The sequence below is a fragment of the Janthinobacterium sp. DSP2-3-3 genome (genome assembly GCF_049897325.1).
GTDB lineage: Bacteria > Pseudomonadota > Gammaproteobacteria > Burkholderiales > Burkholderiaceae_D > Janthinobacterium.
In genome coordinates this window covers 1-57,671 of record NZ_JAFCWA010000014.1, presented here as the reverse complement: position 1 = coordinate 57,671, position 57,671 = coordinate 1, and the positions used below count along the sequence as shown (strand labels likewise).

General features: G+C 63.9%; 45 protein-coding genes and 2 pseudogenes (1 of these 47 running past the window's edge). 18 read left to right on the top strand and 29 right to left on the bottom strand.

The window, feature by feature from the left end:
- The 4 genes from ACP7DE_RS23655 to ACP7DE_RS23640 form a co-directional block, all read right to left on the bottom strand.
- Positions 1-5,817: the 5' portion of a filamentous haemagglutinin family protein gene (locus ACP7DE_RS23655; protein ID WP_426074375.1), read on the bottom strand. The gene continues 6,849 nt to the left of window position 1, outside the view; only the first 5,817 of its 12,666 coding nucleotides appear in the window; the start codon lies at positions 5,815-5,817; its stop codon lies off the left edge, out of view.
- A 143-nt stretch (positions 5,818-5,960) separates the two neighbouring features.
- Positions 5,961-6,935 carry a FecR family protein gene (locus tag ACP7DE_RS23650; RefSeq protein ID WP_426074374.1) on the bottom strand — a complete coding sequence of 325 codons (975 nt, stop codon included), beginning with the start codon at positions 6,933-6,935 and terminating at the stop codon, positions 5,961-5,963.
- A gap of 8 nt (positions 6,936-6,943) precedes the next feature.
- On the bottom strand, positions 6,944-7,519 hold the full coding sequence (locus tag ACP7DE_RS23645; RefSeq protein WP_426074373.1) for an RNA polymerase sigma factor: 576 nt from the start codon (positions 7,517-7,519) through the stop codon (positions 6,944-6,946).
- Positions 7,516-8,259, bottom strand: coding sequence for a hypothetical protein (locus tag ACP7DE_RS23640; RefSeq protein WP_426074372.1), 744 nt, complete (start codon positions 8,257-8,259; stop codon positions 7,516-7,518). Before ACP7DE_RS23640 ends, ACP7DE_RS23645 begins: the two co-directional genes overlap by 4 nt.
- A 209-nt stretch (positions 8,260-8,468) precedes the next feature.
- On the opposite strand from ACP7DE_RS23640, the gene ACP7DE_RS23635 reads away from it, so the two are divergent.
- From ACP7DE_RS23635 to ACP7DE_RS23625, 3 genes are read left to right on the top strand one after another with little or no spacing between them, the layout of a single operon-like run.
- Complete coding sequence (locus tag ACP7DE_RS23635) at positions 8,469-9,485, top strand: M14 family zinc carboxypeptidase (RefSeq protein ID WP_426074371.1); 1,017 nt, start codon at positions 8,469-8,471, stop codon at positions 9,483-9,485.
- Positions 9,482-10,273 (top strand): alpha/beta fold hydrolase, encoded by a 792-nt coding sequence (locus ACP7DE_RS23630; protein ID WP_426074370.1) that lies wholly within the window; start codon positions 9,482-9,484, stop codon positions 10,271-10,273. Before ACP7DE_RS23635 ends, ACP7DE_RS23630 begins: the two co-directional genes overlap by 4 nt.
- Before the next feature lie 2 nt (positions 10,274-10,275).
- Positions 10,276-11,337 (top strand): serine hydrolase domain-containing protein, encoded by a 1,062-nt coding sequence (locus ACP7DE_RS23625; RefSeq protein ID WP_426074369.1) that lies wholly within the window; start codon positions 10,276-10,278, stop codon positions 11,335-11,337.
- A gap of 3 nt (positions 11,338-11,340) precedes the next feature.
- On the opposite strand, the gene ACP7DE_RS23620 is transcribed toward ACP7DE_RS23625, so the two are convergent.
- Together ACP7DE_RS23620 and ACP7DE_RS23615 are read right to left on the bottom strand one after the other, a co-directional pair.
- Positions 11,341-11,631 (bottom strand): YbfB/YjiJ family MFS transporter, encoded by a 291-nt coding sequence (locus ACP7DE_RS23620; protein WP_426074368.1) that lies wholly within the window; start codon positions 11,629-11,631, stop codon positions 11,341-11,343.
- Between the two features lie 220 nt (positions 11,632-11,851).
- Positions 11,852-12,727 carry a LysR substrate-binding domain-containing protein gene (locus ACP7DE_RS23615; RefSeq protein WP_426074436.1) on the bottom strand — a complete coding sequence of 292 codons (876 nt, stop codon included), beginning with the start codon at positions 12,725-12,727 and terminating at the stop codon, positions 11,852-11,854.
- Positions 12,728-12,826: 99 nt separating this feature from the next.
- On the opposite strand from ACP7DE_RS23615, the gene ACP7DE_RS23610 reads away from it, so the two are divergent.
- A complete protein-coding gene (locus ACP7DE_RS23610) occupies positions 12,827-13,888 on the top strand; it encodes an NAD(P)H-dependent flavin oxidoreductase (RefSeq protein ID WP_426074367.1) in 1,062 nt (353 codons plus the stop codon).
- Between the two features lie 722 nt (positions 13,889-14,610).
- Here the strand turns inward: ACP7DE_RS23610 and ACP7DE_RS23605 are convergent.
- The 6 genes from ACP7DE_RS23605 to ACP7DE_RS23580 all read right to left on the bottom strand — a co-directional run bounded on the left by ACP7DE_RS23605 (position 14,611) and on the right by ACP7DE_RS23580 (position 18,552).
- Positions 14,611-15,111, bottom strand: a complete 501-nt coding sequence (locus tag ACP7DE_RS23605; RefSeq protein ID WP_426074435.1) for a GNAT family N-acetyltransferase — start codon at positions 15,109-15,111, stop codon at positions 14,611-14,613.
- 114 nt (positions 15,112-15,225) lie between these two features.
- Positions 15,226-15,741: a GNAT family N-acetyltransferase gene (locus ACP7DE_RS23600; protein WP_426074366.1), complete on the bottom strand. Its 516-nt coding sequence runs from the start codon at positions 15,739-15,741 to the stop codon at positions 15,226-15,228.
- 633 nt (positions 15,742-16,374) lie between these two features.
- A complete protein-coding gene (locus ACP7DE_RS23595) occupies positions 16,375-17,172 on the bottom strand; it encodes a TOTE conflict system archaeo-eukaryotic primase domain-containing protein (protein ID WP_426074365.1) in 798 nt (265 codons plus the stop codon).
- A gap of 117 nt (positions 17,173-17,289) precedes the next feature.
- Positions 17,290-18,003 carry an MFS transporter gene (locus ACP7DE_RS23590; protein WP_426074434.1) on the bottom strand — a complete coding sequence of 238 codons (714 nt, stop codon included), beginning with the start codon at positions 18,001-18,003 and terminating at the stop codon, positions 17,290-17,292.
- A complete protein-coding gene (locus tag ACP7DE_RS23585; protein ID WP_426074364.1) occupies positions 17,888-18,250 on the bottom strand; it encodes a hypothetical protein in 363 nt (120 codons plus the stop codon). The genes ACP7DE_RS23590 and ACP7DE_RS23585 overlap by 116 nt, the downstream gene beginning before the upstream one ends.
- 92 nt (positions 18,251-18,342) lie before the next feature.
- The gene (locus tag ACP7DE_RS23580) at positions 18,343-18,552 is read right to left on the bottom strand and encodes a hypothetical protein (protein WP_426074363.1); all 210 of its coding nucleotides are present in this window, start codon (positions 18,550-18,552) and stop codon (positions 18,343-18,345) included.
- A gap of 85 nt (positions 18,553-18,637) precedes the next feature.
- Between ACP7DE_RS23580 and ACP7DE_RS23575 the strand changes: the two are divergent.
- A pseudogene (locus ACP7DE_RS23575) lies at positions 18,638-19,030 on the top strand (LysR family transcriptional regulator); the annotation flags it as partial.
- Between the two features lie 147 nt (positions 19,031-19,177).
- Positions 19,178-19,792, top strand: a complete 615-nt coding sequence (gene gstA / locus ACP7DE_RS23570; protein WP_426074362.1) for a glutathione transferase GstA — start codon at positions 19,178-19,180, stop codon at positions 19,790-19,792.
- Between the two features lie 22 nt (positions 19,793-19,814).
- Here gstA and ACP7DE_RS23565 read toward each other — a convergent pair whose 3' ends face one another.
- A complete protein-coding gene (locus ACP7DE_RS23565) occupies positions 19,815-20,261 on the bottom strand; it encodes a PaaI family thioesterase (RefSeq protein ID WP_426074361.1) in 447 nt (148 codons plus the stop codon).
- Positions 20,262-20,440: 179 nt separating this feature from the next.
- On the opposite strand from ACP7DE_RS23565, the gene ACP7DE_RS23560 reads away from it, so the two are divergent.
- From ACP7DE_RS23560 to ACP7DE_RS23545, 4 genes are all read left to right on the top strand, one after another.
- Positions 20,441-21,538, top strand: a complete 1,098-nt coding sequence (locus tag ACP7DE_RS23560) for an acyl-CoA dehydrogenase (protein WP_426074360.1) — start codon at positions 20,441-20,443, stop codon at positions 21,536-21,538.
- A 158-nt stretch (positions 21,539-21,696) separates the two neighbouring features.
- Complete coding sequence (locus ACP7DE_RS23555) at positions 21,697-22,530, top strand: HDOD domain-containing protein (protein ID WP_426074359.1); 834 nt, start codon at positions 21,697-21,699, stop codon at positions 22,528-22,530.
- A 112-nt stretch (positions 22,531-22,642) separates the two neighbouring features.
- Positions 22,643-23,074, top strand: coding sequence for a hypothetical protein (locus tag ACP7DE_RS23550; RefSeq protein ID WP_426074433.1), 432 nt, complete (start codon positions 22,643-22,645; stop codon positions 23,072-23,074).
- Between the two features lie 8 nt (positions 23,075-23,082).
- A complete protein-coding gene (locus ACP7DE_RS23545; protein WP_426074358.1) occupies positions 23,083-24,003 on the top strand; it encodes a DUF2145 domain-containing protein in 921 nt (306 codons plus the stop codon).
- Here ACP7DE_RS23545 and ACP7DE_RS23540 read toward each other — a convergent pair whose 3' ends face one another.
- From ACP7DE_RS23540 to ACP7DE_RS23520, 5 genes and pseudogenes are all read right to left on the bottom strand, one after another.
- Entirely contained in the window at positions 24,004-24,609 is a 606-nt protein-coding gene (locus ACP7DE_RS23540; RefSeq protein ID WP_426074432.1) for a flavin reductase family protein, read from the bottom strand. It abuts the gene before it with no gap.
- A gap of 3 nt (positions 24,610-24,612) precedes the next feature.
- Positions 24,613-25,035: pseudogene (locus ACP7DE_RS23535) on the bottom strand (GNAT family N-acetyltransferase); the annotation flags it as partial.
- Positions 25,036-25,081: 46 nt separating this feature from the next.
- Positions 25,082-25,711 carry an NAD-dependent dehydratase gene (locus ACP7DE_RS23530; RefSeq protein WP_426074357.1) on the bottom strand — a complete coding sequence of 210 codons (630 nt, stop codon included), beginning with the start codon at positions 25,709-25,711 and terminating at the stop codon, positions 25,082-25,084.
- Between the two features lie 46 nt (positions 25,712-25,757).
- A complete protein-coding gene (locus ACP7DE_RS23525; protein WP_426074356.1) occupies positions 25,758-27,038 on the bottom strand; it encodes an arsenic transporter in 1,281 nt (426 codons plus the stop codon).
- 122 nt (positions 27,039-27,160) lie between these two features.
- A complete protein-coding gene (locus tag ACP7DE_RS23520; protein ID WP_426074355.1) occupies positions 27,161-28,807 on the bottom strand; it encodes a DUF4394 domain-containing protein in 1,647 nt (548 codons plus the stop codon).
- 158 nt (positions 28,808-28,965) lie between these two features.
- Here ACP7DE_RS23520 and ACP7DE_RS23515 point away from each other — a divergent pair, with 158 nt between their 5' ends.
- Positions 28,966-29,088, top strand: a complete 123-nt coding sequence (locus tag ACP7DE_RS23515; RefSeq protein ID WP_426074354.1) for a hypothetical protein — start codon at positions 28,966-28,968, stop codon at positions 29,086-29,088.
- A 13-nt stretch (positions 29,089-29,101) separates the two neighbouring features.
- On the opposite strand, the gene ACP7DE_RS23510 is transcribed toward ACP7DE_RS23515, so the two are convergent.
- The 3 genes from ACP7DE_RS23510 to ACP7DE_RS23500 are packed head-to-tail and all read right to left on the bottom strand — an operon-like array spanning position 29,102 to position 34,841.
- Complete coding sequence (locus ACP7DE_RS23510; protein WP_426074353.1) at positions 29,102-30,472, bottom strand: efflux transporter outer membrane subunit; 1,371 nt, start codon at positions 30,470-30,472, stop codon at positions 29,102-29,104.
- The gene (locus tag ACP7DE_RS23505; protein ID WP_426074352.1) at positions 30,472-33,618 is read right to left on the bottom strand and encodes a multidrug efflux RND transporter permease subunit; all 3,147 of its coding nucleotides are present in this window, start codon (positions 33,616-33,618) and stop codon (positions 30,472-30,474) included. The genes ACP7DE_RS23510 and ACP7DE_RS23505 overlap by 1 nt, the downstream gene beginning before the upstream one ends.
- A 59-nt stretch (positions 33,619-33,677) precedes the next feature.
- On the bottom strand, positions 33,678-34,841 hold the full coding sequence (locus ACP7DE_RS23500) for an efflux RND transporter periplasmic adaptor subunit (protein WP_426074351.1): 1,164 nt from the start codon (positions 34,839-34,841) through the stop codon (positions 33,678-33,680).
- A 132-nt stretch (positions 34,842-34,973) separates the two neighbouring features.
- Here ACP7DE_RS23500 and ACP7DE_RS23495 point away from each other — a divergent pair, with 132 nt between their 5' ends.
- Both ACP7DE_RS23495 and ACP7DE_RS23490 read left to right on the top strand, forming a co-directional pair.
- Complete coding sequence (locus ACP7DE_RS23495) at positions 34,974-35,723, top strand: response regulator (protein WP_426074350.1); 750 nt, start codon at positions 34,974-34,976, stop codon at positions 35,721-35,723.
- On the top strand, positions 35,723-36,820 hold the full coding sequence (locus tag ACP7DE_RS23490) for an ATP-binding protein (RefSeq protein WP_426074349.1): 1,098 nt from the start codon (positions 35,723-35,725) through the stop codon (positions 36,818-36,820). Before ACP7DE_RS23495 ends, ACP7DE_RS23490 begins: the two co-directional genes overlap by 1 nt.
- On the opposite strand, the gene ACP7DE_RS23485 is transcribed toward ACP7DE_RS23490, so the two are convergent.
- The gene (locus ACP7DE_RS23485; RefSeq protein ID WP_426074348.1) at positions 36,821-37,627 is read right to left on the bottom strand and encodes a LysR substrate-binding domain-containing protein; all 807 of its coding nucleotides are present in this window, start codon (positions 37,625-37,627) and stop codon (positions 36,821-36,823) included. It abuts the gene before it with no gap.
- A 3-nt stretch (positions 37,628-37,630) separates the two neighbouring features.
- Here ACP7DE_RS23485 and ACP7DE_RS23480 point away from each other — a divergent pair, with 3 nt between their 5' ends.
- From ACP7DE_RS23480 to ACP7DE_RS23470, 3 genes are all read left to right on the top strand, one after another.
- A complete protein-coding gene (locus tag ACP7DE_RS23480; protein ID WP_426074347.1) occupies positions 37,631-37,756 on the top strand; it encodes a hypothetical protein in 126 nt (41 codons plus the stop codon).
- 100 nt (positions 37,757-37,856) lie between these two features.
- A complete protein-coding gene (locus ACP7DE_RS23475) occupies positions 37,857-38,135 on the top strand; it encodes an aldo/keto reductase (protein ID WP_426074346.1) in 279 nt (92 codons plus the stop codon).
- A gap of 135 nt (positions 38,136-38,270) precedes the next feature.
- Positions 38,271-38,909: an NAD(P)H-dependent oxidoreductase gene (locus ACP7DE_RS23470; protein WP_426074345.1), complete on the top strand. Its 639-nt coding sequence runs from the start codon at positions 38,271-38,273 to the stop codon at positions 38,907-38,909.
- Positions 38,910-38,969: 60 nt separating this feature from the next.
- Here the strand turns inward: ACP7DE_RS23470 and ACP7DE_RS23465 are convergent, their stop codons facing one another.
- The 5 genes from ACP7DE_RS23465 to ACP7DE_RS23445 form a co-directional block, all read right to left on the bottom strand.
- Positions 38,970-40,271, bottom strand: coding sequence for an ATP-binding protein (locus tag ACP7DE_RS23465; protein ID WP_426074344.1), 1,302 nt, complete (start codon positions 40,269-40,271; stop codon positions 38,970-38,972).
- Positions 40,271-40,933, bottom strand: a complete 663-nt coding sequence (locus ACP7DE_RS23460; protein WP_426074343.1) for a response regulator transcription factor — start codon at positions 40,931-40,933, stop codon at positions 40,271-40,273. The genes ACP7DE_RS23465 and ACP7DE_RS23460 overlap by 1 nt, the downstream gene beginning before the upstream one ends.
- Positions 40,934-41,185: 252 nt before the next feature.
- Positions 41,186-41,848 (bottom strand): DUF799 domain-containing protein, encoded by a 663-nt coding sequence (locus ACP7DE_RS23455; protein WP_034788080.1) that lies wholly within the window; start codon positions 41,846-41,848, stop codon positions 41,186-41,188.
- Positions 41,845-42,213, bottom strand: coding sequence for a DUF4810 domain-containing protein (locus tag ACP7DE_RS23450; protein ID WP_426074342.1), 369 nt, complete (start codon positions 42,211-42,213; stop codon positions 41,845-41,847). The genes ACP7DE_RS23455 and ACP7DE_RS23450 overlap by 4 nt, the downstream gene beginning before the upstream one ends.
- Before the next feature lie 8 nt (positions 42,214-42,221).
- On the bottom strand, positions 42,222-42,896 hold the full coding sequence (locus tag ACP7DE_RS23445) for a CsgG/HfaB family protein (protein ID WP_071077629.1): 675 nt from the start codon (positions 42,894-42,896) through the stop codon (positions 42,222-42,224).
- Positions 42,897-43,210: 314 nt separating this feature from the next.
- Here ACP7DE_RS23445 and ACP7DE_RS23440 point away from each other — a divergent pair, with 314 nt between their 5' ends.
- Together ACP7DE_RS23440 and ACP7DE_RS23435 are read left to right on the top strand one after the other, a co-directional pair.
- A complete protein-coding gene (locus tag ACP7DE_RS23440) occupies positions 43,211-44,410 on the top strand; it encodes a YbfB/YjiJ family MFS transporter (protein ID WP_426074341.1) in 1,200 nt (399 codons plus the stop codon).
- Positions 44,411-44,449: 39 nt separating this feature from the next.
- A complete protein-coding gene (locus ACP7DE_RS23435; protein ID WP_426074340.1) occupies positions 44,450-44,974 on the top strand; it encodes an ankyrin repeat domain-containing protein in 525 nt (174 codons plus the stop codon).
- 131 nt (positions 44,975-45,105) lie between these two features.
- Here ACP7DE_RS23435 and ACP7DE_RS23430 read toward each other — a convergent pair whose 3' ends face one another.
- Positions 45,106-45,453 carry a hypothetical protein gene (locus ACP7DE_RS23430; RefSeq protein WP_426074339.1) on the bottom strand — a complete coding sequence of 116 codons (348 nt, stop codon included), beginning with the start codon at positions 45,451-45,453 and terminating at the stop codon, positions 45,106-45,108.
- Positions 45,454-45,740: 287 nt separating this feature from the next.
- Positions 45,741-57,611, bottom strand: coding sequence for a hemagglutinin repeat-containing protein (locus ACP7DE_RS23425; RefSeq protein ID WP_426074338.1), 11,871 nt, complete (start codon positions 57,609-57,611; stop codon positions 45,741-45,743).
- Positions 57,612-57,671: the final 60 nt, after the last annotated feature.

Below are 57,671 nucleotides of genomic sequence, written 5' to 3'. Positions count from 1 at the left end.
TCCCGCGCGCAGGTAGATGGCGCGCGCCGAGTTGACGCCGAAGTTCACGTAATTGCCGCCCTGGCCGTATGCCACCGTCGGTATGTTGCCCACCACAATGCGGGCCGCACCGATATTGTTCAGGCTCGAGGCGCGCACGCTGACCAACCCGGCGCCGCTGGTGGCCGGCGCGCCATCGGCGAGAATTTCAATCTCGCCATTGGAGACATTGCTCGATCCCAGCATCACGGTGCCGCCATAGCCGCCTTCGGCTGCGGCGAACTTGCCGGTGCCCCGGAACTGGAATGTGTCCAGACCGCCATCTTGCGCCAGGGTCAGCTTGAGCGTCTTGGCATCGGACGGCAGCATTGCCCGGGGAATGCCGCGCGTCTGCGCATCGGCCAGGGCAAACGCGGCATAGCCCGTTTCATTGTATTGGGAATACGTGCGCAAGACCTTGGCTGGCGTGAGTATCAGCTGGCTGGCCAGCGGCGCGCGGATATCGGTGCCGGCAATCGACAAGGTGCCGGGCGCGGCCCAGGAACCATTGCGCAGCTGCTGCGCCAGGGCGGCGCTTCCCCCCTGGCCCGCCAGGCCGTTCAATTCGACGCGGAAGGCGCCCGGCAGCAAGGCATAGGTCGAGGGCATCAGGGTGTAGGTGCCGGCGGGCAAGCCCGGCACGCCATTGCCGATGGTCACCTGCCGGCCCACGGCCGCATCGGATGCCGCCTTGTCTCCGCCCGAAGGCGCCTGCGGCGTTTGCACGCCCGGCACGATGGCGTACACAGGGTTGGTCGCCAGGCCCGGCAAGACAAAACCACCATTCGCGCCCACCTGCACCAGCGGATGATAGCGCGCGTCGGTGGAGCCGCCGCGGCCGGCGATGAAACCGGCACCCGTCAGTTCGCCGCCGCCGGACAGGTCGAGCAGTGCGCCCGGCCGCACGTCGACGGCCACGCCGGCCATTTCCACGCCGACGCGTAGCAGGCCGCCCTGCCCACTGAAGCCGCCCACGCCCAGGAGGGCGGCCGGCTTGCCATCCACATTCCAGGCCTGTCCATCGACGGTGCCGCCATACGGCATGACCAGGCCGGCGCCGCTGACGGAGGTGACGCTACCAGGCAATAGATTCACCGTCAGGCTCTTGTCATTGTTATAGCGGGCCGCGCCGATCGCCAGACGGCCCAGCGGCGCGCGCACCACGCCACCCTGCTCGATATGCGCAGCCTCCAGTTCCAGCGAACCGAAGGCGGAATACGGCATGGCTGGCACGCTGTCGGTCGTGCGGGCGATGTTCAGGCTGCGCGCAGGATCGTAGCCGAACTTTCCCTCCACCAAGCCAGAGCCAACGCGCACGGCGGCACCGGCGCCCGTTTCCGGATACAGCTGGGCTGCACTGAGGGTCATGTCGCCCGGCGAGGACAGCACCGTCGTCGCTTGATTGCCATCCCAGCCCAGCGGGGACAGCAGGAAACGCAGGTCGCCGCGGCTGGTCAGGCGCACGTCGTCGGCCAGGATGGAGACCATGCCGCGCACGTCGATCAAGTCACCCGCGATGTTGATCTGCCGGGCGACCGGCGATTCTCCCGCGCTGCCTGGCGTCGTATAGAAATCGCGGCCGACAGGCTTGACGCTGGCCAGGCGCACATACGGCGCCGCGATGCTGACCTTCGCGCCAGGCTTGCTGCCAGGCGACAGCATGGGCGCACCGTACAGCTGGAAGCTTTGCTGCAGCCTCAGCGACACGTCACCATCGAAGCTTGCCGCGCCAAGCAGGGCCAGGTTGCCGAAACCGCCCGCGTCCACCTGCTCCACCGAAAAACGGCCATGGCCGTACTGCAGCGTTTGCGCCCCGTCCTGCGCCGCCTCCTGTGCACTGACGCCATCGGCCAGGTCGCTGGCGACCTGCTGCTGCGTCAACTTCAACTGGCGTCCCTGCAGCACCCTGGCCTGCGCCAGCTCCTTGCGGTATTCGGGCGAACCCGTAGCCACGGACAGGGTGCCGCCCGCCGCGCCCGCGCCACCCGCCCTGGCCAGCAGCTGGCCATCGAGGTACAAGCCATTGTTCGAGGCCAGCGCGATGCTGCCGCCCGCGCTGGCCACATCGACCGCCACACCATTCACACCATTCACACCGTTCACATCGAGCACGGCGTGCGCGCCGGAAGCGTCGAGCACGGCACCGTCGCGCACGACGACAAACAGGCTGGCCGCCGAGGTACTGCCCTGCGCATGGTTGATTTCGCCGCCGACAACGATGCTGCCGCCATCGACCACCTTGCCGTAGCGCCGGCCCTGCACGTCGGTGGCCGTCACGGCGCGCGACGCCACGTCCAGCACGGCGTTCTCGCCGATCCACAGGGAACGGCCATGGCCGGCCGCTTCCACCGCTTCGGACACATTCACGTCGACGCCCACGCCGCCCAAGCTGATCTTGCCGCCCCAGGCGTTCAAGCGTCCTTCCACCGTCAACTGGCCCACGCTGGACAGCTTGATGGCCTGGCCCGCATCGACATTCACCACAGCGCCCTTGCCGACCAGCAGTTCGGCGCTGGCCATGTCGGCCGCGCCGGACTGGATATCGCCCACTTGCAAGGCCAGGCTGGCGCCCTTGCGCTGGGTCAAGGTGCCCTTGAATGCATTTTCCGTGTATTGCTCCGGCGTCCACAGGGCCAATTTTTCATTGTCCACCACGCGCAGCACGGGCATGCGCACGTCCACCAGCGTGCCGTCCGCTACCGTCAAGCCCTGCTTGCCGAGCAGGCTATAGCTGGAAAAACCCTTGTCGAAGAAGTCGCCGCCCAGCTGCAGGCTGCCTTTCTGTGCGGTATCGGCTGGGCCGACCAGTATCTTGTTCGCCTGCAATTCCAGCTTGCCGCCACCCGCCACGCCATGGCCGCGCACTTGCGCGCCCTCGCCCAGCAGCAGGTCGGCCTTAGGCCCATAACTGGCCAGGGTCAGGTTGCCGCCCTTGCCGCCCTGCTGCTTCGCCTGTGAAAGAATGGCCGCGCCCGAGCTCACGTCGATCAGGCTGCCATTGCCGATGCGCACGTCGCCAACCGCGCGCAGGGAAACGCTGCCACCGTTCAGGTACGGCAAGCCGGCGGCGGCCAGCGGGTCGCGCAGCACATTGGCCAGCAAGCCGCTGGTGTCCAGGCTCACGCCATCGGTCAGCACCAGCTTGCCGGCGGGTCCGCCCGGAATGACGAAGGTGTCAGCCATGCCCGCCGCACCGATCTGGTTCAGCACATTGCCGGCCGCAATGCTGCCGCCATGGCTGCGCAGGCTGGCGTTCAGCGCCACGTCCGTGCCGTACAGGGTGATATTGCCGCCGTCGGCCACCTGCAGCGCGCTGTCGACCGTGATCGCGCCTTTCGCGGCGATGCGGATGGCGCCCAGCTGTTGTTCGTTCAGCAAGTTGGTATCGAGCAGCAGCTTGCCCTGGCGTTCCACTGCAAGCACGTCCGCCACCTCGAGGCCGGCGGCGATGCCGTCCTGCACGCGCGTCAAGCGCACCTCGTCCATGACGGCCGACAGCGCATGCTGCAGCACGCCCGTGCGCTTGTCGAACATCGGCTGATACTGGCCAACGATCAACTGCCCCCGCTGCGCGGCCGCCAGTGGCGACTGCTGGTAGCCGTCGAGCAGCGCCTGCGGCGCCTGTATCTGGCGCTCGCCCTGGAAAACGTCGCCCGCGATGCCCCCTTCCAGCACGGCCGACCCGGTGGCGATCACCAGCTTGCCGGCGTCGCGGCCCACCGTGTAGCCGTTTTCCAGCCGCTGCTGCGCGGCGATCAATGGACTGGCGTAGAACGCGCTGGCCTCCTTGCCCCAGCGCGCATGCTCTTCCTCGTAACCCTTGTACACGCCCGCATACGGCAAGTCGGCGGGCGCGCTGCCCGCTTCAACCAGCTTGCCATCGGCGCTTTTCAGCCAAGTCTGGCGCAGTGCGCCCGTTTGCACATCCAGGGTGCCACCCGACAGGTTGATGCTGGAGCCGGCTTGCGTGACGACATCCTTGCCGCCGAAGGTGACGGTGCCGCCCTGCGCCATCCACTCGCTGACGGAATGGCCCTGCGTGCCCAGGTAACCGGCCACTTCCAGCAAGCCGCCGGCCGTGTACCAGCGGTCGCTGTCATAGCCGTTCGTGCCCTTCGGTACAAACACCAGCTTGCGGCGGTCGACCCAGATATTGTTGTTGATCAAGGCTTTGCCGTCGCGGTTCACGGGCGCATCGCGCTGCTCGTTGCCCTGCACGTTGATTTCGACATTGTTGGCCGCCATGGCAACCTTGACGCCCACGGCGCCGGAGACGTCGAGCTGGGCGCCGTCGCGCACAAGGCTGCGGCTGGCGGCGTTGACGGCGATCTGGCCGCCCGTGGCCAGGGTCAGGGAATCGCCGAGGAATTCCACCGTGCCGGCGCTGCCGATCTCGATGCGCGACTGGTCGCGGCGGTCGTTCACGGCGAGAATATTTTCCGTCGACGTCACGGCCGGGCCGCGCATGGCGTCGCGCTGGCTGTCGAGCGCCGTGGTCTTGCCGTCGTCTTCGACCAGGATGGCCGTTGTGGCGCCGCGTCCCACGGTGACGGCCGCGTCACTGCCCAGCGCATTCAGGTGAATGGTGCCGCGCGTGGCCGTGGTGGTGGACGCGATCACGACGCCATCCTGGCGCACTTCGCGCCCGGCCAGGGTGATGTCGCCTTCGCGCGCCTGGATCAAGCCCGTGTTGACGACCTTGCCCGCCGTGCTGCCAGCCGCGAACTGCGGCGTGACTTCGCTGCCGCGCGTGCTCGACAGCGGGTTGCCATCGGTGCCCACGCCTTTTTTAATATTAAAGCTGTCGCCGGCGGCCAGCAGGGCCTGGCCTTTGGGCGTGCTGATCTCGCCCGCATTGTGGACTTCCTTACCCAGCAGCATCACATAGCCGCCGCCTTCCGTGCTGCCCTTGGGCGCATTGCTGGCGATACGCGCGCCCGCCTGCACCTGCACCTTGCCGGCCGCATCGGTGAACGTCGTGGCGCCGGCCGTGCCGGAGCTGTGGATGCCGTTCTTCTGGAATTGGGTATCGCTGACGCGAGCCGCGGCCGCCACCAGGCTGCGCGTGTCGACCTGGCTCGTGCCGGTAAACACAATGCCGTTGCGGTTGACGAGCAGCACCGTGCCGTCGGCCCTGATCTGGCCCTGGATCTGGCTGGGACGTGATTGCGGGTCGTTGACGCGGTTCAGTACGGCCCAGTCTTTTTGTTGCTGGAACGTCAGGGTCGTATCCTTGCCGACGTTAAACGTTTCCCAGTTCAGAATGGCCTTGTCCGCCGTCTGCCGCACCACCACGGCCATCTTGCCCGCCGCCACCGTCTGCACGGGCGCCTGGGCGTTGAGCCAGCCGGCCGTCAGGCTGTTGGTGTCGACCTGCAAGCCGCCCTGCGCCAGCCCATTTGGCACGCTGGGGTCGCCAGCGGCCTGCTGGCGCGCCTGCGCCATTGCCGCTTGCTGCGCGGCAATGGCGCGCGCGGCCAGGTTCAAGTTGTTGAGCGAGCGCTGCAGTTGCTGATTCGCTTGCTGGCCCTCGGGGCGGCTGCCCAGCGGCAGCGGCTGACCATTCGGCAAGCGGCCCGAGCTGGCCGCCGTATTTTGCGCCGCGCCCTTGGCCGCGAACCAGCCGCCGCTGAACGCCTGCTGCGCGCGCGCCGGCGTGGTAAAGGCGCCCGCCATCAGCATCGTGGTCAGTGCGTAAGCGAGCGGCGTGAGCCGCAAGCGGCTGCCCAGCGTGGAGGACCGCTGCGCGCCCGTGTCAACGTTCGGGACTGGGCGCTGGGCAGTGTGAAGCTTGGTCATGGCAATGGTTTCCTGGCTAGAGAGTAGGGAACGGAGCCTGGCGGTGGCGCAGGCGTCCATGCCTCCATGACGTAGCTCGATGGCGGAAGGGATAATGTTTTTTGAAAAATATTTTTGACCAGCCCCGGCAGAGAAACCCGGAATCAGCTGAGCAGCACGATGCCGCCTGGCAAGCTGGTCATTTGCGCTCCATACAGGTCGCGTATCATCGCCAGCGCGCCATCGGTTTGCCCGATGGAAAAGCGCATGCGCACCAGGCGGCGGCCCAGTTCGGGATTGCGCAGCAGCACCCGGCCGGGCCGGTAGCGGTTGATTTCATCGACTACCTGGGATAGCGGTTTGCCGACAAACGACAGCGCACCCGTGCGCCAGGCGCTCGCCTCCTGCGTCGGCGCGGCCGTGGCCGCCTGCGCGCTCCGGTCGTCGTACACCAGTTGCTGCCCTGCATCGAGGGTCTGGCGCCGCTGTTGCCACAGCACGTCCACGGCGCCCGCCAGGCAAGTCACGCAAACGACGTCGTCCGTGTGACGCACATTGAAGCGAGCCGACTGCGCCAGCAAGCGCCCCGCTCCCGCCAGCACCGTCACGGGCTGGCGCGCGCCGCTGGCCAGGATTTCCGCCTCGCCGCCCAGCAGTTCGATAGCTTCCGGCGCCCGCACATTGATGCGCGTCTGCGTATTCATCTGCACCGTCATCTGTTGCGACAGCGCCACTTGCCGCTGCTCGCCCGTACCCGTGCGGTAGTCAGCGCTCAACTCTTGCAGCGAAGGCCAGGCCCCCAGCGGTGGACGCAGCGCCAGCACGGCCACGCCGGCCGCCAGCGCGCCGCCCAGAAAAGCACGCCGCCCCGGCCGGACGGGAAACGCCAGCACGTTCGCCCGCTGTGGCGCAGCGGCGGCGGCATGGGTCAACGCTGGATCGAGCGCCTGCCACACTTGTTTGAGTTCGCGCCAGGCGCGCGCATGGTCGGGGCTGCGCGCGCACCAGGCGCGCAAGGCGTCGGCGTCGGCTTGCGTAAAATCGTCGGAACGCAGCCGCGCCCACCAGGCAGCGGCTTGCTGGCCGATGGCGGTGTCGGTATGGTCAGAAAAGCGTGGATCGCGGTCAGGAGCAGTCATGGGATTCATCAATATTTACGGCGGCCCGACACATCGCTGCGCTGGGCGGCCTCGGCGTCGGCCATGCACGTTTTACAGTGTTGCATGGCGGCCTGCAATTCTTTCTTCACCATCGCCACGGAAATGCCGAAGCGCTCGGCAATCTCCGCGTTGAGCATGCCATCGATGCGCGCCGCCGTCAGGATGGCGCGGCGGCGTGGCGACAGGCCCGCCAGCGCCACGTCGAGCGCCTGCACGTCGAGACGCGCCGAGACGATGCGCGCGGGATCGCTGATGTCGTCGCCAATCTCGTCGGCCATGTGCATCAGCTCTTCGCGTTCGCGCTCGGTGACGATGATGTGGTCGCGGCGGTAGGCATCGGTGGCGATATTGGCCGCCATGCGCAGCAGATAGGCGTCGGGATTGTGGATGGGCGCGGCGGCGGGGCCAGGTGCCACCATCGCTTCGAGCCGCAACCAGGTTTCCTGCAGCGCATCGGCCGCATTGTGCTTGCAGCCGACCACGCGTTCGAGGCGCCAGCGCAGCACGGCGTAGCGCGAACTGAGGTGGCGTTTGAGCTTGGTGCGCAGGTCGGGCATGCTCATGGGGCGGTCCTACCCGGCGCGCTGGCGGCGCAATCGACTTCGCTGCCCGGCCCTTGCGGCAGCAGCAGGATGGAGACGGGCTGCGGCATCGAAGGCAGCGGCGGCGCGCCCACGCGCATGCCCAGCACCACGCGCGCGATGGCCGTGTCGCGCGCGCGCAGTCCCGTGCTGTCAAGCAAGTGCACGCGGTCCACCACCCCGGCGCGGTTCAGATACAGCTGCAGGGCCAGGCGGTAGCCGCCGGGACGCGTCTGCGCCGCGCGGCACAGCAGCCCCAGCAGCATATGCTGCAGCCGGCTCACATAGGCCGCATGGTCGCTGCCGCCCTGCAGGGCGCCGGGGATGTCGGCGGCGGCCACGACGGCGGCCGGCGGCAAGTCCGCCGCCGCTGCAGCCGGAGTGCCGGCAGGGGCATACACGATGACGGCTTGCGCGTCGGACAGGCGCGATAGCAGCCCCGTGCCCTCCAGCAAGACTTGCAGGGCCGCGCCTGCCGCATACGCGCCGCGTACGGCGGCCGACTGACGCTGCGCGTAGCGCTGATCCATCAGCACGGCGATGCCCGTGCGGCGGCTGTACAGGTCGAGCGCATCGCCGAGGTTTTGCGCGGCAATGTCGAACTGCAGCACGGAACCCTCGGCCGACTGCGCCCGCACTGGCCCCACCGCGGTCAGGAAGCCCAGCAGAACCAGGTATCCCGCCAGCGCGAGCACATGGACGGATGCCGGGCTGCCTGTCATATCGCTATCGTGTCGCTATCGTGTGAGGGTGGAACTGCGTGGAAATGAGGCATTGCCAAGTAACAATTCTTGCGTCAACTGCAATAGCCTACACAGAAAAAATGACGGCTTCGTGACATGCTTGCCATCCATATATTTCGCCATGCGGGACGTCTGGTGCGGCAGTTATTTCGGCTACACTGACTGTCACTTTCCCTTTCAGACGCCTGATGATCGAAAAGAATCTGCCCGAGCTGGTCATGTTGAAACGCCTCATCGACGAGGGTGGCAGCCACCTGGAAGTGGCCGCGCCCTGCAGCATCGCCATGGATGGGCGCGAATTTCCCGTGTACACAATCGCGCTGGGCAACCCCAGCCCTGACGTGCCCGTGCTGGGCTTTTTTGGCGGCATCCACGGCCTCGAACGCATCGGCACGCAAGTGCTCCTGTCCTTCCTGGAAAGCCTGATCGCGCGCCTGCGCTGGGACGCCACCCTGCATCAGCAGCTGGAAAGCATGCGCCTCGTGTTCATGCCCTTGGTCAATCCGGGCGGCATGTGGCAAGCCACGCGCTGCAATCCGCGCGGCGTGGACCTGATGCGCAACGCACCGCTCAGCGCGCGCGAAAAAGTGCCGTTCATGCTGGGCGGACAGCGCTACAGCGCCCGCCTGCCCTGGTACCGTGGCGCGGCCGGGGGACCGATGGAACTGGAAAGCCAAGCCGTGTGCAACCTCGTCGAGCGCGAATTGCTGTCGCGCCAGTTCAGCATCGCCCTCGATTGTCATTCCGGTTTCGGCTTGCGCGACCGCATCTGGTTTCCCCATGCACATACCAAGGTGCCGATCAAACACCTGGCCGAGATCGGCGCGCTGGAAGAGCTGTTCAGCCAAAGCTACCCCAACCACAACTATGTGTTCGAGCCGCAAAGCCGCCAGTACCGCACGCATGGCGACCTGTGGGACTATCTGTACCTGAACGGCACCAGTTACAGCGGGCGCGTGTTCCTGCCGCTGACCCTGGAAATGGGCTCGTGGCTGTGGGTCAAGAAAAACCCGCGCCAGTTGTTCAACCGGGTCAGCATCTTCAACCCCACGGCTGCGCACCGCTTGCAGCGCGTGCTGCGGCGGCACCTGGTGTGGTTCGATTTCCTCATGCGCGCCGCCAGCAGCCACGGCCGCTGGATGCCGGAAGGCTTGCTGCGCAAGGCGCAGCGCCGGCGCGCGCTCATGCAATGGTACGAATCATGACGACGCCCACCTGGATTTTATTGCGCGGCCTGATGCGCGAACAGCGCCACTGGGGCGAGTTTCCCGCCAGCCTCGCGCGCGCCTTGCCCGGCGCCAGCATCATCACGCCCGACTTGCCCGGCAATGGCAGGCGCCATGCGCAGGACAGCGCCACCCGCGTGGCAGACATGGTGGAAGCCTGCCGTCAGGAAATGCTGGCGCGCGGCATCGCTGCCCCGTACCACTTGCTGGCCCTGTCGCTGGGCGGCATGGTGGCCGTGGAATGGGCCAGTCGCTACCCGCAGGAAATTGCCCGCTGCGTGCTGCTCAACACCAGCATGCGGCCGTACAGTCCGTTTTACCGGCGCCTGCGCTGGCAAAACTACGCTGCCCTGCTGCGCCAGCTGCTGCTGGGCGATGCACACAGCCAGGAAGCGCTGATCCTGCGCCTGACCAGCCGCCGATATGCACAAGGCAACCCCGCGCTGCTGGCCGACTGGCGTGCATATCAGCAGGAATACCCCGTCAGCCGGCGCAACGCGCTGCGCCAGCTGCTGTCGGCCGCCCGCTACCGCGCCCCCTCCAGCCGCCCCGCCATGCCCGTGCTGGTGATTGCCGGCGCGCAAGATCAATTGGTCGACCACCGCTGCTCGCAGCAACTGGCGCGCGCCTGGCAGGCGGACTGCCTGATTCACCGCGACGCGGGCCACGACCTGCCCTTGGACGAGGGACTGTGGGTGGCGCTATCGGTGGCGCGCTGGCTGGGGGTGGCAGCGCCAGAACATGAGCTGAAAACAACATCACGATGAGCATGCAGATAACAGACGATCCGGCCGCGCCGGGCGGCCAACTGGCAGAGCTGGTGCAGGCCGGCGTGCAGGAACACATTTTCCCAGGCGCGGCCTGGGCCATGGGCACCATCCATCACAGCGTGGCAGGCGCGGCCGGACGGCTCACGCCCGAGCCCGCCAGTGCCGCGATGCAAGTCGACACCTTGTTCGACATCGCTTCGCTGACCAAGATCATCAGCGTATGGTCGCTGACGGGCTGGCTGGTGCGCCGCAATCGCCTGCGCCTGGACAGCTGCCTGGCCGACGTGCTGCCCGGCACGGCTGGCCATGCGCTGGCGCCCATCACCATGTTCCAGCTGCTCACCCATACGGCCGGCTTGCCGCTGCGCGCCCGCCTGCGCGCCAGCTATGGCGAGGTGTACGACGATATCGTGCGCGGCGTGCTGCGCGAACCGCTGGAAGGCACGCCGGGCCAGGCCGTCGAATACACGGACCGCGCGGCACTGATCCTCGGCCTGGTCATTGAGCGGCTGCTGGGCCTGCCCCTGGACCAGGCCCTGGCCGAGCATGTCCTGCGGCCGCTGGGCATGGCCGCCACGGGCTTTGGCCCGCTGGCAGCTGCGCATGGCATGCAGGTCGCGCCCACCGAGTATTGCGAGCAGGCGGGCGCGCACCTTTCCGGCGTGACGCATGATTTTTCGACCCGGCTGCTGGGCGGCGTGTGCGGCATCTCCGGGCTGTTTTCGAACGTACCCGACCTGCAGCGCTTCCTGCTGGCAATGCTGGCGCCGCAAGCGGGACGCCACGGCGAGGTGTTGGACGCCGACTGGGTGCGCGCCTCGCTGACGGTGCAGACCGGTGCCCTGACTCCCTCGCGCGGCCTGTTCTGGCACCCGGCGGCGGGCACCAGGCCCGAAGACGACGTCTGGTGCCATCTGGGCTTCACCGGCACCGCCCTGTGGCTCAGCCCCCGGCGCGGCCGCTATGCGCTGCTGCTGACGAACAAGCTGTACTACACACGCGATTTCGCCAGGATCAACGCGCTGCGGGGCGACTTCATGCGCTGCGCATTCGATCTCTGATTTTTACAAGCGCAGGCTCACGGCAATAGCCAGCAGCAACGCGCCGGCCGCCGCCAATAGTGCGCTGTTGAAACTGTGCGATTGCGCATACAGGCTGCCCGCCAGCACGGGGCCGATGATCTGGCCCACGCCATACACCACCGTCATGATGGCCATCATGCGGGCGCCCGCTTTGCCGGCGGCCCGCTGCGCGGCCGGCATGGCGATGGTCACCTTGCCGACAAACGTGCCGCCGCCGAGGATGTCGCTGAGCAGATCGCCGGCGGCCAAGGGCGCCAGCACGGGCAGCGCCACGCCTGGCGCGTGCCGAGGCGCTCGTGTAGCCGGTGCCTCCGGTGCCAGCGTCGACGCAGCGGGTGCGGGCGGTGCGCGCTGTGGGCCTGCGCACGCATGGCCGGGATGGCGCCCAGCAAGTAACCGGCATAGTTGGCCGTGAAGGCGAAGCGGCCGAAGCCCATGCCGATGGCGAGGATGGCCGCCCCTGCGATGGCCGCGCGCAGCCTTGCCGGCGCGTTCACGGCGCCATCTCGCCCACTTGCGCCAGCAAGTGTTGAAAGGCGGGCACGTCGAATCCCGCGCGCCACACCAGCAGAGTGTCGGCTTGCCCTACGGAAAGCGTCTTCAGGGTAGCCGGCGCATCGGACAGCGCCAGCACGCTGGCCGGCAACAAGGTCACGCAGGCGCCGGCCGCCACGCAGGCGATCATGGTGTGATACGAACTCATTTCTTGCACCCGCCATTGCGTGCTGCCGGCCACGCCCAGCACCTCTTCGGCGATGCCGCGGTAGGTGCAGCCCTGCGGGAAGGCCGCCAGCGAGCGCGTGCGCACATCCACGGCGCGGCGCGCCTGCGTTTCGCTGGCCGGCAGCAGCAAACACAGTTCCTCGCGCCACACGGCTGCCGATGCCAAGCCCAGCTCCACCAAGGCGGCAACGCCGCCGAACGATGGCAGCAAGGCAACAAAAGCGCAGTCGAGCAAGCCCGTGCGCACCTGCTCGATCAGGGGCCGCGATGGCCCCGTGCTCAGCGCCAGGCGCGTCGCCGGATAGCGGGCGTGATACGCGGCCAGCAGCGCCGGCAGGCGGCTGGCCGCCGTACTTTCCATGCTGCCGACGCGCAAGGTGCCACCCTCGCGCCCGCCAGTGACAACATGCCTGGCCTCTTCCGCCAGCGCCAGCAGGCGCTGTGCATACTCGAGAAAGCGCTCGCCCGCCGCCGTCAGGGCCATTCGCTTGTTGGTGCGCACGAACAATTCGGCGCCGATATCGGCTTCCAGCTGCTGAATGCGCGTGGTGACGCTGGACGGCGCGCGGCCCAGCCGCGCTGCGGCCTGGGTGACGCTCAGTTCACTGGCCACGGCACAAAAAATCGTCAATGACTCCATATCCATCATGTTCTTTCTTTTGAAATGATTGTGATATTATATTCTCAAAATAAGAATACGAATATGCGTACGACACGGCATCCTCAACTTCATGAAGGAAACAGCATGACCTCGTCCCAGCGCTTCCTCGACCGCCTCGGCTTGCGGTACCCCATCATCCAGGCGCCGATGGCGGGCGTCTCCACGCCGCGCCTGGCCGCCGTTGTCTCGAATGCGGGCGGCCTCGGTTCGCTGGCTATCGGAGCGGGCACCGTGGCGCAGGCGCGCCAAGTGATAGCCGACACGCGCGCGCTGACCGACGGCCCCTTTAATGTGAATGTGTTTTGCCATGCGCCGGCGGTGAGGGATGCGCGGCGCGAAGCCGCTTGGCTGGCCCATCTGGCACCCCTGTTTGCGGAGCTGGGTGCGGCCTTGCCGGTGGAACTCGACGAGATCTATACAACCTTTATCGGCGATGAACCGGCATTCGCCCTGTTGCTGGAACAGCGCCCCGCCGTCGTCAGCTTTCATTTCGGCTTGCCGACGACACAGCAAATCGCCACCCTGCGCCAGGCCGGCATCTACACAATGGCGACGGCCACCAATCTGCGCGAAGCGGCCCTGATCGAACAGGCGGGTGTCGACGCCATCGTGGCGCAAGGCGTGGAAGCGGGCGGCCATCGCGGCGTCTTCGATCCGCAAGCGCCGGACGAGCGTCACAGCACGTCAGTGCTGCTGCGTCTGTTGGCGGGCCGCACCGCCCTGCCCCTCATCGCCGCCGGCGGCATCATGGATGGCCTAGGCATCCGCGCCGCGCTGGACCTGGGCGCCGTGGCCGCCCAACTGGGCACGGCGTTCGTGCTGTGCCCGGAATCGTCGGCCAATGCGGACTACCGCGCCAAGCTGAAAAGCGGGCGGGCGGCGGCCACCCGCCTGACCAGCGTGCTCTCGGGCCGCCTGGCGCGCGGCATGCTGAACCGTTTGATCGAACACGGCGAAGCGCCAGGCAGCCCGCCGCCGGCCGCCTACCCCGTCGCCTACGATGCCGCCAAACAATTGAACGCGCTGGCAAGCCAGCACGGCGACAGCGAATTTGCCGCGCAATGGGCCGGCCAGGGCGCGCCGCTGGCGCGGGAAATGGGGGCGGAGCAGCTGGTTTTGACCTTGGCAAACGAAATGGCGCCTTAATTTCAGGATGCCGCTGACATGGGACGCCGCCATGGACACGTATGCCACAGGCCGCACGCCAGCGAAAGAGAGAAAGGTGGCTGAACGCTGCGACTGCAGTGTAGTGTCCGCTTCCGCCCAGAAGCGGAAGTTCCCGCGCCTATCAGCACTACGTTTCCGTAGGACTGGGTGTGGAAAATTGCCCATCAAAATTAGGATGGCAGCTCACTTATCTTCGTGGTTCTTGTTAGGCAAGAATCGTAGGTATCCAGCAATGCTGAGACCGCTCCCTGCAACTTTATCATTGGGATGAATGCACCCTTCATTCATCGGTATTTCTTCAAAGTCAAATGGACTGATTCCGTCCAGGCAAGCCGCATTTATCCCGTATTGATACGGATTAGACCGGCGCTGATGGTGCGTGTAGATCCCACACTTTGAGCAGAAATAGTGCTTTGCTTGCATCGTGTTGAACTGGTAAACGGTCAGCGACTACTCTCCGGCAATGATTTCGACGTCCCTTAGCGCCGCTGAGACTGCGATCGCTCCACGCATTCGGCAATATGAGCAATTGCAACGCCGCGCGGTATTCAGCTCGTCGGTGAGCCGGACATGAAATTGTACTGTTCCGCAATGGCATGCCCCCCGCATTTGACGAACGTTCTTTTCCACACTTTTCTTTTTTCAAATGACGGCCATCGGCTGCCGGAAGCGGCCACTCAGCGAATGTACGGGCAGAGCCTTCAGCTGCCCACCTCACCCCGCAATAGTGCATACACATTCATATCGACATATTGACCACGCACGAAATTGGCACCGCGTGATATCCCCTCTTTCTGAAAGCCGCTTTTAATCGCCACCTTTTCCGATGCCTCATTGCGCGTGTCCAGACGAATCTCTAGTCGGTTGACCAGGGTGGAATCGAACAAGTAACGCACCAGCAGCCGCACAGCCTCCGTGACAAAACCCCGGCCACGGTACTCATTCGACAGGGTATAGCCAATCTCGCGCGCATTAAAGTAGGGCACTGCCTTGAAGTGCCAAATCGTTCCGATGACAGTGCCGCCGGGCGGTTCAACAATCACAAACCATACCAGGGCATCGCTTACCATGCCGTCGGCATTGAGGTTGCGCTCTAGTTCAATTGGCGAATGTATCGCATTCGTCAAGTATTCTCCACGCACATCAGGGGCGTTTAACAAAGTCGTCAGTGCAGGGAGGTCGCTGTAGACAACATGACGGATAAGGAAATTTCTTGCTTTGAATGATAAGGTGTATTTCCCGATTTATACTGCAAGTCTGTTTCTGGCCGCTTGCTGTCGTCTGAAGGTATCTTTGGCTCGACTATATCAGTGCCGTTACTCGACTGAATCCGATGGCGTTGTTACGTGCGTGTCGACCGAAAATATCGGCCCCTGCCATTGCTCATTGTCGAAGACGGCTAACTGATGCCTGCCCGGCCAGGCTGTATTGATGAGTGTTTCCCAAAAGTGCCGCGCAGCAGGGTTTTCTTCAATGACACTAACCTCCCATTTGGCCGGGAACATCGTCATGATGGTTTCCGCAGCCATCCTGCCTAGTCCTTGACGTCGGTACTTGCGAACGACGAAGAACTCTACGATTGCATGCGTATTTCCCTGGATCTGGACCTCATCGTTTGTCAAAACAAAGCCTGCCCACCTATTGTCGACCTTCATGACATACGCTGACCACGTAGGGTTTATCCAAAAGCAGTCTAAGTCGTAATAACCGTATTGACCATGTTCGTCCAAATCTGTGCCGTCAAGCTCGGAAAAATCGTGCTGATACAGTTCCATCAAGTTTCTGACTATCTGGCGTTCTGTGAACTCGGCGCGTCGAATTTCAATCTTCATTTATTAAGGTTCGCATTTTGACTCTATCGCATTGCAATATTGCCGTTCCAAGTTGAGAAAACATCTACACCGTTGTGTTGCAGGTCAAACGTCAACGGCCGCGCCTGGCTGAACGTGGACTTCCCCCGGAAAGTCAGCACCCCTGGCCCAGAACATGCCGACATGCGTGCCACTTTTACGCCGCGTGGGATTGTAGCCAGTCATGGGCAGGTTGGGCTGGGCTGTACCTTCTTCCACTTCCGTACGGCTAACCTTGTAGTACCAGCGAATGGGGATGCCACACGCGGTTTCGTCTTGCCGAGGGGGACAGGGTGATAAATCCGCCCGTATTTCCCCCATCACCTTGCCTGATATCCGGTCGAATGCCAGCAAAGGCTCATATGCCGCCCGCAACGCTCCTTCCGAGGGAAACAAGCGAGGTGGGGAAATGAAATTCTCGATTGGCCGGCCAGCAGTTCCTTGCGCATGCAGCGAAGAATGCGTCGACACGCAGGTCAATCCAAGGCACAGCACACGGAAAAAACGCCTAACGCAAACCGACTGTTCAAATATTGCGTTCACGCTTGCTTCCCCGATTCGTACAATGCAGTATTCTCGACTGGCCGCTCTTGGCTGCGCAATCAATCGGCCAGTTCAATCGGTAAGCCGGTGCCGCAAGGTCGGCTCGATATTGCGCGCATGCAGCCAGTTCACGATGTCTTCCAGTGTGGCGTCCTGCAGCAGCAAGCCCGGCGCAGTGGCGGACGTTGCCACTGGCAATGCGGCAACGACGGGAGCGGGCACGGCGACAGCCAGCCCCGCATGTCCCTGCAACTTCGCCAGCGCCTGCGCGAACTGGGCCGGGTTGATGCTGCGCAAGCTTTCCAGGAAACCCAGCTGGGCCGCTGGCGGCGGCGGCATGTCCAGGCCCGGTTCATCGACGAAGGCGGCGCCCATGCTGGGGTGGATGAAGGCGGCCCACTTGCCCGATGGCTGCAAGCATGGCGGCAGCGCCACCTGCTCCACGTCAGCGGGGGGTGCTGCGGCAAGGATGTCGGTCGAGGCAGGTAAAAAGGTTGAACGCAGCAGTTGCACGAACTGGCGCGCCTGGGCGACGGGCACGGGCGTGGCCAGCGACAGCCATAACTGGAATGCCGTGCCCGAGATGCTGACGGCGGGCGCCGGCAAGTCCAGCTCGTGCTGCACGGCATTGGCAATCGTGCATAGCGCGCTCCAGTGCGCTTCGCCGCCGCCCTTGCCGCCAAACTCCAGCACCAGCGCACGCGTCAGGCCGCCCTCGGTCACGAGTTGCACCGCCACCGTCTGCTCGCCCGACAGATGGCGCGCCAGCACGGCCGGCGTCAGCGGCTGCGCGCCGCCATCCGCCTCCAGATAGTGCTGCTGTTCATCGAACAGATACAAGCGGGTGAGTTCAGAAATCAGTTTATGCATGGGCGGCCTCGTAATGACGTTAGGCAACACTTGCCAACGTGCCCAGATTATAGCCTCCCCTGCTCCCGGATTTCAGCGCACCGGCAGCCCGGCAGGCGGCCACGCCGCCATACAGCATCACGGCGCCAAAACCTTGTACCAGCGCAAGCTTTGCCACGCCAGCCGGCAGGGTTTGCGCGCCGCCGTACTGGCCGGGCTGGCGATCACGGCCCTGCCGCAAGGCGACCTGGAGGCGGGCATGGTGGTCATCGATGGCCAGCATGGCTTGCCCGTCCTGCCCGCAGCCCAGTTCCAGCTGCTCTGGCGCACCGCCAGCACGACGGCGGAGGCCGATGCGTTCGGACAATTGCTGCGCGAGTGGTCAGCTGCTGCGGCGGCATGACAGCACCAGCAGCAAGGCCGGCGCCAGCATGACGGCCGCGCTGCCCACGGCCACCAGTGCCGCCAGCGCCGAAGTTGACCAGGGTCATGGGCAGGAAAGCCAGACCCGTCCGCCTCCAGGGTTCCTTGCGTCAGGGCATCGCCCCAGCCGGCGCCAGCCGAGCGGATCAAGCCGTACACGAGGGCCGTCATGCCAAGAGTGGAACTGACGGCGCAGGCCACGTCGAAGCGGCCACGGGCGGTTTTATTCTCGGCGATGTAGCGGCGCGCCGCCACCAGCATGGCGGCGCCGATAGGCAGGTTGATGAAGAAACCCACGCGCCACGACAGCCATTCAGCCAGCACGCCGCCCAGCACCATGCCCACGCTGGCGGCAATGCCGGCCACGGCGCTGTACAGGGCGATGGCCCGCGTGCGCTCGCGCCCCTCCGCAAACGTGGTTTGCAGCAAAGCCAGGGTGGATGGTGCCAGGATGGGCGGCACGCGCGGCCAGCAACAGCAAGCCGCCAAACGTCAAGGTGTAGGCGCTTTGCACCCAGGCCAGGCCCGTATCTGTAAAGCCCAGGTCATGGTGTATTTTTGACAAGCCCGTCAGCACGATGGACGTATCGAGCACGATCATCACATAGCTGACAAGGATGATGGCGAGAATGGCCGCCTTGTGCGGCGCGGCGGAGTTAGCGGGAAGATTTTTCATACCGCCACTGTAAGGCTAACGCATTACCATGAACAGATGCTAAAGCCTGCGTGAACTTAGTAGCTAGGCTAATGAATTGCACAGAGCAGGGATCAACGGACCAGCCGAGCCGCCAGCATTGCCGCTCCGATGGCAAGGCATGGCCAGCAAGCCAGGAAAATGTCGGCCGCATACGGTGTGCGGTCCCAATAACTGTCGCCGGGCGGCAGTTGCAAGACCAGGCCGCCCCACAGCAACAGGGCGCCCCATGCGATGACGCTGGCAAGGACAAAACCCAGTAGTGAGCAAAGAAAAGTTTTCATCAGGCGATAGTCCGGCCACATGGCAGGGAGATGCTTGCAGAATAACAGCATAACGCAGCGTGATGAATGACTGAAAGGTGACAACATGGCACAAACCAACTTCAACGACATTCTCGCCTTCGTAGCCGTGGCCCGCGAAGGCAGTTTTACCAGGGCGGCAGCCAAGCTGGGCGTGTCGCAATCGGCGCTGAGCCAGACGGTGCGCACCACGCGCAGCGCCCGGCGCGACAAGCCGGCCGGCAACATCCGCATCAGCGCGGGAGAACACTCGGCGCTGACGGTATTGCAGCCGGCCATCGCCCGCTTGCTGCCGAACTTTCCGGATATTAACATCGAAGTCGTCGACAACGGCATGACCGATATCGTGGCCGCGCGCTGCGACGCGGGCGTGCGCCTGGGCGAGCAAGTGGCCAAGGACATGATCGCCATGCCCATCGGCCCCGATTTCCGCATGGCCGTCGTCGTTGCGCCCGCGTTTACCTTGCTGCTCGACACCTTGCGCTATCCCGTGGTTTGAGCCAGCGCAATCCTTCACCGGGCAGAAAGTGTGACCACACGAACACACGTTTACCGTGCGGCGGCGCAGGACTATAGTGGCTTCTTTCCCACCTGTTCAAGGATCGCCATGAAACTCTTTTACTCGCCGGGCGCCTGCTCGCAGGCACCGCACATCATCCTGCGCGAAACGGGCACGCCGTTCACCCTGGTCAAGGTCGACCTGGGCCGGCACCGGACGCAGGAAGACGGCAATTACTACGAGCTCAACCCGAAAGGCCAGGTGCCGCTGCTGGCGCTCGACGATGGAACTACCTTGAGCGAAGGCCCCGTCATCGCCCAGTACCTCGCCGAACAGGCGGGCAGGCAGGATCTGCTGCCGCCCGTGGGCAACTTTGCCCGCTACAGGGTGCTGGAATGGCAGAACTACATCACGTCCGAGCTGCACAAATCGTTCAGTCCCCTGTTCGATCCCCGCTACGACGCCGCCACCAAGGCCTTGTTCAATGAGCAACTGGGCAAGAAATACAAGTGGGTGGACAGCCGCCTGGAAGGCCAGCCCTACCTGACCGGCGACACCTTTACCGTGGCCGACGCCTATCTGTTCGTCATCACGGGCTGGGCGCCAGGCCTGGGCGTGGATTTGTCCGCGCTGGCCAATGTACAGGCATTCCTGGGCAGAATGGCCCAGCGCGACAGCGTCAAAGCTGCTTGGGAAGCGGAAGGCCTGGCAAAAGCCGGCTGAATCGCGTGCCGTGGTGCACGGATCAAGTCTTTTCCGACTTGCCGTGCATCACTATGATGGTTTGCTGCATCAGCGCGCACAAGGCTTCCCGGCCATCCTTGACGGCGAACACTTCGGCCTGCGTGACGATCAAGGTGCGGCCCGGACGCACCACCTTGCCGCGCGCAATCAGTTTCTCGCCATCGGCGGGCGCCAGCAAATTCATCTTGTATTCCACCGTCAGCACGGAAGCGCCGTCCGGCACCATGGTCATGGCCGCGTAGCCGGCGGCCGAGTCCGCGATCATGCCGACCACGCCGCCATGCACGAAGCCATGCTGCTGCTCGATGCCGCTCCAGTGCGGCACGTGGATTTCCGTGCTGCCATGTGCCACCACGGGCAGGCTGGCCTGGATCAAGGTCATGGCGTTTTGCAAATCAAAACTGGCACGGACTTTCTCGGCGAATTGCGGGTCAGGAAGACGGGACATGGTTTTGTGCTTTCAGGATAAGTTCTGCATGGAAGAGATCATGCGACTGTACCCGCTTATGGCCCGCCCCGGCCATCCGCTGTCGTCATTTTCACCGATTGCGACGTACAGGCCGCGAACTGCCCGGTACACCCCGCGCTGTGCGAAAATGCCCGCCTTTGCCATTGTCGAACTCTGCCATGAAACCAGCCGCCATCGATACCCTGAGCGAGTGCGACGCGCGCCGCATCGCGCGCCATGCGCAGGCGGCCGACGCCGCCCGCTTTTTGCATCCGGTCCAGCAGGCCCTGCTGCACCAGCGCGGCTGGCTGACGATGCTGGCACCGCGCAGCGCCGGCGGCGCCGAACTGCCCTTGCCGCAAGCGGTGCGCCTGGAGGAAGCGGTGGCCGCCATCGACGGCAGCATGGGCTGGGTGCTCACCTTGTGCGCCGGCGCCGGCTGGTTTGCCGGCTTCCTGGCACCGGAACTGGCGCGCGCCATCATCGGCACTCCCCGCGTCTGCCTGGGCGGCAGCGGCGCGCCAACCGGCTACGCCGAGCAGGAAGGCGCCGGCTACCGCATCAGCGGCTGCTGGGACTACGCCAGCGGCGCGCCGATGGCGACTCATTTCACCTTGAACGCCCAGCTGCGCGCCAACGGCCAACCGCTGCTTGACGAAGCGGGCGCGCCGCGCATACGCGCCTTCCTGGTACCTGCCGCGCTGGTGGACATCGTGCCGACGTGGAACTGCATCGGCATGCGCGCCAGCGCCTCGCACAGCTACCGCATCGACGGGCAATGGGTGGCCAGGGAACACGGCTTCGCCATCGACGCCGCCTTTGCCACGGCCGCTGGTCCCTTGTACCGCTATCCGTTTTACGCGCTGGCATATGTGACCCTGGCGGCCAACATGGCCGGCATGGCCAGCCATTTTCTGCAATTGGCGCGGCAGTGCATACGCCATCGCCGGCATGCCGGGCTAGGCTTGCCGCTGCTGGAGGTGCCGGAAGTGGCTGCCTTGCTGCGCGACAAGCAACACGCTTTCGCCGCCGCCCGCACGCATTTCTATGCCGTGCTCGACGCTAGCTGGGCACAGGTGGCCGCCGCTTCGCCGCTGGACGCGAACGCCATGCGCTCGGTGCAAGCGAGCTCGCTGGCACTGGTGGCCATCGCGCGCGCCGCGGTCGATGAGCTCTACCCCTACTGCGGCCTGTACGCGGCCCGCGAAGACAGCCCCATCAACCGCGTCTGGCGCGATTTCCATACGGCCAGCCAGCACGCTTTGCTGCTGCCGTAAAGCTGCCGCGCCTGTTCGACGCAAGCACTGACATGCTGGACGGCACAGCCAAGTCATGCCGTCTTGCGCCACGGTGCGCCATCGAACGGCACAGGCGGCGAATTTGACAGATAATGTTAGGCTATTCCATACAGCAAACTCTTTTCTATACACTACCCATGCACGTCAATACGCTCAACAGCTTGGCGCAACTCCTGGCCAGCGCCGAAACGGAAACCCTGGCCTTTCCCACCAGTATCAACACGGCCCTGCTCCTGCAAAAGGAACTGGCCAATCCGGATTGCCATTCGGCCGACATCAGCCGGCTGCTGCTGTGCGAACCCACCTTGTCGGCGCGCGCCGTGGCGCTGGCCAACTCGGCCCTGTTCGCGCCGGGACTGGCGCCTGCCATCACCAGCGTGCGCGCCGCCGTCGAACGGCTGGGCCATCGCAACCTGTATGCGCTGGCGACGGCGGCCGTCATCCGCCAGCTGAACGCGGGCATCCGCGACGAAGCGTTGCGCGACCGCGCCACCCAGCTGTGGGCGCACACCGTGCATGTGGCGGCGCTGGCGCATGCGCTGGCCGGCGCCGTCACGCATACGGATGCCGATACGGCGCTGTTCGCCGGCATCGTCCATGAAGTGGCCGGCTTTTATATGCTGGCCCAGGCCGACAAGACCCCGGGCCTGTACGCCCAGCTGGAAACGCAGATGGCGTCCACCCTGGAAGTGATCGGCCGCGCGCTGATGCGCCAGCTGGGTGTGCCGCTGCCGGTGGCCGATGCCGTCAATGCCTTGCCCGGCTCGACCATCATGCTGCCGCCCGAAGGCTTGCGCGACACCCTGCTGCTGGCCAAGGCGCTGGCGCCCGTTGCCTCGCCGCTGCCGCAGGCCAGCGTCACTGTCAGCGCGCCGCTGCAAACCTATCTGGAGCACGATCCCGTGCTGCAGGCGCTGCGCACGCAGCCGTCGGCCGAAGCAAAAGCCCTGATCGAGGTACTGCTCAGCTGATGGCCGATCTGCTATGATGGCGCTGGCCGGGATGGACCCGGCCCGCTTTCATTGATGTAATGGCTACGGCTACTCAGTCCACTGGAAAACTGCCTTGACTACCTCCTTACGCATGCTCGGCCTGGCCGCAGCTCTGACCGTGGCCTGCAACGCCAACGCCGACAGCTTCGTTTCATCGGCCTCCAGTGCCGGCTCCCAGTCGAGCGGCAGTATTTCCGATTCGCTCAACGGTTCGAGCAACAGCTCCTCGCGCGACAACAAGGTGGCCAATGGTCCCTACCGCATCATCGACGTGGCCGCCGTGCCGGGCCGCAACGGCATGACGCGCCTGACGATGCAAGCGGACGCCACGGCAACGCCGCTGGTGCTGGACTTGCCGCAAGCGGCGCTCGACAAGCAACAACTGGCGCAAGGCGACGTGGTGCATGCACAAAACCGCAGCTACGGCATCGAATTTTCGCGCAACGACACGCGCGCCGCCTTCTTCCTGGTGCTGGCCGACGACTGGTACGGCGAAATGGCCACGCGTCCCGTCAGCCTTTGATCCAAAGTGTGACCCTGCACAAGCTGGCGCGGCTGCTGGCCGGCTGCGCCGCACTCGCCCTGGCTGGCGCGGCCCATGCGGGCACTTCACTGGCCTCGGCGCGCTTTTGCGACCGCGCGCAGGAACTCACGGCCACGGAACAGGATCGCCTGTTGCGCTTTGCCGCCGTGGTGCGCGAAGAACTGGCCGCCAGCGAGGGCAGCGTGGCCCTGATCAGCCGTTCCGGCCTGGACCTGGCACGCTTCGGCATCCGCTATTCGCATGCTGCCCTGGCCTGGCGCCACGACAATGACAATGGCTGGTCCGCACGCCAGCTGTACTACGCCTGCGATGAAGGCCGTCCGCGCATCTTCGACCAGGGCACGGCCGGTTTCGTCATGGGCACGGACAATCCGGCTCTTGGGTACATCTCGCTGGTCAAACTGCCGGCCGAAACCGTGCCGCCCCTGCGCCGCGCCCTGCTCGACCCCGTGCGCGTGCAGCAGTTGCTGGCGGGCCGCTACAGCGCCAACGCGTATGCCTTCAATCTGAAATACCAGAATTGCAATCAGTGGGTGGTGGAATTGCTGGCCACGGCCTGGGGCGAGCTGGCCGCGGGCAGCGACTTGCGCGCCCGCGCCCAGAACTGGCTGCGCGCGGCACCGTATGCGCCCGCCCCCGTCGACGTGGGTGCGCGCTGGCTGATGCTCGGTTCGATCTTCGTACCCCTCGTGCACATGGACGACCACCCGCCGGAAGCCATCGGCACGATGCGGCTGGAAGTGAGCCTGCCGGCCAGCCTGGAAGCGTTCGCGCGCCAGCGCCTGCCCGCCAGCGAGCGCGTGGAAATCTGCCACGACGGCAAGCAGGTGGTGGTGCACCGGGGCTGGGAACCAATCGCCGACGGCTGCGTGCCCGGCGCAAACGACCGGGTTATCGCCCTCGATTGATCAAGCCTGCGCATCAAGCGCCTCGCCGATCGCATAAAAGCGCCCGCCCGCAATGTAGTGCAGGCTGCGCCAGGATGGATCGGCCTCCTCGAAATGCCAGTGCCCGTCGCGGAACACGCGCGTGTCGGCCCAGGCGCCCACCACTTCACCGATGAACAGGTCGTAGGCCGCCTGATTGTGCGGCTCGGGGATCAGACGGCAGGCCAGCCAGGCGGAGCATCCCGCCACGAATGGCACATCAAAGCCTTCCATGTGAAACAGCTGCACGCCGGCGCGCGCCAGTTTATCGGGCTGCGCGTCGAGGCTGTGCGTGCCTACGGCGTGCGTCAGCTGCAGCTGCGCCGCCGTCGGCACCTGGATGACAAACGTGCCGCTGCCTTCGACCAGCGCGCGCGTGCGCGTGGCTTTGTCCAGCACCACGGTCAGTTTCGGTGGCGCGAAGTCGAGCGCGCAGGCCCAGGCGGCGGCCATGACGTTGTCAACGCCCGCATGGCGCGCCGAGACGAGGATGGAAGGGCCGTGATTGAGCAGGCGATACGCTTTTTCCAGCGGCACGGCGGCGATATGGCTACGATCAGCTTCCTTGTTTTTCAGGGACAGGACCATATCCCACTGGTCGATGCCTGGCCCGAAGCCATCCGGCGTCACGTTAACTGGTTGAAAGCCGAAGCGCGCATAAAAACGCTGCGTGTGCTGGCTGGTTTTCATGCTTACGCTGGCGACCCCAGGCATTGCACGGATGGCGTCCAGGCGCGCCTGCGTCAGCGCGCGGCCCAGTCCCTGTCCATGCAGATCCTGCGCCACCATGCCCCAGCACAGGCTGGCGACGGTGCCGCCCGCCTCGAGCGCATGGCCGCCGCAGGCGACGATGTCCCCGTCACGTTCGATGACCAGATACGGGTGCGTCGATGTGTCGAGCCAGGCGGCAAAGCCGGCGCGCTCCGACGGGTCGAAAAAGCGCGGCGTGTTGCCGTCGAAGAGGGCCAGGCAGCTATCGCGGTCGCTGGCACGGTAAGGACGTACTGTCTGCATTGTTATCCTTTCAAAAACAGGAAGAGAAATTATACGGCGCCGCCCTTCACAGCAAGTGTTCCGACGTCACCACATGCAGGCCTGGCGCAGCGGCGATGGCCGCCTCCAGCAAGGCTTGGGCGATGCGCGGCGCCGGATTGATGCGCCAGCGCGCCGGCAGCACGGGACCCAGCACGCGCAGGAGGCGCAAGGCGGCGCCCTCGCCTGCCCGGGCCACGTCGCGCTCGCCGCCGATCAGGCCCGGGCGCACGTGCGTGAGAGAGTCAAAACCCAGCGCTTCCAGGTCGCGTTCCAACTCGCCCTTGACGCGGTTGTAGAAGAAGCGCGAGGCGGCGTTGGCGCCGGCGGCGGAATTGAGCGCATACGTGCGCGTGCCGGCCGCCAGCGCCAGGCGCGCCACGGCCAGCGGATAGTCGTGGTCGACTTTCCGGAACGCCTGCCGCGTGCCGGCCACCTTCATGGTCGTGCCCAAGGTGCAGATGAGGGCGTCTGCCTGCCACCAGGGCGCGTCGGGCGGCAAGTGATCGAAGTCGACGAGGGGCGCATTAAGCTTGGGATGCGCCGGCAAGGGCCGTCGCACGGGCGCCACGACGTAAGTGACGCGCGCGTCCGTCAGCGCCAGGCGCAGCACTTCGCGGCCCACCAGACCCGTGGCGCCCACAAGCAGTAGTTTCATCGTTTCCCAGTAAAAAGTTGCTGTCAGCCACCACCATACAGGGAATTCAGGAAAGGCGCAGCGCCAGCGCGGTCAGGGTCAGCAGCAGCACGGGCACGGTCAGCACGATGCCAACGCGGAAATAGTAGCCCCAGGAAATGTGAATATTCTTGCTGTCGAGCACATGCAGCCATAGCAAGGTGGCCAGGCTGCCGATGGGCGTGATCTTCGGCCCCAGGTCGCTGCCGATGACGTTTGCGTAGATCATCGCTTCGCGCACGGCCCCTTGCGCCGTCGTGGGATCGATGGCCAGCGCGCCCACCAACACCGTCGGCAGATTGTTCATCACGGACGACAGCAAGGCCGTCAGCACGCCCGTGCCCATGGCCGCGCCCCATACGCCATATTGCGCAAAGTAATTCAGCATGCCCGTCAGGTAAGCCGTCAAACCCGCATTGCGCAAGCCATATACGACCAGGTACATGCCCAGCGAAAAGACGACGATATGCCACGGCGCATGGCGCAGCACGTGGCGCGTGGAAATCACATGCCCTTTGCCTGCCACGCCCAGCAACAGCGCGGCGCCCACGGCGGCGATCAGGCTGATGGGAACACCGAGGGCTTCTTGCGAGAAAAAACCCACCAGCAGCAGCGCCAGCACCAGCCAGCCGGCGCGGAAGGTGGGCAAGTCGCGGATGGCGGCGTCCGGGCGCTTCAGTTGCGACGCATCGTAGTCGCGCGGGATATCCTGGCGGAAAAAGAGCAGCAAGACGCCCAGGGTGGCGGCCACGGCGACGACGTTGACGGGCACCATCACGGCAGCGTACTCGGCAAAGCCGATCTTAAAGAAATCGGCGGAAACGATGTTCACCAGGTTCGACACCACCAGCGGCAGGCTGGCCGTGTCGGCGATAAAGCCGGCCGCCATCACGTAAGCCAGCGTGGCCCTGGTGGAAAACTTCAGCGCCCGCAGCATGGCGATGACGATGGGCGTCAGGATCAGCGCGGCGCCGTCGTTGGCGAACACGGCGGATACCGCCGCGCCCAGCAAGACCAGCAGCACGAACAGCTTGCGTCCGCTGCCGCCGCCCCAGCGCGCCACGTGCAAGGCGGCCCACTCGAAAAAGCCGGCCGCGTCCAGCAACAGGCTGATGATGATCACGGCGACGAAGGTACCGGTGGCATTCCACACGATATGCCAGACGACGGGGATGTCGCCCCAGTGGATCACGCCTGCCAGCAAGGCGACACAAGCGCCGATGACGGCGCTCCAGCCGATGCCCAGGCCACGCGGCTGCCAGATGACCAGGGTCAGGGTGGCGAGGAAAATGAGGAAAGCGGTCAGCATGCGGTGATGGTCCCGTGCAAATGCGGCGTCGCGGGCACCATGCGCCGCAGCCTGTGAATGTCAACAATAATTCCATAATACTGGAATTATTGAATGAATGCAAAGGCCGCGGCGGTACTCCCTTACTTCAGTGCGATGGCGATATCGACCAGTCCCACAGCGCCATTGCCGATGGCGGATGCGGCCGGGGTGGCCGCGCCGCCGCTCAGCACCGCCGCGCCCGTCGCCAGGTCGATGCGGTACAGGGAGCTGGGGCCGCCGGCCGTCGTGCGCAGGGCCGCCAGCGCCAGCCCGTTGGCGCCGCCTGTAATATCGAAGCCCACGTCGCCCGCCACCGCGACACCCAGCAGCCCTATATTGACCAGGGTGCCGTCATTCGGTGGATTTTGCAAGGCGAGCGAAACGCTGGCCGTGTCGATATCGAACAGCATGGTCGCCGTAGTGCCCGCAAAGCTGTTGGTATAGGCGGCTGCCGTGACGATGGGCGCCGCGCCCGTGCGGTTGACGGCGCCGTCGGTGGTGGTCGCGCCCGTGTCGACATTGATGCGCAGGCTTTGCCCCGTATTGCCGATCACGCGCAGGCGGTCGGCGACGGGGTTGAAATCCACGCCGAAGGCCGTGCCGGCGATGGCTGCGTAGGGTGCGGTGGTATCCAACGCATCGGCGGTGAGCGTCGCCTTGACGCTGGCCACGCCCGTGGCCGGGTCAATGGTGACGATACGCCCGGCCGAGGAAATCCCGTACAGCAGGCCATCCTTGGGACGAATGTCAAAGCCCAGCAGGCGCTCGCCCGCCGCCAAGCCCGTGACGGCCACGTTGGCGTCCAGGGTGTTTGGCGTGGCCGTCTTGAAGGTGACGATGCGATTGTCGTCCGTCAAGCCATAGGCGCTGGGCGTCGCCGGCGCCTTCAAGGCGATGCCGCGCAGTTCTTCCGTCACGCCAATGGCCGCCACCAGGGTCGCCGGCGCGGTGCTAGCCGCCAGATTCAGGGTGTACAGGTTGCGCGCGCCGGCCACCGTCATGACGGCATAGCCTGTGTTCGTGCGTGCATCGATGTCGAAACCGGATACGCTGGTGGCCGCCACGCCCAACGGCACGGCGCCGGCCAGGGTGCCGTTATTCGGCGGATTTTGCGTGTATAGGGTGGCGTTGGCCCCATCGATGACGTACAGGGTGGTGCTGGCCGTACCCGCGAGGCTGTTGGTATACGCTGCAGCCGTGATGGCGGTGCTGGCCACGCCGCCGTTGATGTTGCCATCCGTGGTGGTGGCGCCCGTATCGGCATTGATGCGCAAGCTTTGTCCCGTGTTGCTGACGATGCGCAGGCGGTCGGCGACCGGGTTGAAATCGACGCCAAACTCCGTACCGGCCAGCGCCGTGTAGGGCGACGTCGCGTCGGCCGCATCGGCCGCCAGGCTCGCCTTCAGGGTGGCCGCGCCCGTTACACCATTCAAGGTGTAGATGCGGCCCGTGCTGCCGACACCATACAGCTGGCCATCAGCGGGACGGAAATCGATGCCCAGCAAGTTTTCGCCTGCCTGCAGGCCCGTCACCGTCACCGCTGTGCGGATGGTGGCCGGCGTGGCGCGGTCGAACGACAGCAGCTTGTTGCTGTTTGTCAACACGAAGACATCGCCGGCCACCGCCACGGGCGGCGGTGGCGTGACGACAACATCATCATGGTCATCGCCGCCGCAGGCGGACAAGGTCATGGCGATGGCGGAAACGAGCAGCAGCTCGGCAAATGGCAAGGTCGGTAATATCGGCATGGTCGTGGCCCCTGAAAGAGTGAGTGGAAGTGCCGCTCGTGCCGCCGTTGCGGCGAGCGCACCCCTGTACTACTCGCCATGCGCGCATTTGGATGCAGCGGCGCAAAAAAATTTTTGCCGCCCCCGCTTGTGCTTACCTTTGGACAACTTAATTCAAGTTGAGCCTTACGGAAATCCTCTGCACCTACAGCGTGCAGCAGGCGGACGGCAAGACTGCCGCCCAACACACGGCGGGCTGGAGCCTGGCACGCAAGCGGCCTATCGGCGCCTTTACGGGCTAAGCCCGCAAGGCGGCTACTCCTCCAGCCCTCCCCCCAGCGCCTTGTACAAGGCCACAGACGACTTGAACTGGTCGCGCCGCACGTCGAGCAGGGTTTGCCGGGCCGCATACGACTGGCGCTGCGCATCGAGCAATTCCAGCCGGCTGTCCTGGCCCGCGCCATAGCGCAAGGCCGACAGCTTGCGCCGCTGTTCGGCGGCCGCCACCACCCGCTGCTGCGCATCGATCTGCTGCGCATACGTGGCGCTGCCCGCCAGGCCGTCGCGCACGTCGCGGAAGGCTGTCTGAATGGCTTGCTCATATTGCAACACGGCCACGTCCTTGCGCAGGCGCGACAGTTGCAGTTCCGCGCGCAGCTGGCCGCCCTGGAACAGCGGTTGCGTGACTTGCGGCGCGAACGACCAGCTGCGCGCGCTGCCACGGAACAGATCACCGAGCTCCGGGCTGGCCAGGCCCAGCGACGCCGTCAGCGACAGGCGCGGGAAGAAGGCGGCGCGGGCGGCGCCGATTTCCGCATTCGCCGCCACCAGCGCATATTCCGCTTGCAGGATGTCGGGACGGCGCGCCAGCAAGTCCGACGGCAGGCCGGGCGGCAGTTGCGTCAGCACGGGCTGGCCATCGAGCGGCCGGCCAGCCGGCAAGTCCGTTGGCAGCGGCGCGCCCAGCAGCAATTCCAGGTTGTTGCGCGCCAAGGCGCTGGCCCGCTCCCGCGCCTGCACGTCCGCTTCCGCCGTGGCCGCCTGCCCTTGCGCTTGCGCCACGTCCAGGCCACTGCCCTGCTGCGCGCCGTGCAGGCGCTGTGTCAGGACCAACGCCTGGCGCCAGTCGGCCAGGGTTTGCCGGGCCAGCGCCAGCTGTTCCTCGGCCAGCCGCTGTTCCAGATATGCATCGGCGACGGCGCCGATCAGGGCCATGTGCGCGGCGCGCTGGCCCTGCTGCGTGGCCAGGTAACGGGCAAACGCGGCATCCGACAGGGAACGCAGGCGGCCGAACAGGTCGATCTCGAACGCGCTCATGGCGATGCCCGCCGTGAACTGATTTTGTGTCACCGCATCGGCGCCGCGCTGGCGCACGCCGCCCGCATTGGCGCCGATGGCCGGATAGCGGCCCGCATCCTGGATCTGGTACTGGGCCCGCACGGCTTCCACGTTGAGGGACGCCACGCGCAAGTCGCGGTTGTTTTCCAGCGCCAGGCTGACCAGGCGCTGCAGGCGCGCATCGAGCAGCATCTGGCGCCAGCCCAGGTCGGCGGCACTGCCCGCGGCGAATGACGGCGTCGCCTCGTAACTGGCGGGAATGGGCGCCGCCGGCTTGACCAGCGGCGGCGTCAATGAACAGGCCGACAAGGCCAGCGCGGCCAGCGGCGTGATAAAAAACAAACGCATTACAACTCTCCTTCCACCGCTTTAATCGCAGTGTGATTATTGCGTTTCTTGAAATAGCTGCCCATCTTGTCGACGGCGCCCAGCACCACGACAAAGAACACGGGCACGAAAAACACGGCCAGCACGGTGGCGGTGATCATGCCGCCGAACACGCCCGTGCCGATCGCATGTTGCGTTTCGGCGCTGGCGCCCGTGGCCAGCATCAACGGCACCACGCCCAGCGCGAAGGCCAATGATGTCATCAGGATCGGGCGCAAACGCAACCTGGCCGCTTCCACCGTCGCCTCGACCAGCCCCTTGCCTTGCGCCTGCAACTGGCGTGCATATTCGACGATCAAAATGGCGTTCTTCGCCGACAGGCCGATGATCGTGATCATGCCCACCTTGAAGAAGACATCGTTCGGCATGCCGCGCAGCATCACGGCCAGTACGGCGCCCAGCAAACCCAGCGGCACCACCAGCATCACGGAGACGGGAATGCTCCAGCTTTCATACAGGGCCGCCAGCACGAGGAACACCACCAGCATCGACAGCGCCATCAGCATGGGCGCTTGCGACGCCGATTCCTTCTCTTGCAGCGACTGGCCCGTCCACGCCAGCGCGAAGCCGGGCGGCAGCTGTTTCACCAGCCGTTCCATTTCCAGCATGGCGTCGCCGCTCGATACACCGGGTGCCGCGCTGCCGGAAATGCGCGCCGCCGGATAGCCCTGGTAGCGCACCAGCTGCAGCGGCGATTCGCTCCACACGGGGCGCACCAGCTCGCCCAAGGCCACCATGCCGCCCGCGTTATTGCGGATGCGCAAGGCCAGCACATCGTTCAACTGCATGCGCGACGGCGCATCGGCCTGGATGATCACTTGCTGCATGCGGCCAGCATTCGGAAAATCGTTGACATAGGTCGAGCCCATGGCCGCCGTCAGCATGTCGGCAATGGCCGTAAATGACACGCCCAGCGCCTCGGCCTTGGTGCGGTCGATATCGAGGCGCACGCTGGCGCCGGGCGGCAAGCCGTCCGGATACACGCCCGCCACCTTGCTGCTTTGCGCGGCCAGGCCCAGCAACTGGTTCTGCGCCGCCTGCAGGGCGGCGATGCCCTGGTTGGCGCGGTCTTGCAGGCGCATGGAAAAGCCGGACGAGTTACCCAGTTCATCGATGGCGGGCGGCATCAGGCTCATGATCACGCCCTCCTTCGCCTGCGACATGGCGGCCTGCGCCAGCGCCACTTCTTCCTGCGCCGTGGCGCCGTTGCGCTGTTTCCAGTCCTTCAGCATGGTGAACGCCAGGCCCGCATTCGGCCCCGCGCCGGAAAAGCTGAAGCCGAGGATCGATTGATTTACCTCAATGCCGGGCCGCGTGGCCACGTGCTGCTCGTACAATTTGACGACATCGAGCGTGCGCTCCATGGTGGCGTCGGACGGCAGCTGGATCGAGGTAATGAAGTATCCCTGGTCTTCTTCCGGCAAAAAGGCCGAAGGCAGTTGCATGAAGGCCACGCCCAGCGCCGCGACGATGGCGCCATACAGCACCATCGAGCGCCCTGCACGCTTCAGCATCGCCACCACGCCCTTTTCATAGCGCGCCGTCATGCGTTCGAACTGGCGGTCGAACCACAGGAAGAAGCCCTTCTTGTCGTGGTCGTGCGGTCCGATCGGTTTCAACATGGTGGCGCACAGGGCCGGCGTCAGGGTCAGTGCCAAAAACGCCGAAAACAAAATCGACACGGCCATGGCCAGCGTAAACTGACGGTAGATCGCGCCAACGGAGCCACTGGCCAGCGCCATCGGGATGAACACGGCCGTCAGCACCAGGGTGATGCCGACGACGGCGCCCGTGATTTCGCGCATGGCTTTCGACGTCGCTTCCTTCGGCGACAAGCCTTCGGTGGCCATCAAGCGCTCCACCGCTTCCACCACGACGATGGCATCGTCGACGATGATGCCGATGGCCAGCACCATGCCGAACATGGTCAGCACGTTGATGGAATAGCCGGCCAGCAGCATGACCGTGAAGGTGCCCATCAGGGCAATCGGCGCGACGATGGCGGGAATCAGGGTGTAGCGTATCTTTTGCAGGAACAGATACATGACGAGGAAGACCAGCACCATCGCTTCTAACAGGGTGACGATGACCTTTTCAATCGAGATTTTCACGAATGGCGCCGTATCGAACGGCACCGAATACTTGATCCCGGCCGGCATGGTGTGCGCCAGTTCGGCCATGCGCGCGCGCACGGCGCTGGCCGTCTGCACGGCGTTGGCGCCCGGCGACAGCATGATGGCGGCGCCCGACGCGGCTTGCCCGTTTTCGCGGATGCTGAAATTGAAGCTTTGCGCGCCCAAGGACACGCGCGCCACGTCGCCGATGGTCACTTTCGAGCCGTCCGCGTTCGCGCGCAGCACGATGGCGGCAAATTCGGCCGGTGTTTGCAGCTGACCCTGCACCGTCAGCGGGATGGTGACGCGCTGGCCTTCCACGGCGGGAGAATCGCCGAGGCGGCCCGGCGCGATCTGCGCATTTTGCTGCGCGATGGCGGCCGTCAGCTCTCCCATGGCGATGTTGTACGACACCAGCTTGGCCGGATCGACCCAGATGCGCATGGCCCGCTCGGAGCCGAACAGCTGCACCTTGCCCACGCCGGGAATGCGGCGCAGTTCTTCCGTCACATTGCGCGCCAGGTAGTCACCCAGCGCCACTTCATCATGCTGGCCATTGTCGGAAATCAAACTGACGATCATCAAAAAGCCCGACGACGCCGATTCCACCGTCAAGCCATTTTGCCGCACGGCTTGCGGCAGGCGCGGCTCGATGGCTTTCAAACGGTTCTGCACATCCACCTGCGCCATTTCCGGATTGGTGCCGGGCTGGAAAGTGACGGTGATCGAGGCCGAACCCGAGGTATCGGTGGACGACTCGAAATACAGCAGGTGCTTGACGCCCGACAGTTCGCGTTCAATCAGGCCCACCACGGAATCGTTCATGGTTTGCGGCGTGGCGCCAGGATAGTTGGCGCTAATGCTGACGCTGGGCGGCGCCACGGAAGGAAAACGCGCAATCGGCAATTGCGGTATGGCGATCAGTCCGAACAGGACGATGAAGACCGCCACCACCCACGCAAAGACGGGGCGGTTAATGAAAAATTGAGGCATGTAATTAAACCACTTTCAATAAGTACGCTTTCAATGCGTACACTTTCAATGCATACGGATCAGCGCACGGCGCTGACGGGAGCTGCGGTGGCAACGGCGGCGGCGCGCTTCCAAGGCTGCGGTGCGGCGGTGGCGCCCGGCTGCAAGCGTTCCTGGCCTTCGATGACGACGGTGTCGCCGGCTTTCAAACCGCCGTTGACCACATACTGGTGCTCGACCACGTCGCCCACGGTAATTGGTTTCAGGCTGGCTTTGTGCGTGCCATCGAGCACCCAGGCCTGGGCCTGGCCGCCGCTGCTGTGCAAGACGGCTTGCTGCGGCACGAGCACGCCATTCGGCTGCACGGCGCGGGCAATGCGGGCGCGCACAAACATGCCCGGCAGCAGCTGGCGCTGCGGATTGTCGACCAGCACGCGGATGACGGCGTCGCCCGTGCCCGCATCGACGCTGATGCCGGAAAACAGAATGCGCCCCGTGACGGGGTGCGGCTGACCATCCGCGCCGAGGATGGTCACGGGCAGCTTGTCCGCGCCTTCGTTGCCTGAGGCTTGCAGCGCCGCCAGCGCGGCGGCCGGCTGGCGCACGTCGACATACACCTTGTCGATCTGCTGGATGCGCGCCATCGGCGCCGCGTCCGCCAAACCCACCAGCGCGCCTTCCGTCACCAGTTCGGAGCCGATGCGTCCGGCAATTGGCGCCTCGATGCTGGCAAAGGCCAGGTCCAGGCGGCGGCGCGCCAGGCTGGCCCGCGCCTGCGCCAAGGTGGCCACGGCTTGCTCGCGCTGGGCCACGGCATCGTCATACGCCTGGCGGCTGATGGCGTCCGCTTCCACCAGCGGTTTGAGGCGATCGGCCTGGCTGCTGGCGCGCTTCGCTGTGGCCACCGCATGCTGCAGGGCGGCGGCGGCCGAATCGACGTCCGCCTGGAACGGCGCCGGGTTGAGCTGGAACAGCTTCTGCCCCGCATGCACTTCGGCGCCCTGCTCGAACTGGCGGCGCAGCACGATGCCGCCCACCTGCGGGCGGATGTCGGCCGTGCGGAAGGCCGCCACGCGACCCGGCAATTCATCGCTGAGGACCACGGAGGCCGCTTGCAGCTTGAGCACCGTGACGGCGGCGGGCGGCGCGGCGCCTTCTTGCGTCGCGGGTTTGGAACAGGCGGCAAGGCTGAGCAGTGCCGCGGCGATCAACATGTTTTTCTTGGAGAGGTGGCTCGGATGCATGGTCTTTTCTATGGCAGATCCCAACCGGCGGTCCGGTCGACAGATAAGCGCAGCATAAAAGGCCAAGGTGGATATTTCGTCAAAGAAATGTGGAGATTCGATGGAGAGAAAGAAGAATGCTAGACTATTTAGATGAACTATCATCACAGCGCCAGCCAACCCTCTTTTCTTGCCACCACGCCGCCTACCGCCCTCGTCCTGATCGCCGAAGATGAACCGCAAATCGCCCGCATCCTCGCCGGTTACCTGGAGCGCGACGGCTATCGCACGGCCTTTGCGCACGATGGCCAGGAAGCGCTGAACCAGCACCTGGCGCTGTCGCCGGACCTGCTTCTGCTCGACGTGCAAATGCCCCGTGTGGATGGCTGGGGGGTGTTGACGGAAGTGCGGCGGCGCGGCGAAACGCCCGTCATCATGCTGACGGCGCGCGACCAAGATGCGGATAAACTGGCCGCCTTGCGCGTGGGCGCCGACGACTACATCATCAAGCCCTTCAATCCGGCCGAAGTGGTGGCGCGCGTGGCGGCCGTGCTGCGCCGCTCGCGCGTGCGCCACCACCCGATAGGCGGCCAGCGCCTGCGCTGCGGGCCCATCGAGATCGACCAGGAAACGTATGTGGCCAGCGTGTTGCGCGACGGCGTGCCCGTACCTTTGAGCCTGACGCTGACGGAGTTCCGCTTGCTGGCGCACCTGGCGCGCACGCCACGGCGCGTCTGCAGCCGATTGGAACTGCTGGAGTCGTGCATGCCCGAGAGCAATTCGATGGAACGCACGGTGGACAGCCACGTCAGCAAGCTGCGCAAGAAGCTCGAAGAAGCGGGCGTCATGAACATGCCGGCCAGCCTGCGCGGCGTGGGCTACCGGCTGGAAAGCGAGCTCTGATGCGCTTCACGGGCCTGAACCGGCAGATCGTGCTGTCGATGTCCGTGCTGATGGTCAGCAGCATCCTGCTCATCTGGATGGGCTCATGGATCTTCTTTGCCGTTGCCTTCAAGATCGACCCCGGCATGCTGTCCGAGCCGGACGACTGGTCGCCCAGCACCGTCGAGTGGCTGTGGATCTTCGCCATCACCATCTTCGGCTTGCTGCTGGCCGCGTTTTTCGCCATCAAGCTGGCCGCGCGCATATTGAAGCCGATCAATTCCGTGATGGACAGCGTGCGCCGCGTGGCGCATGGCGACCTGTCCGCGCGCGCCTTCGCTGGCGACCGCAGCCTGGGCGAGACGGCCATGCTGGTCGATGACTTCAACAGCATGGCCGAGCGCCTGCAGCGGACGGCCAAGGAAAGCGAGACATGGAATGCGGCCATCGCGCACGAACTGCGCACGCCCGTGACGATCTTGCGCGGCACCTTGCAAGGCGTCGTCGATGGCGTCTTCAAGCCCGAGGAAGTGCCGTTTTCCAGCCTGCTGTCGCAAGTCGAGGACCTGGGCCGCCTGATCGAGGACTTGCGCACCCTGAGCCTGGCCGACAGCGGCTACATGCAGCTGCGCATGGCCTGGACGGACCTGACCCTGGAAATCGAGGAAGTGGGCCGCCTGCTGGCGCCGGACATGGAAGCGGCCGGCTTTACCCTGCAATTGCACCTGTCCGACCATCCCGTCTGCTGCGATGCGGCGCGCATCCGGCAAATCGTGCTGGCCCTGCTCGACAACGCGCGCCGCTACGCGCATCCGGGCCTGCTGCGCGTGCGCACCCGCGTGCAGGCCGGCCAGTACTACCTGAGCGTCGAGGATGCGGGCCCCGGGATTGCCGACGAACTGGCGCCGCATGTGTTCGAAGCGTTCCGCCGCGGCGACAGCACCAAGGTCGACTTGAACGCGGGCAGCGGCCTGGGCCTGGCCGTGGTCGAAGCCATCGCGCGCGCGCATGGTGGCAGCGCGGTCTGCACGCGTGGCAAGGCGGGCGGCAGCCTCGGGGGAAGCTTATTTACCGTCAAGTGGCCGGTCGAGCATGGCGCGTTACCGCCCGTCGGCTGACTATGTCGGCGGCGCGCGCAGCATATCGACAAAGGCGCGCAATACAGCCGGCATCTGCCGCCGGCTCGGGTAGTACAGGAAGTAACCGGGCGGCGGCGGCAGGCAGTGCTCCAGCACGCACACCAGGCGCCCCGCCGCGATATCGGCGCGCGCATCGGCTTCGTACACATACGCCAGTCCCGCGCCATCGCGGGCCGAACGCAGCATCAGCTCATCGTCATCGAACACCAGCGGGCCGCCGACGGCGATGCTGACGGCTTCCCCCTCCAGTTCGAACTCCCACGCATACTGGCGTCCGCTGGTAAGACGCCGGCCTATGCAGGCATGCTCGAGCAGCGCGCGCGGCGTGACCGGCGCACCGTGCGCCGCCAGGTAGGCGGGCGACGCCACCACCACGAACGGTTGCGGCGCGCCCACGGGCACGGCGATCATGTCGGCCGCCACCTGTTCGCCAAGACAGATGCCCGCGTCAAAACCGTCGCGCACGATATCGATCATGCCGTCATCGGTGACCAGTTCCACCTGCACGCGCGGATAGCGCGCGACAAAACCGGCCAGCATGGGCGCCAGCAGCAGCCGGGCGGCCGGGCGCGGCACGTTCAGGCGCAGCTTGCCTGCGGGCACATCCTGCAAGGTGCTCAGGTCGAGCAAGGCATCCTCAATTTCGCGCATGGCCGGCGTCAGGCGCGCCAGCAACTGCTGCCCCGCCTCGGTCGGCGTGACGCTGCGCGTGGTGCGGTTCAACAAGCGCACGCCCAGGCGCTCTTCCAGCGCGCGCAGCGCATGGCTGAGAGCAGAAGCGGACACGCCATGAGCTTTGCCTACGGCGGCGCGGACGAGGCAGCATCGCTGCGCGTGCTGCACCGCGCCGTGGAGCTGGGCGTCACCCTGATCGATACCCCTACGCCAACGAGGAACTGGTGGGCCGCGCCTTGAAGGCGCTGCGCGGCAAGGTCAAGGTCAGCGTGGCCACCAAGTTCGGCTTCAAGATCTTGCCCCATGGCCAGGGCGTGGAACGCATGGCGGGCGTGAGGCGATGGCGGCCAACGCGAACATGGTGGCCGAACTGCAACGCTTGGCGGCGGCGCGCGGCGCCACGGCGGCACAACTGGCCCTGGCCTGGCTGCTGGCGCAAGGCGACGGCATCGTGCCGATTCCCGGCGCCCGCAGCCTGGCGCATCTCGAAGAAAATGTCGGCGCAGCGCAGATCAAGCTGAGCGACGCCGAGCTGGCCGCCATCGGCGCTGCCATCGCGCCCGCTAGCGTGCAGGGCGCGCGCTACCCGCAACATGAGCTTGTCATGCTTGGCCTGTAGACAACCGTGCTGGAGTGCGCTAACTTGAGTACGCTAACTTGGGTGAGCAATACAGGTTTTTTGCCCCTTTGCACTTGAAATGCCTGAATCCGCTATCATTTCCAATCTGAACTATTCATTTTGAAAGGGATTTACATGTCCGATTTGCTCGAAACACTGCAATGGCGCTATGCCACCAAGAAGATGGACCCGACGAAAACGGTGCCGCAAGACAAAGTCGAGCGCATCCTGGAAGCCGTGCGCCTGACGGCCAGCTCCAGCGGGCTGCACCCGTATGAAGTGTTCGTCGTGACGAATGCTGCCCTGCGCGAGCAGATCAAGCCGCATGCGTGGAACCAGTCGCAAGTGACGGACGCTTCGCATCTGCTGGTGTTTGCCGCGTGGGACAATTACACGGTCGAACGCATCAACAAGATGTTTGACCTGGTCAACACCGTGCGCGGCTTCAAAAATGAAGGCTGGGAAGCGTACCGCCAGCAAATCCTGGCCACGTATCCGCAGCGCGATGCGGAAACCAACTACCAGCACGCGGCGCGCCAGGCGTATATCGGCGTGGGCACAGCCCTGATCGCCGCGGCGCAGGAAAAAGTCGATTCGACGCCGATGGAAGGCTTTGACCCGGCCAAGGTCGATGACATCTTGAACCTGCGCGAAAAGGGCCTGCGTTCCGTCGTCATGCTGCCGCTCGGCTACCGCGCCGACGAAGGCGATTGGCTGGTGGACTTGAAAAAAGTGCGCCCTGCGCGCGAGCAATTCATCACCGAGCTGGCGTAAGCGCCTCGCCCGTGATTGAAAAGCGGATGCCCTCACCGGCATCCGCTTTTTTTTGACCGTTCAGGCCACTTGCGGGAAGCGCACCGTCACTTGCAGGCCCCGTCCCGCTTCCCCATCGTCCAGCGCGATCTCGGCGTGGTGGTGCTCGGCGATATGACGCACGATGGACAGGCCCAAGCCGCAGCCCCAGGCGTCGTTGCCGTCGGGCCGGAAGAAGCGGTCGAACAGGCGCGCATGGTAGTGCTGCGGCACGCCGGGGCCGTTGTCGGACACGCGCAGCAGGGGCCGGCCATCTTCCAGTGCCGCCTGCAAATCGACCCTGCCGCCCTGCTGCGTGTAGCGCAAGGCGTTGTCGATCAGATTATTCAGCAACACCTGCAAACCGTCGGGATCGGCCTGCACCCTGGCCTGCAACGTTTCCACCACGCCCAGGTCGATTGCGCGGCTGTCGGCCAGCGCGCTGTGATCGGCCACGGCCGCTTCCAGCAATTGGCCCAGGTCCACCGTGTGCAGCTGGCTGGCCGCCAGCGCCGTTTCATGGCGCGCCAGACTCAATAGCTGACGCACGAGGTGCGTGCTGCGGTCCAGCCGCTCATGCAGCCGCGCCAGCGCCACGCGGCGTTCTTCCTCGCTGCCGGCCCGTTCGGCCACCTGCAACTGCAATTTCAGCGCCGTCAGCGGCGAGCGCAGTTCATGCGCGGCGTCGGCAACAAAGGTGCGCTGCGCCGTCAGCGCCGCCTCGAACTGGCCCATCAAGCTGTTGAGCGCCAGCGCCACGGGCCGCAACTCGGGCGGCATGTCGTCGGCGGCCAGCGGCGTCAAGGCGTCCGGCGAACGGCCCGCCACCGATTCGGCCAGCCGGTGCAGCGGCGCCAGCGCGCGCCCTACCACGGCGACGATCAGCAGCGCCAGGATCAGCGCGAACACCAGCAGGGGTACGCCGGCGCGCCTGCTCATCTGCCAGGCCAGCTGGTCGCGCACGGCCTGCGCCTGCGCCACCTGCACGTAGCGGCCGCGCCGCGTCTCGCCGTACAGGCGCCAGTCCTCGCCGTGCAGCACGACATCGGCAAAGCCGGCCAGCGCATAGCGCGGCAGTGTCGGCTGGCCCTGCAGGACGGGCAATGGCTGCCCGTCCTCGTCCCACGCCTGCAGCACGAACGCTTCTTCCGGGTCTTGCGCGGCGGCCAGGCCCGCCTGCGGCGCAAATTCATCGGGCAAGGCCACGGCCAGCTGGCGCAGCTGCAAATCGGCCAGTTCATTGGCTTCTTCCAACAGCGAGCGGAACAGCGAAATACCGGCGCCGAGCACGCACAGCAAGGTGGCGGCCAGCAAACCGAGCAGCAACTGGCGGCGAATCGTCATCAAGATGCTACCCGCATCTTGTAGCCCACGCCGCGCACAGTCTGGATACAGTCCACGCCGAACTTCTTGCGCAGCTGGTACACATACACGTCGACGGTATTGCTTTCCACTTCGCTATCCCAGCCGTACAGCTTTTCGCTCAGCTGGCGCTTCGACACCACCTTGCCCGGATGGTCGAGCAAGGCGCGCAGCACGGAAAACTCGCGCGGCGCCAGCTTGATCTGTTTCCCGTCAAACGTGACGTCGTGGCTGGCCAGGTCCAGGATCAGCGCGCCATGCTCGATGACGGAGCGCGAACGGCTGACCCTGCGCCGCAGCAGCGCGCGGATGCGCGCCAGCAGCTCATCGAGGTCGAACGGTTTCACCAGGTAATCGTCGGCGCCGCTGTCGAGCCCCTCGACGCGGGCAGGCGTGCCGTCGCGCGCCGTGATGATCAGCACGGGCAAGTCGGCGCCCCGCGCACGCATGGCGCGCAGCACATCCATGCCCTCCTTGCCGGGCAAGCCCAGGTCCAGCAGCATCAGGTCGTAGGCGAAACCGGCCAGCGCCAGCTCCGCATCGTGGCCGTCGCGCACCCAGTCCACGGCATAGCATTCGCCGCGCAAGCCCTCGACCAGGCTTTCCCCGATCATCGGATCGTCTTCCACCAGCAACACGCGCACGCAGGCCCCTCACAGTCCAGAAAATACCGCTATCTTAACGTGGCTGGGGAAAGCCGGCTTGCGCCAGCCACGTCAGCAAGCACGTGCCCCGGCACCAGGACTGGCACTCCACGTAATCTTCATGTCGTCGGCGCCATAGCTGTGCACGTCGATCCGGATTTGATGGTCGTAGACGAACGATTCGGTGGTAGCAGGCACACAAAGCAACAGGCCCTGGCGAATGCAGGGCCTGTGCGGGGTGTTACGTGACGATTACTGCGCCAGGTAGCGTTCCGAACGGGGGCCGTACAGCAAGCCATTCGGCACGCCGGCCGACAGCATGCGCGCATTGGCCGTGCCGGCCAGCGGATGGCTGGCATCGGTGCTGGTGTTGATGATCTGCTTGACGGCCGCCGTCACCAGCATGCCGACCAGCCCGCCGCCACCGCTGTTATTGCCTTCATTGCTCGATGCGCTGGCCGCGCCCTGCCACAGCAAGGCTCCCGTCTTCAGGTCGACCAGCTTGGCATCGACCGACACCACCGTCACGCTGTCGATCACGGCATAGGTCGTGCCGTACTTGGAAATCGTCACGTACAGGCCCGCATCGGCGCCAAAGATCTCGTTGAGCTTTTTCGCATCGACGCCGTGGATATCGGCGGCATTCGTCAAGCCGTTCTGCTTGAAGGTTTCACCGACCACGGCCACCGGCAGCACGTAGTAGCCCGCTTCGGCCAGCGGATAGGTCACTTGCGCGTAGACGCTGTTGCCGGCATTGACTTCCGGCGAGTTGTTCAACGGCGGCAAGACCACGATCGAACGCGGCTTGGCCGCCTTGAAGGCCGTATAGTCATAGGCGGCCTGCTTGGTGGCGCAACCGACCATGAAGATGGCGGGACCCAGGCACAGGGCCATTTTCAACATACGCGACATCATAATTTCTCGCCTTTTTTCAATTTACCCAACAGGAAGTCCATGTACGGCGTCGATTCCGGGAAGAGTTTTTTCTCGTCTTCGAATTGCGCGGCGACCTGCTCCGGCTTGCCCGCGATCGAGTACAGCATGCCCAGGTGGGCATGGAAACCCGGCGGCGCATGGTTGCCCTTCGCAGCGATCACTTGCAGATCTTTTTCCATGGCGGCAATCTGCTGCTCCGGACTTTCGCCCTTCAGGTATTCGTACACTTGCGGCTGGTAACCTTCCCATTGATACAGGGTCTTCGATTGCGTGGCGCAACCGGTCAGTGCGGCACAGGCGAGCAGCGCCAGCAGGGCAGCGCCCTTGTTCATCATTGTTTTCATGGGATACCTTATTGTTTGCGCAGTGCGCCCGCTTCGACACCGGCCACCAGGCGTTCGACCGCTTCGCGCATGGCCAGGTCCAGGACTTTGCCGTTGAGGGTGGCGTCATAGCTGGCGGTGCCGCCAAAACCCAGCACTTCACGGTTCGACAGGCTGTATTCGCCGGCGCCGCCGGCCGAGTACACGACTTCCGAGGTGGCGATATTGACGACGTTCAAGGTGACCTTGGCATATGCCACTTGCGTCTTGCCGCGGCCCATGATGCCGAACAATTGCTTGTCGCCCACTTCCTTGCGGCCGAATTCGGTCACGTCGCCCGTGACGACGAAATCGGCGCCCTTGATATTCTGGCCCTGCTTCTTGAATTCGGCTTCTTGTTTGAGCTCGGCCATGTTGTCGCGGTCGAGCACATTGAAACGGTTGGATGTTTGCAGGTGCGCAATCAGGATCGTTTTCGACTGGCTGCCCAGGCGGTCGACGCCATCGGAAAAGATGCCGCGCATGAAGTTCGAGCGATTGTCGAATTTACCGACAGCGATCAGGGTGCGTGGACCAACGTAGGGACGGGCTGCGCTGGCAACCGTGGGAACAGCCAAGGCTTGCGAGGATTCGGAAGCGCAGCCAGCCAAAGCCGCGCCAATCAGCGCTGCAATCAACAACGCGCCGGGTTTATTCTTGTTCATAGTGCCCTTATGATGTGGATGATCAGGAGCAACCTGCAAAATTAATTTTAGGCAAGTTAATTTCCCAATTGCAATTATATGGTATTGCATGTCTCACAATTCTCTCCAAAAGTAACGATGGCAAGGATTGCATGATTGCCAGTGCTGTTGAGGCCTGGCCCTACTTGACTTCCCAGGTCAGATTCGTTAACTTGGTAGTAAAAAAGCGTGTAGTCAGCGCCGCTACCAATGTCCCTCAAAGACCTCGCCCGCCGACCTGCCCCATCCCGGCGCCAACTCCACTGCACGTTTGCACATAGACGGGTCTCCAGGCCATGCCGACACACGATCATTCCCCTGCCCATCCGCTGGCCACGGCGCTGGCGCTCTCGCTGGGCGCGGCCGTCGCCCTGGGCCTGTCGCGCTTTTCCTACGGCTTGCTGCTGCCGCCCATGCGTGACGACCTGGGCTGGTCTTACCTGCTGGCCGGGGCCATGAACACCTTCAATGCGCTCGGCTATTTTCTCGGCGCCCTGGCCACGCCGGCGCTGATGCGCCGCCTGGGCGTGTGGCGCTTGCTGATCATCGGTTCCGTGCTGGCCAGCATCTTCATGCTGATGTCAGGCCTGGTCAGCGACACGACTACCCTATTCCTGCAGCGCGTGTGCGCGGGCGTGGCCAGCGCCTTCATGTTCATCGCCGGCGGCGTGCTGGCAGCGCGGCTCGGTTCCATGCACAGCCAGCGCGCCGGCTTTTACATCGGCCTGTATTACGGCGGCACGGGCTTCGGCATCGCGCTGTCGGCCCTGCTGGTGCCGGCGGCGCTGGCCGCCGCCCAGGAGCACGGCACCGCGCATGCCTGGCAATGGCCGTGGCTGGCACTGGGCATCGCGTGTCTGGCCGCCACCGCCATCATGGCCGTGCCGGCGAAGGCGATCGGCGAAGCGCCGCGTGCGCTCGATACGCCACGGCGCTTCGCCTGGCGTGATTTCGCCCCCAGTCTGGCCGGCTACTTCATGTTTGGCGTTGGCTACATCGGCTACATGACCTTCGTCATCGCCCTGCTCAAGCAACAAGGCATGCCGCCGACCTTGATCACCATGTTCTATACCTTGCTGGGTCTGGCGGTAGTGGCGTCGTCGCGCATCTGGGCACGCATGCTGGACCGCTACAAGGGCGGCGAATCGCTGGCGATATTAAATGGCGTGCTGGGCGTGGTGACCATCCTGCCCGCGCTGACCAGCTTTGTGCCCGTCGTGTTCCTCTCCGGACTGGTCTTCGGCGCCGTGTTCCTGTCGGTAGTGGCGTCGACCACGGCCCTGGTGCGGCATAACCTGCCGCAGCAATCCTGGACGGCCGGCATCAGCGCCTACACGACGGTATTCGCGCTGGGCCAGATTGTCGGCCCTATCGTGGTCGGCTGGATCGCCGACGGCCCGGCCGGACTGGAGCGGGGATTGATCGCCTCGGCCATCGCCCTCTTCATCGGCGCGGCGTTGGCTGCGCGGCAAAAGGCGCTGGCGCCGGCCGCATAGTAGACTACAGGCATAACCCACCTTCGCAGAAAGAACACGATGAACACCGATGCACGCACACTTCCGGCAACGATGGATGCCGAAACGCTGGAATTCATCCAGGGCCTGTTTGCCCTGGTGCGCGAAGGCGATACGCAGCAACTGGGGGCCATGGTTACCCAGGGCGTGCCGGTCAACTTCCGCAACGAAAAAGGCGACAGCCTGATCATGCTGGCCAGCTACCACGGCCACCTGGAAACGTCACGCCTGCTGCTCGAAGCGGGCGCCGACGCCAACGTCCCCAACGACCAGGGCCAGACGCCGCTGGCCGGCGTGGCCTACAAGGGTTACCTGGAGATCGCCGAACTGCTGCTGCGGCATGGCGCCAGCGTGGAAGGCGCCAGTCCGGACGGCAAGACCCCCTTGATGATGGCCGCCATGTTCAACCGTCTGGCCATCCTCGACCTGCTGCTGCAACACGGCGCCCGCATCGATGCCGTGGACAGCCGCGGCATGACTGCCGTTTCGCTGGCCAAGAGCATGAATGCGCAGGAGACCCTGGCTCGCCTGACTAGCCTGGGGTAGACGGCGTGAGTGCGGTGGCCTGGGCTGCCCCGGTGCTGCGGCACCCAGGATCAGTAACAATTTTACGGATGGAACGAGCGTCCGCCATTCCCACATTGCATCAACCATGCCGATAAGAAGTCACTTATCAATTATCGCAACGAACCCTCTCTAAATACATCCTCCTTATAAGCCAGCTCCATAGAGAATTTACCGGCATCAACATTTACCGTAAATTCGCAACGTGTCCATGCAGGCTGATTATTGCTGACCATGAATTGCTGATGTTCGCCAACCAAATCAAGAAGTTTCTCCATATCTAAATCACTGATGGAGAACTGGCTTTCAGCGACTCCATTATTTGAATAAAACTCAAAGCGACCAACGTCACCTTCGGGAGAGAGGACTACAATCATTAAAATTATTTTTGCATCTTCCGGAGCAATATTATATAAACATTGTCTAATTTCCTTAGATATTTCAACATCCTTCAATTCCATTTTTATCCTTTGATATTAAATTTAAAGCAGCCAGAGAAATAATATTATTCACGCAATATTATGCCGGAAATGACCTTAATCTTGCTAGCGTATCACCGGGATGGTCATGAAACCTGGAACACCTCTGGGCTACCTCTACCTGATCCCGCTCCCGCGCTCCCGCCCGCATGATCCCGCCCGCCTACTTCGGCGAGCGGAAATATGCAATCTAACCATATCTGCCTTTGAAAACTGCACCTTGCTGCGCAGAAGCCCAACCAGAGCCTGCAGGACCAAGGCAGCACCCGCTATTGCGTTTTCCTTTCCTCTTTTTTCACCAGCTTGCCATTGATAAAGGTAACGATATTGTTCGGGTCCTGTTTCGTAGGAAAATCGTAACCAGACACCGGATTGCTGACCGTGGCACAGCCTTTCGCGCCCGTGCCATAGCAGCTATGCGCACTGTATGAAGTGTTGTACACATTGATAAACTCGAATATGGAGGCGATGACGTTGCCAGGATTCATGGTCGTCAGGACAGGAATCGGATCATTTTTCATGTACGTATAGCGATACAGTTCCTTGTCCGACGACGTTTGCGTGTTCACCTTGCCGAACGAGGAATACAGATCCGTATTCGAAATGCCGGGACCGAATGCCTGCAGCGTCAGGTTCGGGTTGACAAAACCGTTACTCGCTGCAATATCCAAGCCATTCCTTGCGACAATTGCGCCACGGCTATGTGCCAACAGCAGGTTTTCCGTATCCTGGCGCCCCATCAGCACCTGCGCCAGCTCCTTGTCGCCAGCCGAGTAGCCCAATACCGGCGCCAGCAATTTTTCATAGCCAGCCAGCAGCACATCCGCAAAACCACTTTGCGTCTGCTCGATATGCATCAGGACGATGACATCCGGCTTTTTATTCTCGACATCGAGAAGCACGTTCTGGTAGGCCAGTTCCGCAGCGCGGTCCATGCCATTGCGAATGCCATTCACGGCCAGCACTCCTTTCATGGCGATGGCCTCCTCCTTGGTGATCTCTTCCTTGACAAGCAAACCAGGTTCCTTGATGCAGGCATTGCGGTCGCCTGGACAGCTCAGCTTGTAGAACTTGCTGGGTGTATTTGCCGCAATAAAGGTCTGATCCGTGTAGTAGGTGGCCTCGCCATACATGGCATTCTTGAAGCCTTGCACGATCTCGGCATTTTTCGCCAGTTCCTGGACATTCTGTTTTTCCGCCGCCGTGTGCGCCACGCCCGTATCGCGGTTCAGCGCCGCGATGGCGGCCGCGCCATCTTGCCCCGTCAGTGCCTGCTGCTGCGCATTGTCGCGTATCGTCAGCACGCCATTGCTGACGGTACTGCGCGTCAGTCCGTTCGAAGAGGCGGAATCGGAACTGTTATTGAGCAGGTTTTTCGCCACCAGCTTGCTGCCTTCGTACAGATTATCGGTGGCATTCGGCCCGCTGCCAGCGTTGATCAAGTCGGTGCCGCCCGGGCCCTTCCCCTTGCCGACATCCTTGTTGCCAGCCACCTTGTCAGCCCCCTCCTTGTTGCCCGCCTCCTTGTCTTTCTTGGCGTCCGGATCGGCAAAGCTGAAACCGCCGCTCAGCCCCATGCTGCTGGCGTCGGCCACCGAGTGATTCTTGATATCGCTCTGCGTGAGCGTCCCCGTATTCAGGCTGTTGGCGCCAGGTGCTGCGCCGCTGCTGATAATGGCGCCCTTCAAGTCCGTATTGCCGCCAACCAAGATCTGAAAACCGCCTGCACCGGCCTTGATGCCGCTTTGCTCCTGCACGCTGGCGTAATCGCTGTGCATCTTGCTCTGGCCGAAACTGGCATTCACACTGGCGCCGGCGCCATAGGTTCCACTCACGCTGACACTCTGGTTCTTGCTGTCGAACTTGGCCGTATCCTGCAAACTTTCCAGATTCAGATTGCCCTGGATATTGGCAATCACCTGGCCGGCATTCGCCACAGCGCCCTTGATCGTGGTGTCGCCACCGCTATTAATCACCAGCAACTGGCCTGCATTGACGTGGGTGTTCAGCTGGGTACTACCCTCGCCATCCTGTTTACCCTGACTGGCGCTGATGCTGCCGGTCAGGCCAAACGCCGTCCCGCTCTTGCTGATGTTGGCAGAGACGCCCGCCGAGACACTCAGGCTGGAACTTTTGGTGTGCTGGCTTTCCGTATCCTGCACCGCCAGCAGGTTGACCTGATTATCGGCGCCCAGGCGGATGATATTGCTGGCATTGAGCTCGCTGCCGAGGATATTGATGTTGCTCTCCTTGCCGCCGCCCGTCGCCGTGATGTTGATGTTCTTGCCGCTCAATATGCTGCCGCTATGCGTCGTGCTGGCCGTCGTTTGCGTCTGTTCGCTTTCCGAATGGCCATAGGTCAGACTGATACTCACGCTCGGGCCTTGCTGGGCAATCGCTGATTTGGCGTTGTTGGCGGCCAATGCGGCAGTGGCCGCAGCCATGGCCTGCACCCGCCCGTTGCTCGTCTTGCCCATGGCCTCGCCCATGCCTTGCACGGTTTGAATGGCGCTGACCACGCTGCCGCCCACGGCCAGGGTAAAGCCGTCCTGCACCGTCTTGGTTTCAAATTTCCCCTTCTCGGTATCCTGCCCTGCCGCAATCGTCACACTCTTACCGGAAAGGTCAAGGTTGCCCCCGGCACCGACATCACTCCCCTTGATATTGAGCGCGTTACCGGCGCTGATAGTCAGATTGCCGCCCACCGAACCGATCGTGCTGCGCGCCTGCCCACTTTCCGTGGTGCCATCACGTTGCTGATCCACGGTGGTCGTACGCTTGCCGTAACTGATGCCCAAACCGCCACCACCACTCAGGAATCCACTTTCCTTGACTTCGCTATGATGCAATTCATAGACGGTATTGGTCCCCGCTTCAATGCTGATATTGTTTTGCGCCACCAGGCTTGTTGCCGCATCGCTGAGAATAACGGATCCAATTACCTTGATGTCATTTCCCGCGACAAATGCCAATGTATTACCGCCAAAGGAACTGCCGATAGTGGTGTTGGTATCGACAATATCGCGTTGGGTCGTCACTTTCTTTGAAAGAAATCCGCTCTCCGTTTGCTGGCTGGCTGACTCGACATTGTTACTTGCGTTGCCGGTGACAATATTAATATCATGTCCAACGCTCACGGCCAACAAATCGCCAGCCTGTACATTGGCAGCCCTGGCGTTTACATCATTTCCTGCACTCAATACAACATTGCCCGCCCCCTGTATCTGGCTGCCAATTTCACCTGTACTGTTTTCCTTATTGTAATTCTTCGCATCATAGAATCTGCTTTCAGCGCTGGCCGTCGCCAGCGTCGCCAGGTTGATATCCCTGCCAGCACTGATCATGGTATTGCCCCCCTCGCCGGCATTTGCAATGATGCCCGCCAGCAGGTTGACGTCCCGCCCCGCTGAAGCGAGCAGTAATCCACTGCCAGTGGCGCCGTCACCAGTCACATACAGGCCCGCGATACGGTCGGCCGCCGTACGACTGGAACTGCTCTCGGCCACATTTCGGGAAGAACTATAGGTAGAGCTCGTCACATTGATATCGCGTCCCGCCGACAAGACCATCTCGCTATTGGCAGAGATCATCCCGCCAACATTATTCAAATCATTTTGTACGGTGATCGCGACAGCGCCACCGTGGATGCGCCCATTCAGATTGTCCACATTCTCCGCGTTCAACTTGACCACATTGCGTCCCGCAATCGTGCCACCGTTCACCAGATCACCAGACAGGCTGATCTCGACATCCTTACCGGCCAGCAAGCTTCCGGAACCATCCAGGTCACCCTCGCGCAAGCGCACATACACTTGCGGTACCAGCGCCTTCTCGATAGAACCGTCCGCCAAGGTGACATCCTGTTCCACCAGCCAGACAATATCGCTGGTGAGAACAGCCATTTGCCCCGGCGTGAGCATGATGCCAGGTTTTAAACCATGTTCCTTGGCAAACAAAACACCTGCATCCATCAGGGCTCGGTACTGCTGTTCATCACTCGTGTAATCGCCGGCAAAACGCTGGCCCGTCAATTCCGCAACCTGCTCGCGGACGAGGCGCTGCTCATAAAAACCATCGCCGAGGCGCTTTTGCGTCACGGAGGGGTCCATTTGCACCTGCGCCGACATGTAATCGGAACCGGTCCAGTCTCGATAACTGGTAAACCGCGAATCGGTTTCCACCAGATACCGTGCGGCCTGACCGGTATTGGTCTTGAACAGGCTGGCATTCGGCAACTGTATCGAGGGCGAAACAGTACGCACCACCTGTGCACGTCCAGACGGGTTAGCCAACGCGACCTGCGCAATACTATCGATGTGCCCCCGCGATACGCTGTCTGCTGCAGAAACCCGCACCGCGTTTCCAGTGGCTGATTGAATCGTCACATCGTCTGCCACAGCGGTGTTCGCCTTGGTCGGCCCGTTGGCTCCTGCAGCGTCTGCCGCCCGCGCTTGTGCCACGGAGGCGAGCGTCAGAGATTGTCCCGACTTACCGGTACGTTCGCTGCCATCTGCCATCACAACACCCCCAACGGTCAACGGGCCACTCTGCTTCGTGGAAGCAAGCAAGCCAGGGTCGATGTTGGCGCTTCCGTCCCCTCCGCCAACCGTATCGACATGACTGCCATGCACATTACTCGGTACGCCAGCCATGCCGGCATTGCCCGTACGCTCACTTGCACTCATGCCAGCGGCGCCATCGACACTGTGTGCGCCACCATGCCATGTGCTAGTCAGCAAAGAGGCATCGACCGCACCGGTGCCGCTCGCGCCACTCGCGGCGCCGGCTTGAACGCCGGTCACCTTGCCATATGATTCAGTTTGCCCGGCATCTCCGACGCGGGCACTGCCGTGAAAGCCGTCATGGCCAGCCACAGCGCCAACGCTCTGGCCAGCAGCACCGGTAACAGCGCCGCCAAGTTGCAGGGATGAAGCTGTGGCAGAACTGTTAGCGGCGCTGACCGTGTCGACCAGGACGCCACTTGCGCCGCCGGCAGTTCCCATCTGGCCTGCATTGCCTGTGCCTACTGCACCGTTCGGCGCCGCGCTCCCCGCTGCCGTGCCGGCGCTCTTGCCATTTGCCGCACCCACGCCTGCGACGCCCACAGCAGTATTGGTAACAGTTGTGAAAGCTACAGTGGCGTTGGCGGCGGTGGCGCCGCCAGTACCACTGCCAACACCGTCCGCAGCTTTTCCTGACGGCGATGTGTAATTGCTTTTTTGTACTGTTTCGTGGGCCGGTGCCGTCGAAATATAATCGGCCGGGTTATACGCTTCGGTACGTTGCCCGCCTCCCGAAGAACTGCCGCCCGCCCCCCCTCCTGCGCCATACATCATCGTCGTAACTGTCCCGGACTCCCGTATGAAAGTCGTGAGCATCACGTCCGGATTCCTCAACACCGCCCCCGTCATCGTCAACTTACCTCCCGTAATGACGTGACTTTGCTGATTCAAGGCATCATTTGAGGCGATGGTCAAATTCCCGCCTGCCAATACTTTTCCGGGATCAGACTCAACAATTACATCCGAACGCGAGGTACGCCTGATCACATACCGTTTGTAATTGGTCGTGGTACCGCCCGGGTAGTTGAGCGCCATCCCATAACTTGCTGACGAAGACCCGCGTGCTTCTTCACTAACGCCCGGTGTGCCAGCGCGATAGCGCTGACCATTGTATTCATACTCAATGATGTCTTCCGTACCGTTATCTAACGTCTCGACCCTAAAATGGGCATTCAGGTTTCTGAACTGGCCCGCCCCAATTTTCAGGTTCCCCAACGCTTCGATCGTCGCGCTGGCATTCGTCACCGTTCCCGCCCAGCCCGTGGCGATGCGGTTGCCGTCCAGATAGCCACCAATGGCCATGTCGCCGCCGCTGAAGATCAGGCCGTGCTCGCGGTTGTTGAGTGTGGTGACGCCGATATCGAGCCGCTCGCGCGCGGCGATGGTGGCCGCCACGCCGCCTTCCACGTCATTGTTGACGGTGCCGCCGGCTATGCTCAGATGGTCGCCATAGATGCGGCCCGTGCCGAGGTTGTTCAGCGTGCCGACGTTCAGTTGTGTGCTGATGCCATCGATCACCCCCCGGTTGTTCAGTACGCCACCGACATTGACGCGTGTCGTGCCCGCGTTGATGTCGCCCGTGCTGGCATTGTCGAAATTGGCGGCGCCCAGGGTCAGCATGCTGAGCGCCTGGATTTTCCCGGCATTGGCCAACTGCCCGCCGATGGTGATATCCGCATTGCCATTGGCCATCAGTTCTGCCCCGGCATTCAGCGTAAAATTGCCGGCCAGGTCCAGAGCCAGATCCTTCTGTGACAGCACCTTGCCGTCGCCGCTCAGGCTGCCCGCACGGATGTCGGTGCGCTGGCCGCCGATGATGGTGCCTCCCGTATTCGTAATAGCCAGGCCACGGCCGGAGCCGTTATCCAGCACGGAAACCGTGCCGCCAGCACTCAACATGCCCAGGGTATTGTTGACGCTGCCCGCGCTGTTGAGCGTCAGGTTGCCGTCCGCGCGCACCGCGCCCTGTACATTGCTGACATTGGCGCTGTTCAAGGTCACATGCACTCCTTCGATGCCCTGGTTCGCGCCCAGGGTGCTGGCATTGTCGATAGCGCCGCCCGTCACGGTGACGGCCGCGCCGGAGCGGATCAAGCCTTGCTGGTTATTAATACTGCCGCCACCCGCGTTCAGGCCGATATTGCCCAGCACCTGGATTTGCCCGCCTTGGTTTTGCAAGCCGCTCAGGGTCAGGTCCAGCGCCGACTTGCCGACGACCTGGCCGCCACGGTTGTCCAGCTGGCCTACGCTGCCCGTGATGTTGCCAGCGGCGCCCAGGTAGCCACCCGCATTGTTCCAGCTGCCCGTTTGCAGGCTGAGGCCGGCGCCGCTGCTGATGCCACCAGCGCTGCCAGGATGGCGCACGGCATACGCGCCCGCATTGGTGTTGAGCAAGGCGTTGCCGTGCGTGTCGATGACCATGGCGCCGCCCGACTGCAGCAAGCCGCCATCGTTGTCCAGTATGCCCGTCTGCAAGTTGACGGTGCCTGTGCCCGCCAGGGTGCCCTGGTTGTTGTTGAACAGCTGGCCATGCGTGTCGAGCGTGACGTTCGCGCCGGCAATGGTGCCTTGCCCGTTCCACAGGCCGCCATTGCGCAGGATGATGTCGCCACCCGCTTGCAGGGTGCCGCCATTGTTGATGGTCGCGCCGGTAGAGATCACCTGTAGCTGGCCCTGTACCGAGGCCAGCTTGCCGCCGGCGCTGTTGTCGACGCTGGCCGCGTTCACGGTCATATTGCCCGTAGCGGCCAGCAAGCCGCCCGCATTGTTCAATGCCTGCGCCACATTCGCCGTCAGTTGCCTGCCCGCCGTGGCGCTGCCGCCCTGGTTCAGCAGATTTCCTGCGCCCAGCACGACATTGCCGCCACCGGCGATGGCGCCGCCATGGCTGTTGTCCAGCACGTTGTTCGCCGTCACCGTCAGGTTGGCGGTACCGGCCGCCTGCAGCTTGCCGCCCTGGTTGTTCAGGCTCGGTGCGACAATCGTCGTGTTGCCATTGCTGGCGATCGTGCCGCCGTGATTGTCCAGACTGGTCGTCAATTGAATGGTGGTATCACCTTTACCCAGCTGCGTCAGGCTGCCGCCGGCATTGTCCAGAGTGCTACCCGTCACGCTCAGTTGCTGCGCAATGGTGCTGGCGTTGCGGTGGTCGATGACATCGGCTGTGACGACCAGGGCGCCATTGCCCGTGATCTGGCCGCGCAAGTCATTGAGCTGCGTGGCTTGCAGGCTCAAGGTGCCGCTGCCCGCGTGTTCGATCTTGCCATCCGTATTCGTCAGGGAGGCTGCCTTCAGGGTCAAATTGGCGCTGTTGACGGCGATGCGGCCGCTCGTGTTGTCCAGCACGCCCGCTGGCGATGTCAGCTCGATGACGGTGTTGCCCGTGCCTGTCTGCACGATACTGCCTTGCTGGTTGTTCAGGTTGGCCACACCAACGGCCAGCTGGCCGGCGCTGATATCGCCGCGCTGGTTGTTCCACGTCTGGCTATTCGCACCGGCCTTGATCGTCAAGGCACCCGGCGTGGTGACCACGGCGCCGCTGGTGCTGACGTCTCCCACGCTGGCCGTCAGGCTGATATTGCCAGCACTGCTGCGGCTGCCGCCGAGGTCGACACTGCCGCCGCTCAGGATGGCATTGCCTGCCGCCAATACCTGGCCATGGGCACCCAGCGCCTGCTGCGCCGTGACTTGTAAGTTGCCGCTCGTCTGCAGGCTACCATCGGCCTTCACACCCGCGCCGATCAGGCTGGCCGCGCCGCTGTCGATACTCTTCGCGCTGATCGTGTTGTTGCCTTGAGCCAGGATCACGCCGGCATTCTCCAGCGCGCCCTTCACAGTCAGTACCTGTTCTGCGCCGGCAAACAGGCTGCCGCTGTTGCGCACGCTGCCCGCCGTTGTCGTCAGATTGACGCTGGCAACGATGCTGCCCTGTTCATTGAGCAGCTCGTCCATGGTCAATTGCGCATTGCCGCCCGCCGCCTGCAATTGGCCCAGCGTATTGTCCACCTTGCCACCGGCCAACGTCAGGTCGCGCCCGGCAATAATCACGCCGCTGGTATTGTCCAGCTTGCCCGTCGCTGCCACATTGACATCTTGCGCAGACGCAATACGACCATGATCGTTGAGCAACTCGCCCGTTTCCACGCGCACGTTGCCGTTCGCTTCGATCTTGCCGCCGCTATTGTCCAGGCGCGTGCTGGCCAGTACCGTTGCCGCACTCGTGCCCAGCTGCGTGATCTGCCCCTGGCGATTGTCGAGGACGCCAGCAGAGACGTTCACCTGCTGCGCCAGCAGGCTGGCGTTGCGATGATCGATGTAATTGGCCGCCACCTGCAGCGCACCATTGCCCGTCAGCTGGCCACGTTGGCCGTACAGGTTCGTGGCGCGGATGTCCAGCACACCCTTGCCCGCATGCTCGATCTTGCCGTCGATATTCGTCAGGTCGCCCGCCTGCAGGCGCAGATTGGCGCTGTTGACGGCGATGCGCCCGCCCGTATTGTCCAGCTTGCCCGTTTCGATGACGGTGTCACCAGCGCCCGTCTGTATCAAGGTACCCTTGGTGTTGTCCAGGTTGGCAACGCGCAGGGACAATTGCCCAGCACTCAGGCTGCCGCCCTGGTTCACCAGTACCTGCCCGTTGGCGGCATTCGCCGTGATGGCCAGCAAGCCATTGGTCGACACGATCGCCTTGCTGGTCGTCACATTGCCCGTCAAGGCCGTCAAACCGATATTCGCCGCGCTGGTCTGGCTGCCGCCCACGTCAACCGATGCGCCCGTCAGTTGCAACTGGCCCGCCGCCATGTTCTGGCCACCGGCTTGCAAGGCGCCACGGGCCGTCACCGTCAGATCGCCAGCCGAGGCAAAACTGCCATCGGCGCGCATGCCTGCGGCCAGCAATCCATTACCGCTCAGACTGCCCGCCGTGATCGTCGTATTGCCCAGGGCGGCAAGCGAGCCTGTATTGCTGAGCAAGCCACCGATATTCAGGGTCTGGTTGCGCCCCGCATACAGCACGCCAGCGTTGAGCACGTCGCCGATGACCTTGGCCGTGATGTCCGTGCCCGCGCTGAGCGTGCCCTGCGCATTGCGCACGCTGGCCGCGTCCAGGCTCAAGGCGCCAGTGCCTGCCTGCAACAAGCCGCGCGTGTTGTCGATGGCACCGCCCAGGTGCAGATCGGCCGCCGCCGCGATCACGCCGTCGGTATTGACGAGTGCGCCAGTGCTGACGATGTCGGCGGAAGTGGCCGAGGTGATCTTGCCCTTTGTATTGTCCAGGCTGCCGGTCTGCACCGACAACACGCCATTGCCGGCGATTTCACCACTCGTATTGTCCAGCAATCCTGTGACGGCGACCGTCATGCCGCCCGCACCCGTCTGCAGCAAATGGCCGCCCCGGTTGCTCAAGCTGTCAGCCTGTACGCTCAGGGTCCGACCCGTGGTGGTCGCGTTGGCGTGGTCGAACAGACCGGCCTTCAGATCAACGGCGCCATTGCCGATGATGCTGCCGCCAGCGCCATGCAAGTTGGCCGCCGTGATGGCCAGGGTGCCGCTACCGGCATGCTCGATCTTGCCGCCCGCATTCGTCAAGGTGGCCGCGCCCAGGGTCAGGTCATTGCTATTGACCGCGATGCGCCCGGCGCTGTTGTCCAGCTTGCCCGTCTGAATGACGGTGTCGCCCGTGCCCGTCTGTATCAATGTGCCCTTGACATTGTCCAGGTTACCCACGTGCAGATCGAGCTGGCCGGCGCTGAGTTGCCCTTCCGTATTGCGCAAGGTATCTTGCGCATGGATCGTCAAGGCGCCAGGCGTGGTGAGCACGGCTTGATGTGTGCTGACATCACCCGCAGTTGCCGTCAGGGCAATGCTGGTCGCACTGGTCTGGCTGCCAGACAAGTCCACGCTGGCGCCCGTCAAGGCCGCCTTGCCTGCCGCCAGATTCTGACCATGCGCGGCCAGCGTTTGTGTAGTGCTGATCGTCAAGTCGCCAGACGTGCCCAGCTTGCCATCGGCCTGCATGCCCGCGCCGATCAGGCTGCTTGCGCCGCTGTCGAGACTGTTGGCTGTCAGGCTGGTGTTGCCCTGTGCCGCGATCACGCCCGTGTTGACGATGGCGCCGCTGGCGTTCAGGGTTTGATTTCCGGCCGCATACAGGCTGCCGGTATTGTTCAGGCTAGCCAAGGTGGCGTTCAGGTTGGCGCCGGCAAACACGCTGCCCGCGGTGTTGTTCAGCTTGCCAACCTTCAAGGTCGCATCGCCAGCGACAGCCTGCAATTGCCCTTTGGTATTGTCGATATCGCCACCGGTCAACGCCAAATGACGCCCTGCCGCGACCGTGCCGTCTGTGTTGTCCAGGCTGCCGATGTTCAACACGGCATCTTGTGCCGCCACGATGCGGCCTGAGTTATTCAGCAAAGTACCAGCGTTCACCAACGCACCGCCATTGCCTTCGATTTTTCCGCCCGTATTGTCGATCTGGCCCGTGGCCGTTACCGTCATCAGTCCGGTTCCCGTCTGCGTCAGACTGCCGGCGCGGTTGTCCAGGCTGCCAGCGTTGACGCTCAGTTGCCTAGCAACCGTGGTGGCATTGCCGTGGTCCAGCGCAGCAGCGGTAATGTCCACCTTGCCATTGCCCGTGATCTTGCCGTACTGGTTGTTGAACTGGCCTGCGTTGATGGACAGAACGCCCGCACCTGCGTGCTCCAGCTTGCCATTGATGTTCGTCAAGACGGTGGCGTTGAGGGCCAGGTTGGCGCTGTTGACGGCGATGCGTCCGGCCGTGTTGTCCAGCTTTCCCGTGGTGATGACGGTATCGCCCATGCCCGTCTGCACGATGTCGCCGCTGGCGTTGTTCAGATTGGCGACGTTCAATTGCAACTGACCGGCCACCAGCTGACCCTGGGTATTCACCAGCGCCTGGGCATTGTTTGCATTGGCTGTGATGGCCAGCACATTACTGGCCGAGATGACGGCTTTGTTCGTCAGTACATCGCCGCTGCGTGCGGTGATGGCGATGTTGCTTGCCCCCGTCTGGCTGCCCGACAAATCGACCGAGGCCCCCGTCAGCACGGCATTGCCCGCCGCCAGGTTCTGCCCGCTTGCTTGCAAGACGCCATCGACATTGATGGTGAGATCGCCTGCCGTGCCCAGGCTGCCATCGGCTTTCACACCGGCGCCCAGCAAGCCGCTGCTGGTGACTTTGCCAGCGGTAATATGGGTGCTGTTGACGGAGGCAATCGACCCTGTGTTGTTCAGCAAGCCACCGACCGTCAGTTGCTGGTTGCGGCCTGCATACAGCAGGCCGGCATTGTTCAGGTCAACGCTCACTTTCGCCGTCAGGTCCTTGCCGGCGCTGACCGTGCCCTGCTGGTTCAGCAAGGACGCAACATCAAGACGTAAATTGTCCGCTTGCAACACTCCGCGCGTGTTGTCGACAGTGACCCCGCCGACGTGCAAGTCGCGGGTACCCGCAATCACGCCATCGGTATTGTTCAGTACACCCTTGCTGACAATGTCCGCCGACGCAGCGGACGTGATACGGCCCTTGTTATTGTCCAGCACACCTGCTTGCAGACTCAGCAAGCCCGTACCTGCATGCTCGATCTTGCCATTCTGGTTCGTGACCGTGACGGCATCGATATT

What these genes read in the sequence shown, in the direction of transcription:
- ACP7DE_RS23635 (WP_426074371.1), top strand. Translation starts at nt 8,469, where the DNA reads ATGATCGAAAAGAATCTGCCCGAGCTGGTCATGTTGAAACGCCTCATC.
- ACP7DE_RS23445 (WP_071077629.1), bottom strand. Translation starts at nt 42,896, where the DNA reads ATGAACAAGAATAAACCCGGCGCGTTGTTGATTGCAGCGCTGATTGGC.
- ACP7DE_RS23495 (WP_426074350.1), top strand. Translation starts at nt 34,974, where the DNA reads ATGAACTATCATCACAGCGCCAGCCAACCCTCTTTTCTTGCCACCACG.
- ACP7DE_RS23650 (WP_426074374.1), bottom strand. Translation starts at nt 6,935, where the DNA reads ATGACTGCTCCTGACCGCGATCCACGCTTTTCTGACCATACCGACACC.
- ACP7DE_RS23510 (WP_426074353.1), bottom strand. Translation starts at nt 30,472, where the DNA reads ATGCGTTTGTTTTTTATCACGCCGCTGGCCGCGCTGGCCTTGTCGGCC.
- ACP7DE_RS23520 (WP_426074355.1), bottom strand. Translation starts at nt 28,807, where the DNA reads ATGCCGATATTACCGACCTTGCCATTTGCCGAGCTGCTGCTCGTTTCC.
- ACP7DE_RS23645 (WP_426074373.1), bottom strand. Translation starts at nt 7,519, where the DNA reads ATGAGCATGCCCGACCTGCGCACCAAGCTCAAACGCCACCTCAGTTCG.
- ACP7DE_RS23615 (WP_426074436.1), bottom strand. Translation starts at nt 12,727, where the DNA reads ATGGATATGGAGTCATTGACGATTTTTTGTGCCGTGGCCAGTGAACTG.
- ACP7DE_RS23530 (WP_426074357.1), bottom strand. Translation starts at nt 25,711, where the DNA reads ATGAAACTACTGCTTGTGGGCGCCACGGGTCTGGTGGGCCGCGAAGTG.
- ACP7DE_RS23540 (WP_426074432.1), bottom strand. Translation starts at nt 24,609, where the DNA reads ATGGTCCTGTCCCTGAAAAACAAGGAAGCTGATCGTAGCCATATCGCC.
- ACP7DE_RS23490 (WP_426074349.1), top strand. Translation starts at nt 35,723, where the DNA reads ATGCGCTTCACGGGCCTGAACCGGCAGATCGTGCTGTCGATGTCCGTG.
- ACP7DE_RS23500 (WP_426074351.1), bottom strand. Translation starts at nt 34,841, where the DNA reads ATGCATCCGAGCCACCTCTCCAAGAAAAACATGTTGATCGCCGCGGCA.
- ACP7DE_RS23440 (WP_426074341.1), top strand. Translation starts at nt 43,211, where the DNA reads ATGCCGACACACGATCATTCCCCTGCCCATCCGCTGGCCACGGCGCTG.
- ACP7DE_RS23430 (WP_426074339.1), bottom strand. Translation starts at nt 45,453, where the DNA reads ATGGAATTGAAGGATGTTGAAATATCTAAGGAAATTAGACAATGTTTA.
- ACP7DE_RS23565 (WP_426074361.1), bottom strand. Translation starts at nt 20,261, where the DNA reads ATGTCCCGTCTTCCTGACCCGCAATTCGCCGAGAAAGTCCGTGCCAGT.
- ACP7DE_RS23610 (WP_426074367.1), top strand. Translation starts at nt 12,827, where the DNA reads ATGACCTCGTCCCAGCGCTTCCTCGACCGCCTCGGCTTGCGGTACCCC.
- ACP7DE_RS23435 (WP_426074340.1), top strand. Translation starts at nt 44,450, where the DNA reads ATGAACACCGATGCACGCACACTTCCGGCAACGATGGATGCCGAAACG.
- gstA (WP_426074362.1), top strand. Translation starts at nt 19,178, where the DNA reads ATGAAACTCTTTTACTCGCCGGGCGCCTGCTCGCAGGCACCGCACATC.
- ACP7DE_RS23505 (WP_426074352.1), bottom strand. Translation starts at nt 33,618, where the DNA reads ATGCCTCAATTTTTCATTAACCGCCCCGTCTTTGCGTGGGTGGTGGCG.
- ACP7DE_RS23475 (WP_426074346.1), top strand. Translation starts at nt 37,857, where the DNA reads ATGGCGGCCAACGCGAACATGGTGGCCGAACTGCAACGCTTGGCGGCG.
- ACP7DE_RS23640 (WP_426074372.1), bottom strand. Translation starts at nt 8,259, where the DNA reads ATGACAGGCAGCCCGGCATCCGTCCATGTGCTCGCGCTGGCGGGATAC.
- ACP7DE_RS23630 (WP_426074370.1), top strand. Translation starts at nt 9,482, where the DNA reads ATGACGACGCCCACCTGGATTTTATTGCGCGGCCTGATGCGCGAACAG.
- ACP7DE_RS23525 (WP_426074356.1), bottom strand. Translation starts at nt 27,038, where the DNA reads ATGCTGACCGCTTTCCTCATTTTCCTCGCCACCCTGACCCTGGTCATC.
- ACP7DE_RS23595 (WP_426074365.1), bottom strand. Translation starts at nt 17,172, where the DNA reads ATGCATAAACTGATTTCTGAACTCACCCGCTTGTATCTGTTCGATGAA.
- ACP7DE_RS23555 (WP_426074359.1), top strand. Translation starts at nt 21,697, where the DNA reads ATGCACGTCAATACGCTCAACAGCTTGGCGCAACTCCTGGCCAGCGCC.
- ACP7DE_RS23465 (WP_426074344.1), bottom strand. Translation starts at nt 40,271, where the DNA reads ATGACGATTCGCCGCCAGTTGCTGCTCGGTTTGCTGGCCGCCACCTTG.
- ACP7DE_RS23560 (WP_426074360.1), top strand. Translation starts at nt 20,441, where the DNA reads ATGAAACCAGCCGCCATCGATACCCTGAGCGAGTGCGACGCGCGCCGC.
- ACP7DE_RS23585 (WP_426074364.1), bottom strand. Translation starts at nt 18,250, where the DNA reads ATGAAAAATCTTCCCGCTAACTCCGCCGCGCCGCACAAGGCGGCCATT.
- ACP7DE_RS23580 (WP_426074363.1), bottom strand. Translation starts at nt 18,552, where the DNA reads ATGAAAACTTTTCTTTGCTCACTACTGGGTTTTGTCCTTGCCAGCGTC.
- ACP7DE_RS23480 (WP_426074347.1), top strand. Translation starts at nt 37,631, where the DNA reads ATGAGCTTTGCCTACGGCGGCGCGGACGAGGCAGCATCGCTGCGCGTG.
- ACP7DE_RS23550 (WP_426074433.1), top strand. Translation starts at nt 22,643, where the DNA reads ATGCTCGGCCTGGCCGCAGCTCTGACCGTGGCCTGCAACGCCAACGCC.
- ACP7DE_RS23450 (WP_426074342.1), bottom strand. Translation starts at nt 42,213, where the DNA reads ATGAAAACAATGATGAACAAGGGCGCTGCCCTGCTGGCGCTGCTCGCC.
- ACP7DE_RS23470 (WP_426074345.1), top strand. Translation starts at nt 38,271, where the DNA reads ATGTCCGATTTGCTCGAAACACTGCAATGGCGCTATGCCACCAAGAAG.
- ACP7DE_RS23625 (WP_426074369.1), top strand. Translation starts at nt 10,276, where the DNA reads ATGCAGATAACAGACGATCCGGCCGCGCCGGGCGGCCAACTGGCAGAG.
- ACP7DE_RS23600 (WP_426074366.1), bottom strand. Translation starts at nt 15,741, where the DNA reads ATGAAGATTGAAATTCGACGCGCCGAGTTCACAGAACGCCAGATAGTC.
- ACP7DE_RS23455 (WP_034788080.1), bottom strand. Translation starts at nt 41,848, where the DNA reads ATGATGTCGCGTATGTTGAAAATGGCCCTGTGCCTGGGTCCCGCCATC.